This is a genomic window from Devosia sp. Root635 (genome assembly GCF_001427605.1).
GTDB lineage: Bacteria > Pseudomonadota > Alphaproteobacteria > Rhizobiales > Devosiaceae > Devosia.
The window spans coordinates 32,501-89,705 of record NZ_LMGZ01000002.1; the positions used below are offsets into that span (position 1 = coordinate 32,501).

General features: G+C 60.4%; 51 protein-coding genes, 1 tRNA gene and 2 rRNA genes (1 of these 54 only partly in view). 29 read left to right on the forward strand and 25 right to left on the reverse strand.

The annotated features are described in order from the left end of the window. The 3 genes from ASD80_RS02130 to ASD80_RS02140 form a co-directional block, all read left to right on the forward strand. A 23S ribosomal RNA gene (locus tag ASD80_RS02130) occupies window positions 1–849 on the forward strand; it begins 1,874 nt to the left of the window's first position. 128 nt (window positions 850–977) lie between these two features. Next, a 5S ribosomal RNA gene (gene rrf / locus ASD80_RS02135) occupies window positions 978–1,093 on the forward strand. Between the two features lie 125 nt (window positions 1,094–1,218). Continuing rightward, a complete protein-coding gene (locus ASD80_RS02140) occupies window positions 1,219–1,761 on the forward strand; it encodes a hypothetical protein (protein WP_156460290.1) in 543 nt (180 codons plus the stop codon). Here the strand turns inward: ASD80_RS02140 and ASD80_RS02145 are convergent. Further along, window positions 1,718–2,545, reverse strand: coding sequence for an alpha/beta fold hydrolase (locus ASD80_RS02145; RefSeq protein WP_056228588.1), 828 nt, complete (start codon window positions 2,543–2,545; stop codon window positions 1,718–1,720). The two genes, ASD80_RS02140 and ASD80_RS02145, sit on opposite strands and share 44 nt — an antisense overlap. Before the next feature lie 126 nt (window positions 2,546–2,671). Here ASD80_RS02145 and ASD80_RS02150 point away from each other — a divergent pair, with 126 nt between their 5' ends. The 4 genes from ASD80_RS02150 (at window position 2,672) to ASD80_RS02165 (ending at window position 8,028) form a co-directional block, all read left to right on the forward strand. Continuing rightward, a complete protein-coding gene (locus ASD80_RS02150) occupies window positions 2,672–4,849 on the forward strand; it encodes a mechanosensitive ion channel domain-containing protein (protein WP_056228333.1) in 2,178 nt (725 codons plus the stop codon). Window positions 4,850–4,981: 132 nt separating this feature from the next. Then, entirely contained in the window at window positions 4,982–6,199 is a 1,218-nt protein-coding gene (locus ASD80_RS02155; protein ID WP_056228336.1) for a lytic murein transglycosylase, read from the forward strand. Between the two features lie 157 nt (window positions 6,200–6,356). Continuing rightward, window positions 6,357–7,346, forward strand: coding sequence for an alpha/beta hydrolase (locus tag ASD80_RS02160; protein ID WP_244488913.1), 990 nt, complete (start codon window positions 6,357–6,359; stop codon window positions 7,344–7,346). 67 nt (window positions 7,347–7,413) lie between these two features. Beyond that, complete coding sequence (locus ASD80_RS02165; RefSeq protein ID WP_056228339.1) at window positions 7,414–8,028, forward strand: nucleotidyltransferase family protein; 615 nt, start codon at window positions 7,414–7,416, stop codon at window positions 8,026–8,028. Between the two features lie 188 nt (window positions 8,029–8,216). On the opposite strand, the gene ASD80_RS02170 is transcribed toward ASD80_RS02165, so the two are convergent. From ASD80_RS02170 to ASD80_RS18410, 3 genes are all read right to left on the reverse strand, one after another. Further along, window positions 8,217–8,627 carry a VOC family protein gene (locus ASD80_RS02170; protein WP_056228342.1) on the reverse strand — a complete coding sequence of 137 codons (411 nt, stop codon included), beginning with the start codon at window positions 8,625–8,627 and terminating at the stop codon, window positions 8,217–8,219. Between the two features lie 111 nt (window positions 8,628–8,738). Continuing rightward, window positions 8,739–9,224: a bacterioferritin gene (gene bfr, locus ASD80_RS02175; protein ID WP_046135692.1), complete on the reverse strand. Its 486-nt coding sequence runs from the start codon at window positions 9,222–9,224 to the stop codon at window positions 8,739–8,741. Further along, window positions 9,190–9,501: a (2Fe-2S)-binding protein gene (locus ASD80_RS18410; RefSeq protein WP_082554992.1), complete on the reverse strand. Its 312-nt coding sequence runs from the start codon at window positions 9,499–9,501 to the stop codon at window positions 9,190–9,192. The genes bfr and ASD80_RS18410 overlap by 35 nt, the downstream gene beginning before the upstream one ends. 201 nt (window positions 9,502–9,702) lie before the next feature. Here ASD80_RS18410 and ASD80_RS02185 point away from each other — a divergent pair, with 201 nt between their 5' ends. Further along, the gene (locus ASD80_RS02185; protein WP_082554993.1) at window positions 9,703–10,965 is read left to right on the forward strand and encodes a tetratricopeptide repeat protein; all 1,263 of its coding nucleotides are present in this window, start codon (window positions 9,703–9,705) and stop codon (window positions 10,963–10,965) included. Window positions 10,966–10,970: 5 nt separating this feature from the next. Here the strand turns inward: ASD80_RS02185 and ASD80_RS02190 are convergent, their stop codons facing one another. Beyond that, the gene (locus ASD80_RS02190; protein WP_244488915.1) at window positions 10,971–11,666 is read right to left on the reverse strand and encodes a DUF599 domain-containing protein; all 696 of its coding nucleotides are present in this window, start codon (window positions 11,664–11,666) and stop codon (window positions 10,971–10,973) included. 232 nt (window positions 11,667–11,898) lie between these two features. After that, window positions 11,899–12,936 carry an aldo/keto reductase gene (locus ASD80_RS02195; protein ID WP_056228349.1) on the reverse strand — a complete coding sequence of 346 codons (1,038 nt, stop codon included), beginning with the start codon at window positions 12,934–12,936 and terminating at the stop codon, window positions 11,899–11,901. A gap of 215 nt (window positions 12,937–13,151) precedes the next feature. On the opposite strand from ASD80_RS02195, the gene ASD80_RS02200 reads away from it, so the two are divergent. Further along, window positions 13,152–13,228: transfer RNA gene (locus ASD80_RS02200), tRNA-Met, on the forward strand. Between the two features lie 51 nt (window positions 13,229–13,279). Here the strand turns inward: ASD80_RS02200 and ASD80_RS02205 are convergent. The 8 genes from ASD80_RS02205 to ASD80_RS02240 form a co-directional block, all read right to left on the reverse strand. After that, entirely contained in the window at window positions 13,280–14,506 is a 1,227-nt protein-coding gene (locus ASD80_RS02205; RefSeq protein WP_082554995.1) for an O-antigen ligase family protein, read from the reverse strand. A 120-nt stretch (window positions 14,507–14,626) separates the two neighbouring features. Then, window positions 14,627–15,157, reverse strand: a complete 531-nt coding sequence (locus tag ASD80_RS19165) for an acyltransferase (protein ID WP_056228354.1) — start codon at window positions 15,155–15,157, stop codon at window positions 14,627–14,629. Between the two features lie 90 nt (window positions 15,158–15,247). After that, window positions 15,248–16,051, reverse strand: coding sequence for a HisA/HisF-related TIM barrel protein (locus tag ASD80_RS02215; protein WP_082554996.1), 804 nt, complete (start codon window positions 16,049–16,051; stop codon window positions 15,248–15,250). A 4-nt stretch (window positions 16,052–16,055) separates the two neighbouring features. Then, window positions 16,056–16,679 carry an imidazole glycerol phosphate synthase subunit HisH gene (hisH, locus tag ASD80_RS02220; RefSeq protein ID WP_056228357.1) on the reverse strand — a complete coding sequence of 208 codons (624 nt, stop codon included), beginning with the start codon at window positions 16,677–16,679 and terminating at the stop codon, window positions 16,056–16,058. Beyond that, window positions 16,680–17,795 (reverse strand): N-acetyl sugar amidotransferase, encoded by a 1,116-nt coding sequence (locus ASD80_RS02225; protein WP_056228589.1) that lies wholly within the window; start codon window positions 17,793–17,795, stop codon window positions 16,680–16,682. 261 nt (window positions 17,796–18,056) lie between these two features. Next, a complete protein-coding gene (locus tag ASD80_RS02230; RefSeq protein ID WP_156460291.1) occupies window positions 18,057–19,436 on the reverse strand; it encodes a hypothetical protein in 1,380 nt (459 codons plus the stop codon). Between the two features lie 13 nt (window positions 19,437–19,449). Beyond that, window positions 19,450–20,211, reverse strand: coding sequence for a hypothetical protein (locus ASD80_RS02235; RefSeq protein WP_056228364.1), 762 nt, complete (start codon window positions 20,209–20,211; stop codon window positions 19,450–19,452). A gap of 127 nt (window positions 20,212–20,338) precedes the next feature. Beyond that, a complete protein-coding gene (locus ASD80_RS02240) occupies window positions 20,339–21,490 on the reverse strand; it encodes a hypothetical protein (RefSeq protein WP_056228367.1) in 1,152 nt (383 codons plus the stop codon). 57 nt (window positions 21,491–21,547) lie between these two features. Here ASD80_RS02240 and ASD80_RS02245 point away from each other — a divergent pair, with 57 nt between their 5' ends. From ASD80_RS02245 to ASD80_RS02305, 14 genes are read left to right on the forward strand one after another with little or no spacing between them, the layout of a single operon-like run. Beyond that, window positions 21,548–22,816, forward strand: a complete 1,269-nt coding sequence (locus ASD80_RS02245; RefSeq protein ID WP_056228370.1) for a lipopolysaccharide biosynthesis protein — start codon at window positions 21,548–21,550, stop codon at window positions 22,814–22,816. After that, entirely contained in the window at window positions 22,813–24,117 is a 1,305-nt protein-coding gene (locus ASD80_RS02250) for a polysaccharide pyruvyl transferase family protein (RefSeq protein ID WP_056228373.1), read from the forward strand. The genes ASD80_RS02245 and ASD80_RS02250 overlap by 4 nt, the downstream gene beginning before the upstream one ends. Next, the gene (locus ASD80_RS02255) at window positions 24,101–25,762 is read left to right on the forward strand and encodes a hypothetical protein (RefSeq protein ID WP_156460292.1); all 1,662 of its coding nucleotides are present in this window, start codon (window positions 24,101–24,103) and stop codon (window positions 25,760–25,762) included. The genes ASD80_RS02250 and ASD80_RS02255 overlap by 17 nt, the downstream gene beginning before the upstream one ends. Window positions 25,763–25,804: 42 nt before the next feature. After that, entirely contained in the window at window positions 25,805–26,779 is a 975-nt protein-coding gene (locus tag ASD80_RS02260) for a Gfo/Idh/MocA family protein (protein ID WP_056228378.1), read from the forward strand. Next, window positions 26,776–27,465 carry a cytidylyltransferase domain-containing protein gene (locus tag ASD80_RS02265; protein ID WP_056228380.1) on the forward strand — a complete coding sequence of 230 codons (690 nt, stop codon included), beginning with the start codon at window positions 26,776–26,778 and terminating at the stop codon, window positions 27,463–27,465. The genes ASD80_RS02260 and ASD80_RS02265 overlap by 4 nt, the downstream gene beginning before the upstream one ends. Next, window positions 27,458–28,258: an SDR family oxidoreductase gene (locus tag ASD80_RS02270; protein ID WP_056228382.1), complete on the forward strand. Its 801-nt coding sequence runs from the start codon at window positions 27,458–27,460 to the stop codon at window positions 28,256–28,258. The genes ASD80_RS02265 and ASD80_RS02270 overlap by 8 nt, the downstream gene beginning before the upstream one ends. Before the next feature lie 2 nt (window positions 28,259–28,260). Next, window positions 28,261–29,292, forward strand: a complete 1,032-nt coding sequence (neuB, locus tag ASD80_RS02275) for an N-acetylneuraminate synthase (protein ID WP_056228384.1) — start codon at window positions 28,261–28,263, stop codon at window positions 29,290–29,292. Then, window positions 29,289–30,422 carry a UDP-N-acetylglucosamine 2-epimerase gene (gene neuC, locus ASD80_RS02280; protein ID WP_056228387.1) on the forward strand — a complete coding sequence of 378 codons (1,134 nt, stop codon included), beginning with the start codon at window positions 29,289–29,291 and terminating at the stop codon, window positions 30,420–30,422. Before neuB ends, neuC begins: the two co-directional genes overlap by 4 nt. Further along, window positions 30,412–31,041: an acetyltransferase gene (locus ASD80_RS19275; RefSeq protein WP_082554997.1), complete on the forward strand. Its 630-nt coding sequence runs from the start codon at window positions 30,412–30,414 to the stop codon at window positions 31,039–31,041. The genes neuC and ASD80_RS19275 overlap by 11 nt, the downstream gene beginning before the upstream one ends. Then, window positions 31,042–32,508: an aminotransferase class I/II-fold pyridoxal phosphate-dependent enzyme gene (locus tag ASD80_RS02285; protein ID WP_056228391.1), complete on the forward strand. Its 1,467-nt coding sequence runs from the start codon at window positions 31,042–31,044 to the stop codon at window positions 32,506–32,508. Window positions 32,509–32,528: 20 nt separating this feature from the next. Further along, complete coding sequence (locus ASD80_RS02290; protein ID WP_056228393.1) at window positions 32,529–33,410, forward strand: dTDP-4-dehydrorhamnose reductase family protein; 882 nt, start codon at window positions 32,529–32,531, stop codon at window positions 33,408–33,410. A 50-nt stretch (window positions 33,411–33,460) separates the two neighbouring features. Then, window positions 33,461–34,495, forward strand: a complete 1,035-nt coding sequence (locus ASD80_RS02295; protein ID WP_056228396.1) for a polysaccharide biosynthesis protein — start codon at window positions 33,461–33,463, stop codon at window positions 34,493–34,495. A gap of 20 nt (window positions 34,496–34,515) precedes the next feature. After that, window positions 34,516–35,643, forward strand: a complete 1,128-nt coding sequence (gene wecB, locus ASD80_RS02300) for a non-hydrolyzing UDP-N-acetylglucosamine 2-epimerase (RefSeq protein ID WP_056228592.1) — start codon at window positions 34,516–34,518, stop codon at window positions 35,641–35,643. A gap of 3 nt (window positions 35,644–35,646) precedes the next feature. Beyond that, a complete protein-coding gene (locus tag ASD80_RS02305; protein ID WP_056228399.1) occupies window positions 35,647–36,873 on the forward strand; it encodes a glycosyltransferase family 4 protein in 1,227 nt (408 codons plus the stop codon). Here the strand turns inward: ASD80_RS02305 and ASD80_RS19235 are convergent. From ASD80_RS19235 to ASD80_RS02340, 7 genes are all read right to left on the reverse strand, one after another. Further along, on the reverse strand, window positions 36,870–37,985 hold the full coding sequence (locus ASD80_RS19235; protein WP_320410336.1) for a sugar transferase: 1,116 nt from the start codon (window positions 37,983–37,985) through the stop codon (window positions 36,870–36,872). The two genes, ASD80_RS02305 and ASD80_RS19235, sit on opposite strands and share 4 nt — an antisense overlap. A 1-nt stretch (window position 37,986) precedes the next feature. Next, complete coding sequence (locus ASD80_RS02315) at window positions 37,987–39,876, reverse strand: polysaccharide biosynthesis protein (protein WP_413813357.1); 1,890 nt, start codon at window positions 39,874–39,876, stop codon at window positions 37,987–37,989. A gap of 574 nt (window positions 39,877–40,450) precedes the next feature. Then, window positions 40,451–43,309 carry a nidogen-like domain-containing protein gene (locus ASD80_RS02320; protein WP_082554998.1) on the reverse strand — a complete coding sequence of 953 codons (2,859 nt, stop codon included), beginning with the start codon at window positions 43,307–43,309 and terminating at the stop codon, window positions 40,451–40,453. A gap of 145 nt (window positions 43,310–43,454) precedes the next feature. Beyond that, window positions 43,455–44,738 (reverse strand): HlyD family type I secretion periplasmic adaptor subunit, encoded by a 1,284-nt coding sequence (locus ASD80_RS02325; RefSeq protein WP_056228405.1) that lies wholly within the window; start codon window positions 44,736–44,738, stop codon window positions 43,455–43,457. Window positions 44,739–44,809: 71 nt separating this feature from the next. Further along, window positions 44,810–46,558 carry a type I secretion system permease/ATPase gene (locus tag ASD80_RS02330; protein WP_162247300.1) on the reverse strand — a complete coding sequence of 583 codons (1,749 nt, stop codon included), beginning with the start codon at window positions 46,556–46,558 and terminating at the stop codon, window positions 44,810–44,812. Between the two features lie 259 nt (window positions 46,559–46,817). Beyond that, window positions 46,818–47,024: a hypothetical protein gene (locus ASD80_RS18900; RefSeq protein ID WP_056228411.1), complete on the reverse strand. Its 207-nt coding sequence runs from the start codon at window positions 47,022–47,024 to the stop codon at window positions 46,818–46,820. Window positions 47,025–47,125: 101 nt separating this feature from the next. Continuing rightward, complete coding sequence (locus ASD80_RS02340; RefSeq protein ID WP_056228414.1) at window positions 47,126–48,520, reverse strand: L-serine ammonia-lyase; 1,395 nt, start codon at window positions 48,518–48,520, stop codon at window positions 47,126–47,128. Window positions 48,521–48,644: 124 nt separating this feature from the next. On the opposite strand from ASD80_RS02340, the gene ASD80_RS02345 reads away from it, so the two are divergent. Next, a complete protein-coding gene (locus tag ASD80_RS02345) occupies window positions 48,645–49,262 on the forward strand; it encodes an alpha/beta hydrolase (protein ID WP_056228418.1) in 618 nt (205 codons plus the stop codon). 3 nt (window positions 49,263–49,265) lie between these two features. Here ASD80_RS02345 and ASD80_RS02350 read toward each other — a convergent pair whose 3' ends face one another. After that, window positions 49,266–49,712, reverse strand: a complete 447-nt coding sequence (locus ASD80_RS02350; RefSeq protein ID WP_056228421.1) for a hypothetical protein — start codon at window positions 49,710–49,712, stop codon at window positions 49,266–49,268. A gap of 136 nt (window positions 49,713–49,848) precedes the next feature. Here ASD80_RS02350 and ASD80_RS02355 point away from each other — a divergent pair, with 136 nt between their 5' ends. Next, entirely contained in the window at window positions 49,849–51,621 is a 1,773-nt protein-coding gene (locus ASD80_RS02355; protein WP_244488916.1) for a GGDEF domain-containing protein, read from the forward strand. A 59-nt stretch (window positions 51,622–51,680) separates the two neighbouring features. Beyond that, window positions 51,681–52,730, forward strand: a complete 1,050-nt coding sequence (locus ASD80_RS02360; RefSeq protein ID WP_056228424.1) for a DUF3298 domain-containing protein — start codon at window positions 51,681–51,683, stop codon at window positions 52,728–52,730. Here the strand turns inward: ASD80_RS02360 and ASD80_RS02365 are convergent, their stop codons facing one another. The 3 genes from ASD80_RS02365 to ASD80_RS02375 form a co-directional block, all read right to left on the reverse strand. Further along, window positions 52,731–53,027, reverse strand: a complete 297-nt coding sequence (locus ASD80_RS02365; RefSeq protein WP_056228426.1) for a GNAT family N-acetyltransferase — start codon at window positions 53,025–53,027, stop codon at window positions 52,731–52,733. It lies immediately after the preceding gene. 40 nt (window positions 53,028–53,067) lie between these two features. Next, a complete protein-coding gene (locus ASD80_RS02370; RefSeq protein WP_056228429.1) occupies window positions 53,068–53,631 on the reverse strand; it encodes a tetratricopeptide repeat protein in 564 nt (187 codons plus the stop codon). Window positions 53,632–53,693: 62 nt separating this feature from the next. Next, window positions 53,694–54,395 (reverse strand): DedA family protein, encoded by a 702-nt coding sequence (locus ASD80_RS02375; protein WP_156460293.1) that lies wholly within the window; start codon window positions 54,393–54,395, stop codon window positions 53,694–53,696. Between the two features lie 117 nt (window positions 54,396–54,512). Here ASD80_RS02375 and ASD80_RS02380 point away from each other — a divergent pair, with 117 nt between their 5' ends. From ASD80_RS02380 to ASD80_RS02390, 3 genes are all read left to right on the forward strand, one after another. Then, a complete protein-coding gene (locus ASD80_RS02380) occupies window positions 54,513–54,899 on the forward strand; it encodes a RidA family protein (protein WP_056228435.1) in 387 nt (128 codons plus the stop codon). Between the two features lie 416 nt (window positions 54,900–55,315). Beyond that, window positions 55,316–55,894 carry a TetR/AcrR family transcriptional regulator gene (locus tag ASD80_RS02385; RefSeq protein ID WP_056228437.1) on the forward strand — a complete coding sequence of 193 codons (579 nt, stop codon included), beginning with the start codon at window positions 55,316–55,318 and terminating at the stop codon, window positions 55,892–55,894. Continuing rightward, on the forward strand, window positions 55,891–57,063 hold the full coding sequence (locus tag ASD80_RS02390) for an FAD-dependent monooxygenase (RefSeq protein WP_056228440.1): 1,173 nt from the start codon (window positions 55,891–55,893) through the stop codon (window positions 57,061–57,063). Before ASD80_RS02385 ends, ASD80_RS02390 begins: the two co-directional genes overlap by 4 nt. The last annotated feature ends 142 nt before the right edge of the window (window positions 57,064–57,205 follow it).

Genomic DNA, 57,205 nt, shown 5'->3' on the forward strand with positions numbered 1-57,205 from the left:
GGGGTTCCTGCGGTCAGACGGAAAGACCCCATGCACCTTTACTATAGCTTTACGCTGGCATTTGTGTCGGCATGTGCAGGATAGGTGGTAGGCTTTGAAGCAGGGACGCTAGTTTCTGTGGAGCCGCAAGATGAGATACCACCCTTATCGTCATAGATGTCTAACCGCGGCATAACAGTGTCCGGGACAGCGTATGGTGGGTAGTTTGACTGGGGCGGTCGCCTCCCAAAGAGTAACGGAGGCGCGCGATGGTGGGCTCAGGACGGTCGGAAATCGTCCGCTGAGTGCAATGGCATAAGCCTGCCTGACTGCGAGACTGACAAGTCGAGCAGAGACGAAAGTCGGTCATAGTGATCCGGTGGTCCCGCGTGGAAGGGCCATCGCTCAACGAATAAAAGGTACGCTGGGGATAACAGGCTGATAATGCCCAAGAGTCCATATCGACGGCATTGTTTGGCACCTCGATGTCGGCTCATCACATCCTGGGGCTGGAGCAGGTCCCAAGGGTATGGCTGTTCGCCATTTAAAGTGGTACGTGAGCTGGGTTTAGAACGTCGTGAGACAGTTCGGTCCCTATCTGCCGTGGGTGTAGGAATATTGAGAAGAGCTGACCCTAGTACGAGAGGACCGGGTTGGACGAACCTCTGGTGGACCTGTTGTGGCGCCAGCCGCATTGCAGGGTAGCTAAGTTCGGACGGGATAACTGCTGAAAGCATCTAAGCAGGAAGCCTCCTTCAAAACTAGTATTCCCTTGAGAGCCGTGGAAGACCACCACGTCGATAGGCCGGGTGTGGAAGCGTAGCAATATGTGAAGCTTACCGGTACTAATAGCTCGATTGGCTTGATCGTTCTCATTAATCTATGTCCGCATAGACTGTGAAATACGATCGGTTCAGAAATACACCAGACATTGCTTCTTGCATGGGAAAGCAATGTCCGAATAACAAACCAGAATTCACTCATACGTTTTTCGCTGACCTTGTGGTTTTTGCGAGGAGCCCAAGACCCGATCCCATCCCGAACTCGACCGTCAAATTCCTCTGCGCCAATGGTACTAAGTCTCAAGGCTTGGGAGAGTAGGTCGCTGCAAGGTCTGCCAAAAACGTATGATCTCTTTAGATGTCGAAATGAAATTGCAAACCCCTCACCGGAAACGGTGAGGGGTTTTTGCTTTTGGCCCGGCGCCGATTGCCGATCATCAAAGCGGGGAATCCCATCATGGACGAGGATGCGTCGCTGCGCGCCGATTGCGGGCGCTGCGCCGGCCTGTGCTGCATTGCGCTGGCCTTCGACCGCTCGGTGCTCTTTACCGCGGACAAGGCGGCGGGCGAGCCATGTCGGCACCTGAGCCAGGCGGACCGCTGCATGATCCATGCGAAGCGCGCGGCCAGCGGCTATGCCGGCTGCGTCACCTATGACTGCCAGGGCGCCGGGCAATTGGTGACGCAGGACCTCTTCGGCGGGCGCTCCTGGCGCGATTGCGCCGATGGCGGCAGGGCGATGTTCCGGGCCTTCGCTCTGGCGCGAAGGGTGCAGCATTGGCGGGCCCTGCTGGCTGCGGCCATCGGCCTGCCGCTGACGCCGCCATTGGCGCGGCGGCGAGCCGTGCTGGCAGCCCGGCTGGCGCCGGCCGCGGGCTGGACCCTGGAAACGCTCGAGCGAGCCGGCAATGGCAGCGCCGGCGAGATGAGTGACTTCCTCAAGGCCCTGCGGACGGTTACCCCGCGAAACGGGCCAGCGCCTCCAGCATCGCCGCATTGAAGAGCGCCGGGCGTTGCAGCGGGGCGAAATGGGTCACGCCAGCCATGATGGTCAGCGTGGCGCCGGGAATGGTGTCGGCCAGGTAGCGGGCGTGTTCGGGGGTGATGAATTCATCGCCCTCGCTGTGAAGGACAGTGACCGGCACGGTGATCGCGGCCAGTTGTGCCGGTGTGTAGTTCGGCTGGGTGCGCTGCATCAGGCCCACCGCCTCGACGAAGGCGTCGAAATCATCGGGGGTGGCGGAGAGCGCCGCATAGTCCTGCTTGTGGCGGGAGAAGCAGCGATCGACGGTCGGTGTGGGCACGAAGGCCAGGGCGCCGCCCGGATCCATGTTGCAGGCGAAATAGAGCACGCCATCGACGCGCTCGGGATAGGTGGCACCCAGGATCAGGGCGGTGCAGGCGCCGTCGCTCCAGCCCACGAAGCTGGCGCTGGCGATGGAGAGGGCATCCATGACGGCCAGGGCATCCTTGCCCATGAGCTCATAGCTATAGGGACGGTTGTCGCGCGTGCTGCGGCCATGGCCGCGGCTGTCGATGAGCACGGCGTGATAGCCAGCCGCGGCCAGCGCGGGAACCTGGTGGCTCCAGTTGCCGCCATGGCCCAGCCCGCCATGCAACAGGATGACCGGCCGTCCCGCGCCTATGCTGGCAAATCGTATCGTGGCGCCGTCATGGGTGACCTGACCGATGCGGGCCGTCGCTGGCAAAGGCGGGGTGCCGTCGCGCTCAAAGAGGACGAGATCGTCGTCGATGAAGGGCTCGGGGATGTCGTGCAGGCTCATTTCGTGCTCCATTCGCGGGCATAAGGGGCGTGTTGCGATTGAACCATCCGGGCGCCCCAGCGTATCCACATTCGACAGCCACGTAAGCCTGCCACCTGTTTCGCCGAATTTGCCGGATATTGTCCAATGCGCCATCTGCTCCTGCTGCTGCTGTTCGTGCTCTCCCCCGTCGCCGTCATGGCGCAGGTTCCGGGGATCACCCCCGAAACGTCGACGAGCAGCGATGCGGGAATCGACGAACTGATCCGCATTATCGAGAATGACGACACGCGGGCGGCGTTGATCGAGCGGCTGAGGCAGAGTGGGACGGAGGCCACGGCGCCGGTGGAGACCGCGCCCGACCTCAATATCGTCCGCCAACTGGCCGAGTATACCAAGACCGTCGCCGAAGGGGCCTCGGCGACCCTGCGCTCGCTGGCCGGGGTGTTCGTCGACCTGCAGCAGGGGCTGAGCGGGGCACTGGAGGCGGATCTCGAAGCCTTCTGGGATGTGGCGGTCGGTGTCCTGCTGGTGGCTGCCGGCCTGCTTGCGAGCTTTCTGATCATCCGGATTGTCGTCACCTGGGCCAGGGGTCGCGTCGCCCAGCGGGTGGCCGGGCGAGGCTGGATGTCGCGCATATTGGGGGCGCTGGCGGCGGCGCTGGTGGATTTCGGTTCAGTGCTGCTGGCCTGGGCGGTGGGCTATGTGGTGGCCCTGGCGCTGGTGGGGCAGACCACGGGGCAGATGGGCATCAACCAGTCGCTGCTGCTCAATGCGTTCCTGCTGGTCGAACTCAGCAAGCTGGCGGTGCGCGTCATCCTGTCGCCGCGCTTCGAGCCGCTGCGGCTGATCCCGGTCAGTGACGACAATGCCGGCTATTGGTCATTCTGGATCGGGCGGATCATTTCGCTGCTCGGCTATACATTCCTGTTCGTGACGCCGCTCTTGGCGACCAACCTGTCTGCCGGCGCGGCATCGGCGGTGCAGGTGCTGGTCATGGCGACCGCCGTGACCATCGGCATCATCGTCGTGCTGCAGAACAAGGACGACGTGCGGACATGGCTGGCCGGGATCGCGACCCGGCGCGGCCATGACGGCACCGGGCAATTGCTGATCCTGCTCGGGCGCTATTGGCACATGCTGGCCATCATCTATCTGGCGACGCTGCTGGTGGTGTGGTTCGCCAACCCTGATGAGGCGCTGCCCTTCATGCTGGGCGCCACGGTGCAATCGCTGGTGGCGATCCTGATCGGGGTGGTGATTGTCGGTTTCATCTCGCGCTTCGTCAGCGCCGGCCTGCGCCTGCCGGGCGATATCAAGCAGCGGCTGCCGCTGCTGGAAGCGCGATTGCGCGCCTTCGTGCCCACGGTGATGGAAGTAGTGCGCTGGGTGGTGATTGCCGGCGTCGTGGCGGCTATCGCCCAGGCCTGGGCCCTGTTCGACTTCGTCGGCTGGCTCGGCAGCGAGGCCGGGCAGCAGGTGGCCGGTTCGGTGATTTCGGCGGCGCTGATCGTGCTGGCCTGTATCGTGCTGCATGTGGTGGTGGCATCGTGGGTCGAATACCGCCTCAATACCAGCGTTGGCAAAGTGCCGACGGCGCGCGAGAAGACGCTGCTGAACCTGTTCAAGAACGCCTTTACCATCGCCCTGGTGGTGTTCGGGCTGATGCTGGCGCTGGCGCAGATCGGGGTCAATATCGCCCCGCTCCTGGCCGGCGCCGGGGTGATCGGCCTCGCCATCGGTTTCGGTGCGCAGAAGCTGGTGCAGGATATCATCACCGGCATCTTCATCCAGTTCGAGAATGTGATGAACGAGGGCGACGTGGTGGCGGTGGGCACCACGTCCGGCGTCGTCGAAAAACTCACCATCCGCTCGGTGACCATTCGCGACCTTGGCGGCACGGTGCATCTCATCCCGTTCTCGTCGGTCGACCAGGTCTCCAACATGATGCGTGGTTTCTCGTTCCATGTGGCCGAGATCGGTGTCGCCTATGACAGCGATATCGCGCAGGTGAAGCAGGCCATGCAGGATGCGTTCGACGCGCTCATGCAGACCGAGCACAAGGACAGCATCATCGATGATCTGGACATGCACGGCGTGACCGGCTTTGCGCCTTCGTCCGTGACGGTTCGTGCGCGTATCAAGACGCTGCCGGGCAAGCATTGGGGCGTGGGGCGGGCCTATAACGAAGTGCTGAAAGCCATCTTCGCCGAACGCAATATCGAGATCCCCTATCCGCATGTGACCTATGTGCAGGGCGGGGAGGCGCGGGCTTCGGGCCGTGTCCTGCCTCCAAGGCCGGACAGGCAGGAAGGCAAGCCCTGAACGCATCGTGATCGGCCGGGCACTTTGCCTTAAGCCGATCTTAATTTGGTGGGTTAAAATAGTGATACGCGCCAGTTGCGGCACAGGTGGCGCAGTCGTGACTTCTTGTCTTTGCGTATCACGAGGCCCGTCATGTTGCTGTCCAATGGCAGGATTTTTGCCCGTTTTCGTCGTCTTCCGGCGCTGGCTCTTGCCGCCGCGCTGAGCCTTTCCCTCGTTGCGCCGGCTCTGGCCAACAGCGCCGATTTCGTGCGGCGGCTGTGGCCGCAGGCCGAGGCGCGCGGCGTCAGCCGCTCGGCCTTCGAAGCGGCATTCTCGGGCTATAGCTACATCCCCAAGATCATGGAGCTGACCCGAAAGCAGCCGGAATTTTCGCAGACCGTGCAGCAGTATCTCGACAAGAGGGTGACGGCGGCGCAGGCGAAGAAGGGTCAGGCGATGCGCGCCGAATGGAACCAGACGCTGACCGGCAGCGAGCAGCGCTGGGGCGTACAGCCCGAAATCGTGCTGGCCATCTGGGGCATGGAAACCAATTTCGGCGGCTTCATGGGCGGCGAAAACACCATCCACGCGCTGGCGACGCTGACCGAGGGCGGCTATCGCCCCGACTATTTCCGCGACGAGCTGCTGACAGCCCTGCGCATCGTTTCGGATGGGCATGTAAGCGCCGGTAACATGACGGGGTCATGGGCTGGCGCCATGGGCCATACCCAGTTCATGCCGTCGAGCTTCATGCGCTATGCGGTCGACTATAATGGCGACGGGCGCAAGGATATCTGGAATTCGGTGCAGGACGCTCTGGGCTCGACCGCCAACTATCTCCACAGCTTCGGCTGGCGGGATGGGGAGACCTGGGGCTATGAGGTCAAGCTGCCGAGCGGCTTCGATTTCGCAGCGGCGCGGCAGGCCGGCAAGGCGCCGCTCAGCCAGTGGCAGGCCATGGGCATAAGGCGGGTTTCGGGCCGCGCCTTTCCGCGGCCGGGCGATGTCGGGCGGCTCTATATGCCGGCCGGCGCCGGCGGCCCGGCTTTCCTGCTGCTGCCCAATTTCGATGTGATCAAGCGCTACAACAATTCGGACAGCTATGCTTTGGCCGTTGGGCACCTGGCCGATCGCATTATCGGCGGCGGCGATTTCGCCACGCCGTGGCCGGCAGGCGATTATGCGCTGACCAAGGCGCAGCGCGCGGAGCTGCAGACGCTGCTGGGTCGGGCCGGTTTCGACGCCGGCGCAGCCGACGGTGTGCTGGGGCCGCGCACGCGCGCGGCGGTATTGGCTTACCAGGCGCGGGCCGGCTTGCCGGCAGATGGTCACATCTCCGGGAGGCTCCTGGACGCGCTCAAACGTTAACAGTCTGTTAGCGAATTCGGCCCAAAGTTAACGCGCTTAAGTAGAGGGCAGGCAGTCTCCAATCGTTGAGGCGCCTGCCCTCGCCCATTTCCCCACCGCCACAATATCCCCGGCTTTGCCGCCTATGCGGGCGGTCTCCCGATGCCTCTGGTAGCCAATGATCATGCCGTTTCGCCGCGCCCTGCTGGTGCTTTTTCTGCTATTTATCCTGCCACTTCAGGCCTTTGCACTGTCGGTCATGGATCCGTTCAACCTGCCGGCGGCGATGGATGGCGGCACGGTCAAGGCCGGCGACGGCATCGCCTATGCCGATGGGCCGCGGCACAAGCTCGATGTCTATGCACCCGAGGCCCGCGGCGGCTCAGCGCCGGTGGTGTTCTTCATCTATGGCGGCGGCTGGAACCGCGGCGAGCGCAGCGACTACCAGTTTGTCGGCCGGGCGCTGGCCTCGCGCGGCTTCGTCGTGGTGATCGCCGATTATCGTCTCGTGCCGGAGGTGACCTATCCGGGGTTCCTCGAAGACAGTGCCAATGCGCTGCGCTGGGTGCAGGACAATATTGCCTCCTATGGTGGGGATCCCACGCGGCTGTTCCTCGCTGGTCATTCGGCCGGCGCCTATAATGCAGTGATGCTGGCCATGGACCCCTCGTTTCTGCGGGAATACGGGGTGACCATGCCGATCCTGGGTGTGGCGGCCCTGTCGGGACCATATGATTTCTATCCGTTCGAATATGGCGAGGTGCAGAACGCCTTTGGTGCCGCGCCCAATCCGCGGGGCACGCAGCCGATCAACCTGGTGACCTCGGAAACGCCGCCGATGTATCTGGCGACCGGCACCACCGACCCGATCGTGCGGATGCAGAATACCGAACGGTTCGCACAGAAGCTCAAGGACAACGGCGTCTGGGTCACCACGCGCTACTACGAGGGCTTCGGGCATATGGAGCCGGTCATCGCCATGGGCGCCCTATGGCGCTGGCGCATGCCTGTTCTCGACGACATGGTGGCGTTTTTCCAGATGTTCGGCGCCTTCCCGAGCGGGGTGCCCTATGTGGCGGTGGCGCCCGAGCAACTGCCCGATTCCATCGCGCCGATGGAACAGATCATCGATCAAATGAATGCGATGTTCCAGCCGATCGAGAACTAGGGTTCGTCCACGGCGTCATTGGTGTGTGCTGGCTGGACAGCGTCGGGGATGGCGCTAGCCTCGTGCTATGAGCGACCATCTCCGATTCTCCGGCGCGACCGAGCAGACGCAGCGTGATGCGCTCGAGGCCATTATCAGGGCTGAACCGACGCTGATGCGCGTGCTCGATACGATCAGGGCCCTTGATATTCCCGAGGCCTGGCTGGTGTCCGGGGCCATCTACAATTGCGTGTGGAACAGCCTGACAGACCGGCCGGCACTGCATGGCGTCAACGATATCGACGTTATCTATTTCGACGCGGACCTGTCGTGGGAGGCGGAGGACCGGGTCATCAAGGCCATCGAGCAGGCACTGGATGGGTTGCCGGTTCCGGTGCAGCCCCGCAACCAGGCCCGGGTGCATCTGTGGTTCGAGCAGAAATTCGGTTTTCCGTTCGCGCCCCTGGCGTCGGCGCGTGAGAGCCTGTTGCGCTACGCCTCGAAAACCCACGCCGTGGCGGCGCGCCTGGAGGCTGATGGGGGCCTGACGATCGATGCGCCATTCGGTCTCGAAGACATGTTTGCCTTTCGCGTGGCGCCCAATCCCGCAGCCGACAACCGACTGACGCATGAGAAGAAGGGCGAGCGGATCAAGTCCGAGTGGCCGGAAGTGAGCGTCGTGCCGTGGCCGGAAGGATCGTAAGGGCTGCGTTTATTGTGGCCACGATCTCTTCGGCGTCATCAGCCGGCTTGTCCGGGTGATCCATGCCTCAGAGAGCGGAACCATGGATTGCCCGGACGCGCCGGGCAATGACGACAGGGGTGGGGTGCCGAGAGCAGAGGAAAGTCCTGCAAGGGCAGCGGACCCGACCGGGTGGTTTGAGTTTCATGCTAGCCTGGATCGAGCCTGACGGAGTCGGCGGAGCGGCGAACCGGGCCGTGATAGACGGCCTCGATATTGTTGCCGTCGGGATCGAGCACGAAGGCGCCGTAATAGCCGGGATGGTAGTGGCGCTCGCCGGGTCTGCCATTGTCCGTGCCGCCGGCGGCGAGAGCGGCCTGATGGAAGGCATCGACCATGTCGCGGCTCTGGGCCTGGAAGGCCAGGTGAATATGGGTCGGCACGGTGCGGGCATCGGCGGCATCGACGAAAAGCTCGTCGACCTGGAACCAGCCTTCGCCAGCATGCTCGATCCTGACGCCGAGCACGGCCAGCACCTTTTCATAGAAATAGCGGGTGGCCAGATAGTTCCGGGCGCGCAAGTGGACATGGTCGATAAGGCGGCCGGTATGCCAGGTCATGCTGTGCTCCTGTCGCGTGGGCATCTCTCCCCGCGCCCGGACGATGGATCACCCGGACAAGCCGGGTGATGACGGGGACTGATGGTTCGCAAAGGTGCCGATATCTGCGGCCTATTCGGCTTCGTCGGCGGAGGCAGAATTGAGCTGGCCGTACTTTTCGACGCCGATCTTGTCGAGCAGTTCGAGCTGGGTTTCGAGGAAGTCGATATGGCCTTCCTCGTCGGTCAGCAGCGCCTCGAACAGGTTCTTGGAAACATAGTCGCCAAGCTGTTCGCACAGCTCGCGGCTGGCCTTGTAGGCGGCGCGGGCGTCGTATTCGCCGGCGAGATCGGCCTCGAGCACTTCCTTGATGGTCTGGCCGATTCGCAGCGGCGCGACGCGCTGCAGGTTGGGATGGCCTTCGAGGAAAATAATGCGCTCGATCAGACGATCGGCGTGGTGCATTTCTTCAATGGATTCAGCGCGTTCCTTGGAGGCCAGCTTCTTGTAGCCCCAATCGTCGAGAAGACGAAAATGAACCCAATACTGATTGACTGCACCGAGTTCGAGAAAGAGGGCTTCGTTAAGCCGCTCGATGACTTGTGCTTCGCCTTTCACGACGTACTCCACTCCGTTGCTGCTTGAGCTTTTCGAGCCCAGTCGGAAGCGAGAGGACTTCGCCTGACTGTTGGGCTTGCTGGCTGTGGTAGTTTTCGGTGACGCGAACGATAATGTCCACCACATTCGGCACGCAGCCGCCGCATTTGGCGCGGCGATTGAGTTCCGAATAGACCTTGGCCGGAACCACCAGTTGCCAGGGATCGGCGCGGAGCAGATCGAGGACGATATCCTCGATCTCCTGGCTGGTAATCATGTTGCACTGGCAGACGAGCATGGTGGCGCGACGGGGTCGGATGGAGCTTGCTGGCCCGCATAAAGCGACCGGATTAGGTGAATGTCAATGTCAGATAATGTCGCATTCCTAACGGAATGTGTGGCCGGCTTCCTGCGACGGCGTCCCGTACCACGGCCGGCTTGCTCCATGGCCCGGCTCGGATAGAGTGGCGCTGCGGGCTGGGGCGGAGGAGACAGGCTCATGACCGGATTGAGACGCTTTCGGCGCATCCTGCTGCTGGCAGGGGTGGTGCCGGCAGGCCTTGTGGCTTCGGCAGCGCTGGCCGGGCCGGCTTTCGATGCTTGTGCGGCCGCTGCGGCCAGCCAGTTCGAGACCGGGTTCGAAAGCATCGGCCGCGAAAGCTGGGAGATCGATACCGATGCTGCTGTCGTGGCCTGCACCGACGCGCTGTCGGAAGAGCCCGGCTCCAGCCAGGTCAAGGGTTGGCTGGCGCGGGTCTACTATGCCGCCGGCGACACCGAGCGGGCCGTGCCCTTGCTCGAAGAGGCTGCCGCGGCCGGCAATGTGGTGGCCCTGGCCATTTATGGCGACATGCTGACCACCGGCGATGGTGTCGATGTGGACATGGAGCGCGGGGCGCGGCTCTTGACGCAGGGCGCCGAGGCCGGTTTCGCGCTGGCGCAGAACAGCCTGGGCCTTTCCTACGATTTCGGCGAGGGGCTGGCGCAGGATTATACGCAGGCGGCGCGCTGGTATCGCGCGGCTGCCGAGCAGGGCATGAGCAGGGGCCAATCCAATCTGGGGCTGATGTATCAGGAAGGGCTGGGCGTGCCGCGCGACTATGTGGCGGCTGCCGCCTGGTTCGAGCTGGCGGCAGCGCAGGGCGATGTGTCCGGCCAGGTCGGCCTGGGAAAGCTGTTGCAGGACGGACGCGGCCAGAAGGCCGATCCGGCGCGCGCCGCCGAACTCTATCGGCTCGCCGCCGACCAGGGCGACATGTATGGGCAGAACAATCTGGCCTTCCTGCTCGAAAATGGCGTGGGTGTCGAAGCCGATGCCGCCGCCGCGGCCGCGCTCTACCAGCAGGCCGCCGACCAGGGCCTGGCGCTGGCCAAGCATAACCTGGCGCTGCTCTATGAGGACGGCAACGGCGTGACGCAGGACTATGCGCGGGCGCTGGAGCTCTACCGCGAAGCGGCCGAAGGCGGAGAAATGCGCGCCGCGGTCAATCTGGGCCTGCTCTATCTCGACGGCCTGGGCACTGAGGTCGACTATGCCGAGGCGCTCAAATGGACGCAATTGGCGGCCGATAGCGGCCAGCCCATAGCGCTCAACAATCTGGGCCATATCTACGAGAACGGCCTTGGCGTGGTGGCCGATCGGTCCGCGGCCGTCACTTATTATCAGCAGTCCGCGGACCAGGGCTACCAGCTCGCTGCCGACAACCTGGCGCGGCTGACCGGGCCGACGACACCGGGGGGCGGCAAGACCAAGACCAAGTAGCGCGGCTACCTTTGCTTTTCCTGCTGGCGCCGGGCCGCGATGATCGCGGCCGAGGCGGCGGTGCGGTGGGCCGAGGAAAAGAACTCGCGATGCGCCAGGATCAGGATGGTCACGATACAGGCCGCGATTGGCAGCCATTCGGAGACGAACCAGGCCACCGTGGCCACCGAGAAGTAATAGGCGCGGACGCCGCTGTTGAAGTTGCGGGCGCCGAGCGCATTCATCGCGGTGATGGCCTCGATCTCGGGCTCTGAAATCGGACTGGCGTGATCGAGCGCCCCCAGCATGATGCAGAAGTGGTTGAACTGGCGTAGCGACAGGGTGAAGGCGAAAAAGGCCAGCACGAACATGGTCAGCATGACCGCCAGGTGCAGTTGCACGTCAAGCGTGGTGTAGACCCGGCCGAGCGACAGCGAATTGAGCGTGTTCATCAGCGCCGGCACCTGGCCGAATACCGCGAAGATGGCGAGGATCAGCAGGACCGCGGTGGAGGCGAGAAAGCTCACCGAGCCCATGATATTGCCCGAGAGGATGGCGTCGAACGGCGATTCGCGCAGGGCGGCATTTCCCACCCAGCGGCGGCGCTGCATGTTCATGATCGAAGACAGCGACGGCCGCAGCCGCTCCACCAGCGGCACGATGATGTTGTAGGCGAAATAGCAGATGAGCGGGAACAGAGTGGAGATCAGCGTCGTCGACACGATGGGTTCCTCGAATGCGGATGTCTCGTTTTAGCCCACTGCCGGACGCCCGCGATAGCCCCGCCCCGTTGGACGGCTGATGACGTCGTCCCACCCTCGATCGTCACCCTCGGGCTCGCCCCGAGGGGTCTACGCTTCGGCGTGGCGAAGAAAAGTACAATGCCCTCGGGCCGAAGCCCGAGGGTGACGGCCGGTGTGGTGGTCGGTGCAGTGCCAGAGCGCCATGTGCCTGTCAGATCGTCCGCGGATAGCGGCGGTGGATGGCGTCGATCTCGGCCAGCAGTTCGGGCGACAGCGCCAGGTCGCGGGCGCCGATGGCATTGGCCAGTTGGGCCGTGCTGGTTGCGCCGATGATGACCGAGGTCATGAATGGGCGGGTCAGGGCGAAGGCGATGGCCATCTGCGCCGGGTCGAGCCCATGGCGGGAAGCGAGAGCGAAATAGGCCTTGGCGGCGGCTTCGGAATGTTCATTGAGCCGCCAGAAGCCCTTCTGGTAGTCGCCGCGGCTGCCCCTGGGCATCTGGCCGTCGAAATACTTGCCGGTGAGCAGGCCTCCCGCCAGCGGCGAATAGGCGAGCAGTCCCACCTTCTCGTGGTGGCTGAGTTCGGCCAGGTCGAGATCGAAATGGCGGCGCAGCAGATTGTATTCGTTCTGCACCGAGACCAGGCGCGGCAGGCCCTTGTGTTCGGCAATGCGCAGCCACTGGGCAATGCCCCAGGTGGTCTCGTTGGAGACGCCGGCATGGCGCAGCTTGCCCTCCTTGATGAGCGCGCCCAGCGTTTCCAGCATGTCCTCGATATTGGCCAGCGTGTCAGCCGTGTCCTGTTTGTGTGGCTGGTAGGTCCAGGAGCCTTCGAAATTGTAGCTGCCACGGCCGGCCCAGTGGATCTGGTAGAGATCGATGCGGTCGGTCTGCAACCGCCGGAGGCTGGCTTCGAACGCCTGGCGCAGGGTCTTGCCGCTGGTGCGGGTGCCATTGCGGATGAAATCCACCGGCCCGCCGGCAACCTTGGAGGCCAGGATCCACTGGTCGCGTTTGCCGGTCCGCTTGAACCAGTTGCCGATGATTTCCTCGGTGCGGCCCGAGGTCTGCGGGCTGCGCGGCACGGCGTAAATCTCGGCGGTATCCATGAAATTGAGGCCGGCCTCGAGTGCCATGTCTATCTGGGCGTGGCCTTCGGCCTCGGTGTTCTGGCTGCCCCAGGTCATGGTGCCCAGGCAGATTTCGGTGACCTCGAGGTCAGTGCGGCCAAGCGGCTTCAGTTTCATCGGATATCTCGGCAACTGGTATGGAAGATCGGCGCACACTAGCCGATGCCGCCAAAATTGACAGGCTTGCGACGCACAATTTCACGCCGTCAAAAAAGCGTCACGGAAGACCCTTTAGGGGTTGAGCTATGCCGCCCGACCCCCTATATACGCCTCACGTCGCGACTGAGGTCGCAGTGATGACGGCCCCACCGGCACTGTTATCGACTGATTGACGCGGGATGGAGCAGCCCGGTAGCTCGTCAGGCTCATAACCTGAAGGTCGCAGGTTCAAATCCTGCTCCCGCAACCAAAAAACCCCAGTTAAGCCAAGCGCTTAGCTGGGGTTTTCCTTTGGGCTAAATCAGCGCTGTTCTCCGCCAATGTCGCTGCGGTCCTGCCGTGCCTGAATCAGGAAATAGCCGAGTGACACTGCATAGATCATAGTCTGGGGCAGGATACCAAAAGTGGTGTTGCTGACGCCCAATACGAACTGACCTGTAGTCAGCAATATGGCCCCCAGGACAACGGGGCGCTGCTCCCGTACTCCGGCATCAAGCAGCAGCAACACTGGCGCGGCCAGCAGCAGCAGCCAGGCGAGTAACCCTAAACCGCCAGCCATGGCCGCGAAGTTAGCCCAATCGGCATGAAGATTTTCCAGTCCATATTGGGGAACAAGTTCGGGAAAGTTGGTCTCGGCCGCGACCATGATCTGGCCCAAGCCGACGCCGACGATCGGTGACGTTCTGAGCGCTTCAAATGCGGAGGTATAGAGGGCGGCACGGATGTCGTCCGGTCCGCCTGTGAAACGGAAAATGTCCAATCCACTCTGCAAAAGGCCCGCCACACGGGTATTGCCGCTGCCAACCAGATAAGCGAAGGCGGTGGAGCCCAGGACAAGGGAAGCAAGTACCGCCACGCGAAACAGGGTTTCACGCCACAGCCACACCAAAAGAACGAGCGTACCGACACCTGTCATAACCAATACGCCGGCGACCGGGCCACGAGAATCGGCAATGCCGGCGGCGCCCAGCGCAAAAACTGGTCCAAGAAAAAAGCAGTAGCGCCACGGTGATTCACTGACTGCAACACCCACCATGGCAAGACATCCCGCCATGGCCGCCAGCGAAGCATAGTGGATAGGATTGTTTCCTAGCCCGGGTCGATAAACACCGAGGACATAGAACTCATAGACTCCACCCAAGAAAGCCAGGAGCGAGGCTAGAAGGCACAGAAGCGCAAAGCTGGTAGGACTAGGTACCCAGGTTGCGGGGCGGGCGAGCATTCCGAGCGCAATTGTGACAATCATCGGTAGGATCAGGATGGGCGCGAGAATATCCTGCCCTCCGCGATGCCCGAAGGGCACGGTCAGGGTGACAAGCGCCACGCTGGAGACGATTGCAAGGCTGGTGGGATGGCGAAAGGTGATCCGTTCTGACCAGCCATAGACAAGCAGGGCCGCTGCTGCTGCGGCCAGGGCGCAATAGGCGCCGATATAGGCCGGATAGCCAGGTGGAAGTATGGTCGTTAGAAGGGATGCCGCCAGAAGCGTGCTGGCAAGATTGGGCAATGAGCCATAGCTTGGGGACATGACGGTTGCCTGACATCTACGAATGACAAAGGCCTAAGTGACCAAGACCGCCGTTGTCGTCAAGATGAGCAATCACCTCAATCTGGCCGCGCCACCTCGCATCTGCCTCAGGTGTCGTCATCAGATGCTCTTGATCTTTTTGGCCGGCACCCCGGCATAGACAGAATGAGCATCGACGGACTTGGTGACGACGCTGCCCGCGGCGACAACCGAATGCCTGCCGATCCTCACGCCGGGTAGCAGGATGGCATTGGCCCCAATCCAGACATCGTCCTCGATCACTACGTCCGATGATGGGAAATAGCCTTGATCGACGATCGTCATATCGGCTCGGTCAAAGCGGTGGTTGTTCACATATATGTGGACGCCTGCCCCAATCAGCACGTCATCTCCGATAACTATGCGGGCGTCGCTATCGGCCATCAGCATGGTATTGGGGCGGATTACGACGCGCTCCCCGATCTCGATGTGCCGTGTTTCGACCAGATAGCAAAATGGCCGCAGCACACTGTCCCTGCCAAAGCCACCAAGCTTGCGTGTGGCAAGCCAGCGCCCAAGGCCGGGAAAATGCAGCATCCAGTGGGTGAGCGGAATATCGGGGCCAATTCGATTGGTCGTAGCCCAGAACCGCAGCCGGGAAATAAGCCCCATCAGTCGCTCCACTGATCGCTTCCTGTGGCCTGGTGGCCCAGGGCGTACCCAACAAAGGTGCGATACAGAACGGGGGAGCAAGTCATCACTTCACCCGGCTCGGCCAAGGTCAACTGCGCGGATGTCCGGCCATTCGGCCAGATGCAGCCCCTCGCGCACCAAGGCCCGCCGCGCGTTCATCAGCCCATTGCCTACGAAATTGAACAGATGCGCAGTCGCCACTGCGTCAATACGTGGCTCGGCAAGGCCCGCGGCGAAATGCTTCGCATTGCCGACGCCGCCTGCGATGATCACCGGCAGGTTCCAGTCAGTGGGCAATATGTCCAGGATGTCGAGGTCATAACCCTGGCCCGTCCCATCCCGATCTATGCAGTTGAGATAGATTTCACCGACGTCACCCCGCATATGCCATGCCAAGGCCTCGCTCGGGGGCATGTTGAGTTTGCGCATGCCGTTGTTGACCATGATATCGTACCCGCCACCATTGGCCTTAAGATCGACGGATCCAACCACGCACTGTTGGCCGAACTCCGACGCAATCTCCTGCACCAGATGTGGCTGCTCAAACAGTGCCGAATTGAGCACGACCTTGTCCGCGCCGGCCCGCAGCAGTTGCTTCGCGTGGACGACGCTATCGACACCCCCACCCGCAGCGATCGGCGCAAAACAACCGGTCGAAATTTCGGTCAGCGCAGCAAGAAACGCCTCGAGGTCGCGCTGACCTCGGCTGACATCGAGAACGACAAGTTCATCAATGAAAAACGCGACATTGGAGAAGTTGTAGTTCTTCTGTAGCCAGGAGATATTCCCTACTTTCTGAAGTCGAAAGTTGCGGCTCAACATGAAGCTGCCGTTGTCGAACAAAAGTGTGAAGATAATGCGCTTCTTTAGCACGCGATCACGCTGAGATAAAATTGGAGAGAATTCTTAGGCCGTTGGTCTGGCTTTTCTCTGGATGAAACTGGGTGCAGTACAGGTTGTCGTTCTCATATGCGGCCACGAATGGTGCACCGTAGTCACACAGCGCGGCAAGGCCGGGCCGGGCTTGCACGCCTAAGCTGTAGGAATGCACGAAATAGCAGTCTACCGGCCCTTCGAAGCCGTAAAACAACCGGCTTTCCGGCTCGAAGGAGACCCGGTTAAATCCCACATGCGGTACCTTGATCTGGCCCCCGCTGGGTTGGGATATGCGGTCCACCACCCCTGGAACCAATCCCAGGCCATTGCACCCACCGTCCTCGGTTCCGAATTCGGCCATAAGTTGCTGGCCCAGGCAGATGCCCAGGATTTTATGGTGCTGCACCGTCACCGCATGCTGTATCGCCTCGGCAAGACCGCTGGCGTTGAGCTCGTCCATGGCCTTGCGGAACGATCCCACTCCAGGAAGCAAAAGCGTGTCCGCATCGCGAACCAGCTTTGGATCGCTAGAAACGATCGGGTCGACGTCGAGATATCGCAGCGCATTCACAACCGATTGCAGGTTGCCCATGCCGTAGTCGATAATGACACATGCCCTGCCCATTTAGGCGACAGTAAACAAGGGCTGCCAGTATCCGTCCACCTTCTCGAACAGATCCCGGTTGGCCCAGTGATCAAGGGCTGCGTCGAACTCTTCGCGGGTCATCTGGTAATAGTCGAGATAGATATCGATGAACTCTTCAGGATAGTGCCCGTCATACAAACGCACCAAATTCACCGCCTGATCGCGGTCCATCGCCCCACGACGAATTTCAATCGACGCATCCTGGTTGGCCCGTCCGAAGCCGAATTTAAGGTACATCAGGTAAGTGTGCAGCCCATAGAGCGCTTGGTCGTTCTGCGCAAAGTTCGTGAAAGTGCCGGCGCCGGCACTTTCCGCCTCCTGCAGGCCGCATTGTTCCTTCGCGACCAGATAGTTGCGGTAAGGATCCCAGTTCTCAAAATAGGACCAGTGCGTGATCTCTATGGGCGTACGCGCGATTTCTTCCGTCGTGGGAAACTTGAAAAAATTCAGATCGCTCGCTGATAGGCCCGCTGTTTCCACGACGCGTTCGTACCCGCCTTCCAGATACACCCTCTTCATGTAGGCGACGTCATAAATCGGGTTTTTGTCGGTCTCAGTGGAGCCGCCGTACTCAACTTCACCATCTTCGCCGTAAAAGATAAGCCCGATGCCAAGGCGCGCAGCCAGGCGGACCGGCGCCGCCTGCATGGCCGTTAGCCAACCGAAATAGGGAAACCCCATCTCAACCAGACCGCGCCGATTAAGTGTGCGAACCGCATCGTAAGAAACGTTTATGCTGATGTGATTGTATCCGGATTCGACGAAGGCGCGCAGGTTTCGATCGCCAAGCGGCAGCGGCAAGGGCGGCGTAACAGTCACGCAAAGTGGGTTCATTCCATATTTGTGCTTGAGATTATAGCTCACATACGATCCGTCTTTGCCGCCACTCACCGGCACCAGAACGTCAAACTCGCCATCGTCGCGACGATGCTTGTCAAGAAGTGCACCCAGTTGGCGCTCACGGGCGGCCCAGTCGAGCGTCTTCTTCTTTTCTGTCCATTGACAGGCGTTGCACCAGCCGCGCTCGTCAAAGCTAATGCGCGGACGTGTCGACATAGACAAGCAATTGGCGCACCAGTGAACGTTTTTACTCATAGTCGCCATTCTATGATCTTACTTTCCACATTGGGCCGCGGCCCGTCCGTTGCACGATTCCAGACCGGCGCCGACAATGTCGATTGCGACCCCTGCAGGTCGACTGGCCCGTTTTGTTCGTCCGTCGGCGCAGTTGCCAGCGCCAAGATGTCGATTCCGAGTGCTTTCTACGCAAAACTGGCCAATCCAGAAAGCCCAAATATGACGCGCCGCACCGAGAGTGCTTGCTGCGTCCTGGTATGTCATCGAGCTGGGGTATCGTCATATCCGATTTGGTCTTTGGCCTGCCTGCATCCCGTGTATCTGTCCCGGGGGCATGGAGGCCAGCCCGTGCCTGCCTGCAACCGTCGTCAGCGGTTCTGCCGTCGCGTTTGCAGATATGAGATACGCTCCAGCAGCAAAGTATCCGATCAGATAGTATGGCAGGATCAACTGGTTGCCAAAAACGAAGCCAAATATCTGCAGCATCAGGAATGCCATCAACGAAATCGAACCACTTGCCTTGGCCAAAGCCACCATCGCGGCAATCAGGACGCAGAAGACAAAATAGTCGGCAGTGGGGAATATCTGGTTTGCGGACGCGAATGTCGAGAAGGCCGTTCCGGCATTGAACCCGTTAATGGACATCGTCTCGGCAAGTGAACCGGGGGATGACGAAAACGTTAACTGCAACAATTGCGCAAAATATCCAGGAGCGGTCGTTGCGGATTCGAAATATCGCTGAAGAACAGAAATATTTATTCCAAAATATCCGTACAACCAATCTACGGAAGAAATATTTATCCTGGAGTTCAGGATGCTGCTGATCGAAACACCAGCGGAGTATAAATTCTGCCGCACCTCGCCTGCAATAACAAATACGATGGCCGTTATGATCCCGAGGCCAACTAACAAAATTAGGTATCGACGACGCAGGCCGTAGCGATGAACAAATATCAGTGCGCAAAAGAACAGAAACGTCAGGATGCGTATGGAGTCTCCGCGTTTCACGTCCACAATCGAAATTGCCAGGGTCGCCAGAACGAGCACGACGCGGCTCAGCTTGCCCATCGATGTGAAGCAACATAACAGAAAAATGGTCAGTACGCCCTGGAGGCCCGAGAGTCCCGACACCCGATAGAGGTCGCCGTCCGTTTTCAGGCCTTGAAGAAATCCAGTCAGGCGGACGCCTTTCATCAGGGTAACGCTGACGGCGATAGCGATTAATGCCAGCAGCAACACGCTCAGTATGGCATTGCTGTCATTGCGGTGGACGTGAAAGGGTCGGGTGACGACGGCCGTACCTGCTGCAATTGCCAGGCCCAGCAAGGACATATGAAGTACCAGAAACAGGATGAAGTCTGGCGTGAAGGCTGGCTGATCCCGCGAAAGCTGCAGTGACGCCAGCGCCGTCGCTAGAGAAAAGCTTATCAGGTAGACCTTGAGTAGCAGTTGGTCACTCGAAACTGCCGCAAGCGCCAACGTACATACCAAGCCTGCACTAAGGTTCACGACAATGTTGATTGGGGCGGGCGTGTGGACGAAAGCATAGTAGAGCAGTGACAGTGCTAGCCAACAGTAAAACGTGATAGCAGCGAGCATGCCGGTCCGTATCTCTACGAAGGCTTTCTTGCCAAGGCTGCGATTGTCTTGCTGCGGCAATTGAGTCACTCGGTCAGCGCCGCCCAAAAACGAAAAACGCCCTGCGAATGCGGTTTAGCTTTATCGCCTTCAGGGGGTCCGTCGAGGCAGAGCGCCACATCGCTCTTGCGACAAGCAAGCCGAACACGAGCAGGGCGGTGGCAATAGCCATGAGGATTGGTGTACTGGCGTCCTGCTTCGGGGGAGACTGAATGACGATGTCCACGTCGGGCGTCGTCACCAGTCGCAGATCGAGTGCCTTCCGCAGCGATCTCTGGGTGCTCTTGAGCTCGGAAATACGGCTATCGAGCGCCAAGAACGCGCTAACGAATTCTGCGCCAGTCGAGAAGGCCTGATCGGCGCCGGTCGGGCCACCCCCAAGCTCCAACCCTTCCAATTTCTGAAACAGGACTTCGAGGGCTTCCAGCCGCCCGGCGGTCTCTTCCAAAAGCTGGTTCGTTTCGGCAATCTGCGCTTCGGAATACGCTGGGATTTCGCTCAGCGCGACCATAGTGGCGCGTACCTCCGCTGCGATGTGGGCCACGTCCCGATCCAGGCTAACGATGGTGACATTGCCGCCTGATCGGCGGACTTGTCTCGTGTCGCTGGGCCCCAGCACATCATCGACGATCTCGCCCAGTGCCGTCTGCGATATTGTCGAGTTGAACGGCGAAGTCGCTATCGCAAGGGAGTCTGCCTGCTGGTCCAGCGTGCTGACGAAAAAAGCGACGCCGACCAATATCGGCAGAAGGATAAGTATCAGCCAGGATTCGGCGGCAATAACCGCCAGATCCATAAGGCCAAAGCCACCCCGGACGGTCGGATTGGCCGCTACATTTCCCTCTGGATTATCACGTTGGCTATAGTCTTGCACAAGGCACCTCAGTCATTGGCGGCCGAACTACGATGGCTGCCTCCATCTATTAGATGGATTCCTCGATCACATCGAGAATCATCTGAAATTTTTCTTCCGGCAGCAGGACGTCCTTTCGAGCGTCCCAGGCCGCCCGTGCCGATTTTTCCAGATTTGTCATTGCCGACAGCAGCGTTCGCGCGAAGGCTTCAGTGTCCAGCGGTTCAAAGAAAAGGGCAAAGTCGCTGCAGAGCCCTCTAGCGAAAGGCCGGTCCGAGGCCAAAAGCGTGCGTGGAATGAACCTGGTCTCGTTATAGACCGCTGAGTAGGTCTCGAACGACGATGGTTGCACGACGACATGACTCCTTTGATACTCCCGTAGCAGGGCGTCGGGAGAAAGAACGCCAAGAAACTCGACGTGGCTGGCGTGCGGCCCCAACTCAGGGTGCCACGCCGCCGCCTCGCGATCGAGCGTCAAGGCAAAGCTGAATTCATCGAGCCCAGCACGCTTCAGCGCGGCGACGTAGCCAGGGATCATGTGATTGTTTTTGTGCGGCTGCGTGCCGGTAACGAACAATATTCGCGGCCCGTCCCGCGACGACAAGGTATGCGTCATATCCGGATCCGCCGAGGAAAACACGTCATTGACGCTGTTACCGATGATGTGGGTTTGCGCGATTGGGTAATGCCAGCGCGCCGCGTAGTTGTCACGTTCGCCGGCAGTTTCAAAAATCAGGCGACTGCTGGCCGACAGCATCCTTCCATAGGTAAGGTAGCGAAGATATTGGATAGGCCAGCTACGCCCAAATATAGCCTTCATTACCTCGCGGTTCGGCGAGGTGATGAAGGCATTCGCGACACCGCTAATCTGACGGGGGTGGGAAATGCCTGATGGACCGAAAAGGCTGAGCACGCAGTCATAGTCGGCCGCCTCGAGGAACTTGCCGATTTTGCGCCGTGCCTTCAGTGATCGCATTGGAGATGCGCCGACCACCAGCACGTCTTTTTCCGGCACCTGGCGCATGGAGGGTTCGAGCTCATCCAGGTGCCGGCTGTTGAGGATATAACTCAGCTGGAACGGAAGGGATTGGCTCCGGCGCATTAGTTTGTCCATGAACCACGTGCCGATCTGCAGTCCGCCGCCCGCTACACAGTTCGAAATGTTGATTGCGATACGGGGCCGGGCTCCTCCACGCTTGGCCGACCGTGCAGCGATAGTCATGTTTCGCCCCGCATGTTATTGCCTGCGCCGATTCAAGGCGCAGAAAGTCCGACCGCAATGGCCAATCATCTTGCCCTGTTCAGGGCGGTTATCACCTCCCAGGCCTCGGCTGGCATCCAGACTATTGCAAGCTTGGCCGTGCTGATCCTGCTTACCCGCAATACCGAGGTGGCGACATTCGGGCAGTATGCCGTGCTGTCCGGTGTGGTGGCCACGTTTACCAAGTTCGCCGGAATTAACACGTTCTTTTTCTATCGCAATCGCTACCCTCTTGTCTCCTACCGGGAGGCATTGGGCATACTTGCTCTATATTTGCCCTTCGTATTGATCTGCGGCGCTGTAGTGGTGCTGGTCGCCGCAGGAACCAATCTTGCTCTGCCGTTTCTTCCGCTCGTCGATACCATCGACTACCTGTTTCTCGGTGCGCTGGCCATGCTGTCGCTACTCAATATTGAGCTCGCGCGCTTCTACCAATCCATCGGACGAAACGTCTTCGGCATCTGGCTAGCGACGGCGGCGAAGGTTGCCGGGCTAGCACTGCTGCTCGTCGCGCTTGCGATCCTGCAGGCCCCTTTCAGTCTGCGCACGATCCTGATTGTCCTCGTCCTTGCCCAAATTCTGACGATTAGTTATCAGATCGCCCGCGATCCGCCCTTCCTTCAGATACTTTCCGCCCGACCTGGTCGCTTCGACTGGCGAGCCATCACTACCGGTGTACTGATGATACCGACGGCATTGTTCTATGATGCGCTGACGTTGCTGGACCGCCTAGCCATCTCCGCCCACCTGAGTTATGAGACTGTCGGCCATTACAGCCTTGCCTCCCAGGGCATCATGATCGCATACACCATCCTAGGCGGCAGTCTTATCACCTTGTTTTACCCCCGGCTCGTACAGGCCCGGCAAGCTAAGCGGGCGGATGAAACCTACCGCATCATCCGCTTCGGCTTTCTGGTCGGTACGGGCTCCTGCATCGTCGGGGGAATAGCGATAGCGGCATTGAGCGGGCTTGTTCCGCTAGTGTTCGGGGCCCAATACAATGAGAGCGTTGATATCCTGAGGATGATGTCCTTCTTGCCGCTTGCGTTGTTTTTGCTCAGTGCGCTTGCGCACCTTTCCTATCTCTACGAAGACCAGAAGCTGAGTGTCCTGGCTTACACATTCGGGACTGTTCTGTGCGCTGCGCTGAACTACGGTCTTGTCGCAATGTGGGGAACAGTCGGAGCCATAGCGGCGGCCTATATTTCATTGGTCACTTTGATCGTACTGCACGTATTCATTCTTCTGCGCAGGTTGCCGCAGATCCGCCACGGACAACCCGGATGACCAGCGTAATTCTCGGCCACTGCTACACCACTAAGAACAAGGGTGATGCAGGCATCGTTATCGCCACGATAGAGACGATCAAGAAACAATCGCCGGGTGTCCGCATTCGTGGCATGTCGACGTTTTCCTCGCGTGATCAGGAATTCATCCATCATCACGAGGACTATCGGGCTTCTGGTGCCGAAATGGTGCCGGCCCTGTTGCCCGAGGACAAACTTTACCTGTTCGGCAAGACCTTGAGATCCCCGATCGCCAAGATATTTTCCGTAGTCAAGAACTGCTATCTACTGGCGCAGGGCTACCTGCTCCATAGTCTCAACCCTAAATGGGCGTTCGGCGACGTTGGGCAGGCGCTCAGGGCACTCGACGACGCCGACGTTTTCATCAGCAAGGGCGGCTCCTTCATCTATAATGAAGGCGGCATTCGAGGCGATATTTCGCTGTTTAAGTTGCTCATACCTTTCTGGGTTGCCAAGTCACTGGGCCTCCGTACGATCATCCTCGGACAGTCGCTCGGGCCCTTTAATACAGTGTTGTCAAAGCACCTGTTCAAGTGGTTCCTGCCCAGCATCGACAAGATCTATCTGCGTGAACGGCGCTGCCTGCGGTACCTCGACTATCTTGAGCCCGCCAGTTACGTCGACAAGCTTGATGACTGCCCGGACCTGGCCTTCGCTCTTACTTCGGAAGGATTTGTCCCGATCGTCGACACCGATGATGGGGCGCCGTGTATCGGTCTGACCATAGTCAACCACCGTTTCAAGACGCCGCAGGCCCGGCAGGCCTATATCGAAATTCTCGGGCAGACCATTGCCTTTCTGGCGGAGCGCTACCCAGGTGCCCGTTTTTACATTTTCCCCCAGGTTTTGTCGGCTGCCGTTGACGGTTCCGTGGATATGGAGCTTTCGAGCGAGGTCGCTTCGTTCTGCCGCGAACGACACGGAGTCCCGCTGGAGTTGGTGGAAGGCGATTACGATGCGCGGGCATTGCGCGAGACCTACAGACGGATGCGGTTCTTCGTGGCAACTCGTCTTCACTCGTCAATTTTTGCATCCACTGTAGGTGTGCCGACGATTGTCTTTGGCTACCATGGTACCAAGGCCGAAGGCATCTGGCACGACCTGGGCTTCGGCGAACTGTTCTTCGATATCAATGCCGTCGATTGGCAACAGGTCCGGGCGGCGCTTGAGACAATTACCGGCAGCGAGGAGGCTGTCTCTGCCGGGCTGATTGAACGAACGGGCCAGTGGCGGAAACGTATCAACGACGTCGTCGGGGGTGAACTTGTCCGCAATTCGTAGACTGGCCTGGCGCCTTGCCGGCGCAGCCATGGCCCCCGTCCGATACCGCAAATGGCCAAATCCGTATGATCGGTTTCGTCGCCTGCCTGGCGCCGACAAGCTGGGGGCGAAGTCGGTTTCCGGTAGCGGCAAGCGCGTCCTTTTGCTGCCTCTTCGGGTCACATCGACGTCTAACCTGGTGGAGGGGGTGATTGGCGCAGCGCTTAAGCTGGATGGCCACCAGGTATTCGCGCTTCTTGACGGCGGCGTGCTTCGCTATTCAGACAATGCCACGGTCGGCAAATCGTGGCCGGTGGCCAACGCGCTCTCCGTCTATGAACAGCACCAATTCTGCCGGACGTTCGGTGTCGAGCCCTGCTATTATTCCGATCTTCTGGACTCCCGCCGCGTGGCCCACACACTGAAAGAGATAGGTGGCGCCAGAACCTATGATGAACTGATGGAAAGTCAGTATCGCGGCATTCCTCTGGGCAGGCACGCCAACAGCAGCGTCATGCGCTACCTGCGTCAGGAGACGGTCAACGTTCCGGAAAATGTTGAACTGCTGAGGCACTTCCTTGAGACTGCCCTCAAGACAGCAATGGCCGTAGAGTCGCTGGTACAAGCCAAGCAGATAACGCACGCTTTCATGTCGCATGGGATCTACTCCACCTGGGGTGCGGCCATGGACATGCTGATCCTGGAAGGCGTACAGGTCGGGGTGTGGGGCAGGGGATACATCGGCGGCAATCCGATTTTCGGCCGAAATCAGTCCTACCTGGCGGAAGCGATCGAGGAATCCATTGCCGACGTACGGGAGTACATGGCGCCTTATGACGTCGACCAAGCCTTTCTCGACAGCTATTTCGCGGCCAAGGCCAAGCCAGGTTCCGGCGTCGATGTCGTTTCTTATTACGAGACGCAACAGAACAGCGCCGCCGAATTTGCGGCGGGGCTGCGGGAAGGCTTTGATGGCCTGATCAGCATATTTCCCAACATTCCCTGGGACGGCACCATGTTCGCCGCCTCGGCCTATACGCGCTCGCTGAGGGAATTTGCCGGCAAGGTAGTGTTTGCCGCAAAGCAATTCCCACGCCTTCGGTTTGTCGTTCGCTGCCACCCGGCAGAGCGCCATCGGGAGGGTAACAATTCCCGTGAGACATTCTCATCATTTTTCTCGGAAGCGGACCGGCGTATCGCCAACCTTAAGATCATCGAATCCGACGCCAGCACCTCGAGTTACGATTTGTTCCCCGTCACCGATGCCGCGCTCATTTTCGGTACCTCGATGGGAACGGAACTGGTATTGCGCGATATTCCGGTGATTCAGACCGGAAAGAACGAGTTGGTAAACAAGGGCGTCCTGTTCGAGGTCGCCAGCGATGCAGAGTTGGTCGATCTGCTGAACAAGGTGCAAGCCGGTACGCTGTCACTCAGCGAGGACATGCGCGCCAATGCGCGAGACTATGCCTACTATTTTATCAAGCTTTGCCACGTCCAGGACGACATGATTGAAATCGACCGGTACCGGTTCGTGCAGTATAAATTCGATGCCGTCGATTCCCTAGGAGGCGATAGTTTACCATCGTGCGATGCGATAAAGAAGTTCGCGCTGGGCGAGACGAAAAAATGTATCAATCCCTATGTTGAACGCAGGCCGATATAGCAGCGGGTTGATGTTCCCTTCGCGATATTCGATGGAAATAAGATGCGCGTCCTTGTGATCGGCACCGGTGCGATAGGGCAGCGTCACATTCGCAATCTGCTCGAAATCCGCCCGGATGCCGAACTGGTCCTGTTGCGGCGGGCCGGGGCCCCAAGGCTGACCTTTCCGGATCGGTCAGTCATTGTCGATACGCTGGACGCTGCGCTTGCCACTTCGCCCGACATTGCCGTCATCGCTACGCCATCATCCCTGCATATGCAGGTGTTGCCCGCGCTGATCGACGCTCGGATTGCCTGCTATGTTGAAAAACCGGTCGTCACCAGCCATGCGCAGGTAGCCGAACTACGTCGTGCATTGGCGGATCAGCCCGGTGTTCCCCATGTTACCGGCTTCAATCTGCGCATGCTGCCGTCGCTTGCGCTGGCGCGGGAAACGGTGGCGAATGGCGTACTCGGTACGCTGGCGCGGGCCTCCTTTACCGCTGGTCAGTGGTTGCCGGACTGGCGGCCATCGCAGGATCATCGCGCAAGCTACAGTGCATCGTCCGAGCTTGGCGGTGGTGTGATTTTCGACCTCAGCCACGAATTGGATGCGGTTCGCAGCCTGATCGGCGCCTGCGAGATCGTGTCGAGTGCAACCGCACAGATATCGAGCCTGGACATCGAGAGCGACAGTGTCGCGTGCATCGTCGGCCGGGCCGCGCCTGGCACGCTCGTCACGATCAGCCTCGACTACGTTGCCCGCCGGCCAATCCGGCGGTACGAACTGGTAGGGGATCGCGGTACGCTGATATGGGACCTGCCCTTGCAACGGCTGGAGTTGCAGGACCAGGCGGGCGCCACCCTTCTGGCCGAAGGCGGCCAATCGTTCGATGTGCGTCAGACCTATATCGATGCGATCCGCAGTTTCCTGGGCAGCGCGTTGTACGGTGAGCGCCCTCTGCTGCCTACACTCGAGGACGGCCTGTTGAGTTCCGAGCTTGCCATTGCGGCCCACGAAATGGGGAGTCGGCCTTGACCACGATTGCGACCATCTGCGCCCGCGGGGGCTCCACCGGCGTCCCAGGCAAGAACATTCGTCTGTTGGCCGGCAGGCCGCTGATTGCGCACACGATTGCGCAGGCGCTCGATTGCGGCCAGATCGATGCGGTCTATGTCTCGACCGATTCCGAGGCCATCGCCGAGGTTGCCCGGCAGGCAGGCGCTCACGTTCCCTATCTCCGACCTGCCGAACTCGCCACCAGCACTGCACCAAAAGTACCGGTCATCCAGCATCTGGTGGCGAAAATCGAGGAGAGCGGTGTGGCGGTGTCTTGCATTGTTGATCTCGACCCGACGTCTCCTCTGCGCACGACGGAAGACATCACCAATTGTCTGGCATTGTATGACAGTGAAACCGACATCGTCATCACCGCGTTCGAGTCTGAAAAAAGCCCATATTTCAACATGGTAGAGAGGCGGCCCGATGGCACTGTGGGCCTGGTCAAACCTCCTGGCATTGAAATCTTCGGGCGGCAGGGCGCCCCCAAGGTTTATTCCATGAACGCCTCCATCTACGTCTGGCGGCCGTCGGCGCTCGCCCGTGGAATTTGGAATAATCGGATCAAGATGTATGAAATGCCGCGCGAGCGGTCGATCGATATTGATTCCGAACTGGATTTCTTTTTTGTCGAACGACTAATGGAGTTCCGCGACAATGGTTGAAGTCCCGGCATTCTCGTTGACCGGTCGGACAGTGGTCATCACCGGCGGAGGTGGAATCCTGGGTCAGCGCATGACGGCGGCGATGGTCGCCGCGGGCGCCAATGTGGCCGTCATAGATCATGATCTGGCAAAGGCTACCCAGGCCGCCGAGGCTGGCGCGGATAAGGGAAGGGCGTTGCCTTTCGCCGTCGACATCACCGACGGCGATGCGGTGCGGGCAGTTTCGCTTGCCATTGGCCAGGCGTTCGGGCCGGTGCATGGGCTCGTAAACAACGCGGCTGCCAAAAGTGCCAATTTTTTTGAGCCCTTCGAGACTTTTCCACTGGCGGATTGGAACGAGGTAATGGGCGTCAATCTGACCGGGGCAATGATCTGCTCGCAGATTTTCGGTGCGGCGATGGCGGAGCGGGGTGATGGGTCGATTGTCAACACACTTTCGATCTATGGTATCGTCGCGCCCGATCAGCGGATTTATGAAGGGTCCGAATACGAAGGACGAGCCATAAACACACCTGCTGTTTACTCTGCCTCCAAAGCCGGCCTCTGGGGCCTGACCCGTTATCTTTCCTCGTACTGGGGGCACCGGAACGTGCGTGTGAATGCGCTGACGCCGGGCGGCGTGTTCAGCGGCCAAAACAGCACATTTGTTGACCGGTACAGCGCGAGGGTGCCCATGGGCAGGATGGCTCAGGCGACCGAGATGTCCGGAGCGCTGGTGTTTTTATTGTCGGATGCTTCGTCTTACGTAACGGGGCAAAACATAGCGGTCGACGGCGGCCTGACGGTTTGGTGAACATGAGCACATTTGTCATTGCTGAGGCGGGCGTAAATCACAACGGCCAGGAGGATCTGGCGTTGGCGCTGGTCGATGCCGCCGCCGCGAGCGGCGCTGACGCGGTCAAGTTCCAGACCTTTTCTGCCGAAAAACTTACTCGGCGCGGAGCCGAGAAGGCCGATTACCAGAAGAGATCGACTGGTGATGGCGATCAGTTCCAAATGCTATCGGCTTTGGAGATGAGCCATGAACTGCACCACGCAATTCTGCTGCGCTGCACCGAGCTCGGCATCGAGTTCATGTCTACTGGCTTTGATGAGGACGCGCTCGATTTTCTCGTGAGCTTGGGTATCCGAAGGATCAAGGTGCCGTCCGGCGAGATTACGAATCTACCGTTTCTCGAACATATCGCGGCAAAGAACCTCCCGGTCATCGTTTCTACCGGCATGGCAACTATGGATGAAGTGGTTCGCGCGGTCGATACAATTGCCGAGGCACGTGCGAAAAATGGCTTTGTGGAGCCGTTGTCAGACATATTGACGGTGCTGCATTGTACCTCGAACTATCCAACGCTTCCCGCCGACGTCAACCTTCGAGCCATGCAATCGATTGCCGATATGACGGGCCTGCCGGTCGGCTATTCAGATCATACATTGGGATTGGCAGTCGCGACCGGTGCGGTCGCCCTGGGCGCCACTGTCATAGAGAAGCACTTTACGCTCGACAAGTTGTTGCCCGGCCCTGACCACGGTGCCTCGCTGGACCCGCGGGAACTGGCTGACTTGGTACGGCAGATACGGGACATCGAGGTGGCCATGGGCAGCCCGGTCAAGGCCCCCACCGATTCAGAGCTCCCGGTGCGCGCATTGGTCCGCAAAAGCGTAACCGCGATAAGCCCCATTCCGGCGGGTCATCCCATCACGAGGGAAGCGGTTGCGCTTCTGCGGCCAGGTAGTGGCATTCCACCCTCCGAACTTGCGGCGACACTCGGCCGGACGGCTGCCCGCGATATTGCCGCGGGCGAGACCCTTACCCAGAACGACCTCGTATGAGCCGTCGCAGGATTTGCTACATCACCGGCACGCGCGCCGACTTCGGTCTCATGCGCTCGACCCTTCAACTGATTGCGCAGAGCGACCTTCTAGACCTTTCGATTTTGGCGACCGCAATGCACCTGTCGCACCTCCATGGGGACACACTCGGTGAAATCGGCGGAGACGGCCTGCCGCAACCCCTGATTGTCCCGATAGAACAAGGCGCACCAAGCGGTGCGCTCATGGCTCGCAACGTGGGCCAGATGATTGAGCATTTTGTGGGTTCGTTTGAAGAGCTTCGCCCTGACATCGTGCTGCTGCTTGGCGATCGCGGCGAGATGCTCGCAGGGGCTATTGCAGCGCTGCACCTGAACATACACATCGCGCATATTCACGGTGGCGAGCGAAGTGGGACGGTGGACGAACCAGTCCGTCACGCCATCTCCAAAATGAGCCATATGCATCTCGTTGCCTCCGAGGAGAGCGCGGACCGCCTGCGTAAAATGGGCGAACGCGCATCCGACATTCATGTCGTGGGCGCCCCAGGGCTTGACGGCCTGGTCGATCTGGCCACCGATGACAGACGCAGCCTGGCCAGAGAACTCGGTTTCGATCCGAATAGACCTGTCGCGCTTTTTGTACTGCACCCCGTTGTGCAAGAGGCCCATCTAGCCGGAGTGCAGGCGCAAATGGCACTGAACGCCCTCGCCGAGACCGACCTGCAGGTGGTGGCCCTGCGAGCGAATTCCGATGCAGGCGGAGATATCGTCAACACCGTACTTGAGCGTGCGGCGAGCCAGGACAAGATAATCCTGCGGGCGCACATGAAACGCGGGAGTTTTGTTTCCACGATGAAAGCAGCCGACCTGATGATCGGCAACTCCAGCAGTGGTATCATCGAGGCGGCTACTTTCAGTACCCCTGTCGTCAACCTGGGCCTCAGGCAGAACCTGCGTCAGCGTAACCACAACGTCGTCGATGCGTCGTTTACCCCTGAATCAATCCGAGCGGCGATTAGGCGCGCTCTGAAAATCGGACGGCAACCGGCAGAAAACGTGTATGGAGATGGCAGAGCCGCCGAGAGAATATTGAAAGTATTGCTCGCACCTCCCGATCCAGATCAATTAATGAAGTCAAATGCATATTGACCACAGCGTAGCATTGATCGGGGCCGGTGGGCACAGTCTGGTCGTGATCGAAGCTTGGATCGCAGATGGTCGGCAACTATCTGAGCTAGTCCTTTTCGACCAGGATCCTCGAAAAACAGACGAGCATAGGCTGGGTTTGACGGTACGGGCGTTCGAAGAGAACGACATCCCGAACGGTCGATTCCACATCTGCATAGGCAACAATGCCGTGCGCCTGCGGTGGGGGGAACGCCTTCAGTCCGGCGGGGGAGAGGCTCATAGTATTGTCCACCCGTGCGCCTCCGTCGCGCTATCGGCACGAGTGGGGGGCGGGTGCTTCCTAGCCACTCGCGCCATTGTCGGGCCCCAGGCCAGCATAGGCGCGTTCACGATCGTCAACCACGGCGCGGTGGTCGATCACGAATGCCGGATAGGTGCCGGGTGTCATGTTGCCCCTGCCGCCGTTCTTGGCGGGGCGGCAAAGCTGGGAAATGGCGTATTGGTGGGCGCGAATGCGACCGTGCTGCCGGGCGTGACAATTGGCGACAATGCCATAATAGGTGCGGGCGCAGTCGTCTTGCGCGATGTTCCGGCGAGGGCAACCTATGTCGGAAATCCGGCCCGCGAAGTGAGAAGATAGATGATCATCAAAGATCTGCAGATCACGCGGCAAAATACGTTGCGCGACGCCCTGACGCGGCTGAATGAGCTCGGCACAGGCATCCTCTTGCTCGTCGGCGAACACGGACGCCTCGAGCGAACTGTTACAGACGGTGACTTGCGGCGGCTCCTTCTTGAGCACAACCAGCTCGACCGGCTCCTGGTAGAGCTGCCGGAACAGAAGTCCACCGTTATTGAAGAGGGCTACACGCGCCGCCAAGCACTTTCGCTTATGCGAGAGCGCCAGGTCAATCAGCTTCCCGTAGTCGACGATGCCGGCCGCGTGACAGCTCTCCTCAATCGTTCCGACATCGACGAGCAGGTGCTGCTTTCAACCCCGCATATGGGCGACACCGAACTCGAATTCGTCATGGAGGCCTTTCGGACCAACTGGATTGCCCCCTTGGGACCCAATGTCGACGCGTTTGAACGAGAAACTGCCGAGCTCGTCGGCGTGGAACACGCTGTCGCGCTTTCTTCGGGCACGGCGGCAATTCACCTTGCACTTCGGCTCCTCGATGTTGGCCCTGGTGACACGGTCTTTTGCTCGACGCTGACCTTTGCCGCCAGCGTCAATCCCGTTGTCTATCAGGGCGCGCAGCCGGTTCTGATCGACTCCGAACCCGAGAGTTGGAATATGTCGCCTGACGCGCTCGAACGAGCGTTTGAATGGGCTAAGGCCGAAAGTCGTCTGCCGAAAGCAGTTATCGTCGTCAGCCTCTATGGTCAGAGCGCCGATATGGATCCAATCCTGGAAATCTGCGGTCGCTATGGCGTGCCCGTCGTGGAAGATGCCGCCGAGTCGCTGGGGGCACGATATAAGGGCAAGGCCTCCGGCACCCTGGGGCAATTCGGCATCTATTCGTTCAACGGGAACAAGATAATCACGACGTCCGGGGGGGGCATGCTGCTGGCGCCCAATGCAGAAATGGCAAGCGCCGCACGCTTTCTTGCCACGCAAGCGCGGGATCCCGCGCCACACTACCAGCACTCCACGATTGGCTACAATTACCGCATGAGCAACATCCTGGCCGGTGTTGGTCGCGGACAACTGCGTGTGCTGGACGAGCGAGTCCAGGCAAGGCGGGCGGTATTTCAAGGCTACAAGGACGCGTTGTCCGACGTAGAATGGCTGGAATGGATGCCCGAGCCGGAATGGAGCTATTCCACCCATTGGCTCAGCGTCGTGGCAATTCGCCAGGATGCTGCGAAAAGCGTCACTGCCCAGCGTTTGATCGAGCGCCTTTCCGAGGAATTTGTGGAGGCGCGGCGAGTCTGGAAGCCGATGCATCTCCAGCCAGTATTCGCCGACGCCCCGTCGTTTGACCACGGAAACCATTCGGTTTCAGCAGATCTGTTCGAACGCGGGGTCTGCCTTCCATCCAGCTCCCATCTGAGCGCAGACGCCGTGAATCGCGTCGTCGACACGATACGCTCTATGCGCTAGCCAACAGGTAAGGAGTTATCATGACATCGGGACAAACGACCGTATTGGTAATCGGTGCCACCGGAATGCTGGGCAACGCCATGTTGCGCCTGTTTGCGCAGTCGGATGGTTACCTCACCTACGGTTCTACGCGCGCACTTCAACCCCGCCCAATTCCCGGAGCCGCCGCCGCCCGCCTGGTTGGCGGTGTCGATGCGGAGAACGTGGATTCGCTGGTGGAAGTGCTGGCGTCTACGCAGCCGGATATAGTGATTAACTGCGTTGGTGTGGTCAAGCAGTTGTCTGCTGCGGATGATCCTCTCGTCGCCTTGCCGCTGAACTCGGTCCTGCCACATCGACTAGCTCGCCTAACGGGCCTGGTCGGCGCTCGGCTGGTTCACATCAGCACGGACTGCGTCTTCAGCGGCAATAAAGGAAACTACCGGGAATTGGATATTCCGGACGCTGGCGATCTCTATGGAAGAAGCAAGCTGCTCGGCGAGGTGGATTACCCTCATGCCATAACCTTGCGGACGTCCATTATCGGGCATGAGTTGAGCGGCGCGCGTAGTCTTGTGGACTGGTTCCTGTCTCAGCAAGGGACGGCCAACGGCTACCGAAAGGCAATCTTTTCGGGTGTGCCAACAATCGAACTGGCCCGTATTGTCCGGGACCATGTGTTGCCAAATCCCGGCTTGCACGGGACTTACCATGTGTCCGCGGCGCCGGTGGACAAATATTCTTTGTTGCAACTGGTGGCAGATGTCTATGACAAGGCGATAGACATCGTTCCTTCCGACGCCGTTGAGATCGATCGTTCACTTAATTCAGAGCGATTTGCCCAAAGCACCGGATATAGGGCTCCCGACTGGCCGACACTGATCCGTTACATGCACGAAGACAAGTTGGCCTGCGAGGCCTGAAGGACACCTTGCGCCTTTACTGGCCGCATCAGCAATCGGAGATTGAGCCAATGATCGAGGGAAGTTGCCTCCTGATAACCGGGGGTACAGGCTCGTTCGGGAATGCCGTGCTCAAGCGGTTCCTGACCACCGGAATCCGCGAGATTCGCGTATTTAGCCGGGACGAAAAGAAGCAGGATGATCTGCGGAAGAAATTCAACAGCGACAAACTGAAATTCTATCTCGGCGACGTGCGCGATATCGGCAGTGTTGGTTCTGCCATGAGGGGCGTCGATTACGTCTTTCATGCAGCCGCGCTCAAGCAGGTGCCGTCTTGTGAATTCCATCCCATGGAAGCAGTCAAGACCAACGTCATGGGCACCGAGAATGTGCTGCAGTCCGCAATCGACAATGGTGTAAGGCGGGTGGTGTGTCTGTCGACCGACAAGGCCGTCTATCCCATTAATGCCATGGGCATCTCCAAGGCGCTCATGGAAAAAGTCATGGTTGCCAAGTCGCGCAACCTGGACGGGACATCGACCGTCATCTGCGGGACGCGCTACGGCAATGTCATGGCATCCAGAGGGTCGGTCATCCCGCTATTCGTGGATATGATCCGCCGAAATGTACCCCTGACCGTCACCGATCCGAATATGACCCGCTTCATGATGTCGCTGCCCGACGCGGTGGATCTTGTTCTCTATGCATTCAAGCATGGTGCCAACGGCGACATCTTCGTGCAGAAGGCACCCGCAGCCACGATCGAGGTGCTTATAAAGGCCCTGCTCAGAATCATGGATCGCCCCGACCATCCGGTCCGGATCATCGGCACCCGCCACGGCGAAAAGCTGTATGAGACGTTGCTGAGTCGGGAAGAGATGGTCTCGGTGCAGGATCTCGGCAACTATTTCCGCGTTCCCCCGGACCTGCGCGATCTGAACTATGCCAAATTCGTTGAAGTGGGTGAGCCGCAAATTTCCACCAGCGCAGACTACAATTCGGACAATACTGATCGGCTCGATACGGACGGTATGGTCGAGTTGCTCGAAAAGCTTACTTACATCCAGCAGGCTCGCGACGGCGTTGTCGCAGAGCTGGAGGACTGACATTGCTCTTCACCAGCAAGATGAAGGTGATGACGATTGTTGGGACCAGACCCGAGATCATCCGCCTGACGCGCGTCATCGCCAAATTGGACGAACATTGCGACCACGTACTCGTTCATACGGGGCAGAACTATGACTACGAGCTGAACGAGATTTTCTTCAATGAACTCGGTGTGCGGCGGCCAGACCATTTCCTGAATGCCGCCGGCGCCACCGCTGCCGAGACCATGGGCAAGGTGATCATCGAAAGTGACAAGGTGTTCGAGTCGGAGAAACCCGAAGCCATATTGATTCTTGGAGACACCAACAGTGCCATCTCGGCCATTCCTGCCAAGAGACGCAAAATTCCTATTTTTCATATGGAAGCGGGGAATCGTAGCTTTGACTTGCGCGTTCCTGAGGAAATCAACCGCCGTATCGTTGATCACATCTCGGATATCAACCTGACGTATTCCACTATTGCGCGGGACTACCTGCTGCGCGAAGGCAGACCTCCCGACCAGGTCATCAAGACCGGCAGCCCGATGCGCGAGGTGATCAATTTCTATGCCGACGGGATTGAGTCATCCAACGCCTTGAAGGAAGCGGGACTGACTGAATACGGCTACTTCCTGGTCAGCGCACATCGGGAAGAAAACGTCGATTCTGACATTAACTTTCCCAAACTCGTCAATGTCATCAACGCGATTGCCGAGCGCTTCGGCATTCCAGTGATCATATCCACCCATCCACGGACACAGAAAAGGTTGGAGCGGGCGGGCGTGACCTTCCACCCGCTGGTGCGCCCGATGCGCCCCTTCGGCTTCCTGGACTATCTCAAGTTGCAGAAGTCCGCACGCGCCGTTCTGTCAGACAGCGGAACGATCACTGAGGAATCTTCGATCCTCAATTTCCCTGCCCTCACCTTGCGTGAGGCACACGAGCGCCCCGAGGGGCAGGAAGAGGGGGCGATTTTGATGTCGGGCCTGCAAGTCGATCGAGTCCTGCAGTGTCTGGCCATATTGGAGTCACAGCCAAGGGGATCAGATCGCGGCATCTCCATGGTGGCGGACTATGCAGCCGACAACGTGTCCGAAAAGGTGGTGCGGATTATCCATAGCTACACCAACTATGTGAATCAGGTCGTCTGGCGCAAGATGCTGGACTAGCCGATGCATATTCTCATTGTCTCTCAGTACTTCTGGCCGGAAAACTTCAAGATCAACGATCTGGCCGAGGAGCTGGTGCGTCGAGGTCACCGCGTCACAGTGCTCACCGGCAAGCCGAACTATCCATCTGGCGAGGTCCTGGAGGATTTCAGGAAGGATCCGGCGCACTATGCCTTCCTCAATGGTGTCGAAATCGTTCGAATTCCTATGCTTGCAAGGGGGCGGGGTAGTCTGCGGTTGGCGCTCAACTATGCCTGCTTCGCGGCGTCGGCATGCCTGTTTGGCCCCTGGAAGCTCCGGAAGGTGCGGGTCGATGCGATTTTCGTCTTCCAGGTATCGCCTGGTACGGTGGGCGTTCCGGCAGTGTTGCTCAAATACCTTAAGCGCACCCGCCTTGTGCTTTGGATACAGGATCTGTGGCCGGAGACGCTCGATGCCATAGGCATAACCAAGGGTGGTCTCCCGGTCTGGCTGATCGGCGAGATGATGAGCTTTATCTACAAAAATTGTGACCTGGTGCTCGCCCAATCGCGCAGCTTCGTGCCGTTAGTGCAGGGACGCACCGATAAGCCGGAATCCGTTGTGTATTTTCCGGGCTGGGCAGACCCTCCAAGCGGTGCGGCTGTAGATCGGGCGCCCGAGATCGCCCTCCGCCCCGATACCTTCACCATCATGTTCGCCGGCAATGTCGGGGTGGCCCAGGACCTCCCAGCGGTGTTGCGCGCTGCCGCCATCGTCAAGCAGAACCGACCGGACATTCGCTGGATCATCGTGGGCGATGGGAGAATGTTCGATTTTGTGGAAGCCGAAGTTGCCAGATTGGACCTGGGTGGCCAGGTGACGTTGGCCGGACGGTTTCCACCTGAACGCATGACGTCGTTCTATCGCCATGCCGATGCCCTGCTGGTATCGCTGCAGGATAAGCCCATCTTTGCCATGACCATTCCGAGCAAGGTTCAGTCCTATCTGCAGTCCGGCATCCCAATCCTGTGCATGGTAGGCGGCGAAACCGCAGAAATTGTTACCCGTTCTGGTGCAGGACTTGCCGTTTCCCCGGGCGACAGCGACGGCTTGGCGCGCGCGGTGACGGCGATGGCCGACTTGTCTGAAAACGACCGCAAAGCAATGGGAGAGCAAGGCAAAGCATATGCCGCTCGCGAATTTGACCGCGGCAACCTGATTGCGCGCCTGGAAGGTTATTTCAAGCGTCTGACCGGGCAGCCTAGCTAGCCCACATTGTCCCCACGGCCTCGTCCCAGCGCGGTATCCACGATGATCCTGAGGTCGAGCAACAGTGATTGCAACTGACCGTAGCATATGTCGTACCCAGCCAAGCGGGCAGGGTTGCTCATGTCGATCCGGTTGACCTGACCAAGACCGGTAATTCCAGGCTTGAGTTTGAGGGACCCATTAGCGCGACGTGCGTCAATTAGATCGACTTGGATAGGAAGGCAAGGACGCGGACCGACGAGGCTCACTTGGTTGAGAATGATGTTGATAATCTGAGGAAGCTCATCGAGCTTGGTTGCACGAAGCAATCGTCCGAGGCTGGTCACAGCTGTTGCGCGGACCTCATGCGTCGCTGCCTCGGCCGTACCAAGCTTCATGGTCCTGAACTTGTAGCACTTAAATAATTCGCCATCGCGTCCAACGCGAACCTGAGTGAATAACCCGGGGCCAGGTGACTGCAGCTTCACGCCAATCCATACTAGGATCAAAAGCCACCACAGCAGCAGAACGACGGTTAGGGCAAAGGCCAGATCGACGGCACGTTTGGCCCCTCGAAATACCCAGTTGCCGGTCTGTCCCTCGCTGACAATCAACCGTGGGGGTCCGCCGTGCGCTGCAACATCGAGCAGCGTACGGCAAACCAGGTCAACGCCGACGACCGGCCGAAACGCGGATACTATCTGTCGAAAAAGGCTCGCTTTACCTGCTGGCGCCTCAACTTTTGGCAGATAGACGTTGATTACATCCAGCGCCTTGCCCGACAGGTCCGCTGCGGCCGACCGCATGCTCGCGGCAATGAGCAAGGGGTCGTCGCGGCCCAGCGCGTCAATTGAGGTCACTTTGATAACGCGCGCAATGCTGCTGTTGAGACGCTCGAATTCGGCTGTGTCGGCGGCGCCTGCCTTGGACGGATCGTCCAGGTGGATCAACGCAATATAGCCGTTGCTGCCCAAAGCAAGATCCCCGTAGTGGCAGCAATTGATGTGAGGATAAATTCGTTTAAGGGCTGTCGGGTCCGACCCGACCAAAAGCAGTTCCACGTTCTGGCTGGCCAACATCGACACGACCTGCCGGCCCATATGGCCGCTGGCGCCCGTAATAACTATCACCACGTCAAACGCTCCCGACGTTCTCGAGTGCCTTTGGAAGTTCTGATTTGGTATCGGACTCCAGGACCAGTTCGAACAGCAAGTGTCGCGCCGCCTGCTCGTCACCCGCCCGGATTGCAGCTGCCAATGCCTCCATTCGCCTCGCCAGAGACCCTGTTTGACGTGCTATTGCCGTTGCCTTCAGGATTTTTGGATGCCGCGTCTGCACGGCGCTGGCTTCATCGTAGAACAATTCTTCATACATTTTTTCGCCTGGACGCTTGCCGATCGCGACGATCTCGATATCGCCGTCGGGCTCGCGTTCAGACTTCACCGTCAGACCTGCCAGACGAACCATATTCTCTGCCAAATCTGAAATCAGCACAGGCTCACCCATATCCAGCAGGAAGACGTCCCCTCCTTCCGACAGGGCTCCCGCTTGAACTATCAGTTCTGCCGCCTCGGCAATCGACATGAAATATCGGGTCATTCCAGGGTCGGTGAGGGTCACCGGACCGCCATGGGCAATCTGTTCCTTGAACAGCGGGACGACCGAGCCATTTGATCCCAATACATTGCCGAACCGTACCGCACAAAACCGCTGGCCCGATCCATTGGCCTTGGCCTGCATGGACTTCTCCTGCACCACCAACTCGGCCCAGCGCTTTGTAGCGCCCATGATATTGGTGGGACGGACAGCTTTGTCGGTTGAAATTAGCACGAAATCGCGCACGCCGAGCTCACTGGCGGCATCGGCGACTGTCGCTGTGCCAAATACGTTGTTGCTGATGCCCTCCAGCACATTTGCTTCGACCAGTGGAACATGTTTGTGCGCGGCAGCATGGAACAGCACTTCGATGCCGTGATCCCGTATCGTCTGCCGCAGTCGGTCCGCATTGGTCACCGATCCCAACACTGGGACGATCGAAACGTCGCCCGCCGCCGAAAGCTCCTTGTCGATCTGATATAGTGCGAATTCGTTAGCCTCGAAAAGCACAAGGCGCTGCGGGCGCCACTGCGCGATCTTGCGGCAGAGTTCTGAGCCTATGGAACCGCCTGCGCCGGTTACCATGATCGTTCGTCCGACGATCATGCCGCGGATCAGGTCGAGGTCTGGCGGCACCGAAGATCGACCAAGAAGCTCGTCGATCTCGATCTCACGAATATGACTGACCATATAGCGTCCGGTCACTAGATCGGTCATGGCGGGAAGCGACTGCACCTTGATCCCAAAGCCACTCAGATTGGCCACGATCTCCTTGCGCCGGGAACTGGATAGAGACGGTATCGACAGGATGACCTGCTTCACGCCGAAATCGCGGATCAGGGTGGGCAGATGCGACGGATTGTAGATGCGAATGCCGCCGACCTCTCGCCCTTGCAAAAGCTGCAAATCATCCAGAAAACCAACGATGAAATGGCTTCCGCGCAGGGAATGCGCCAACTGCGACCCGGCTTCTCCCGCGCCGTAAATCACGACAGCAGGTCTTTGCATCAACGACTTTCGGGATACTGGCCAGAATAGCCATTTGGCAGTGAAGCGACTGCCGATGATAACGAAGGAAGCCAGCGCCCAGTACATGATCGGCACGGAGCGCGGCACAATGCCCCGGCCGGCCATCGTCGTCAGAAATGCGATCAAAACCCAGAAGATGGTGGCAATGGTTACCGCCTTGAGCATCGTCCAGATGGCTCGCTCGGGCAGGTATCGAACAACTGAGCGGTAAAGCCCCATCGGGATGAAGACGGGAATGGCGACCAGGGGAGCCGACAGAATAATCCATAACTGATCTACAGTGTTCGGCAGGTTCCAGCGGTCAAATCTAAGGCCGTAGCTTGCCCACAGGACGACCGATAGCGCAGTGATATCAAAGCAGACCAAAGCCAATCGCTTCCACGGGCGCGACAGCGCCAGCAATTGCATTCTCAGCTTTTCAAACACCGTATCAGCCTTCATTTGAATTCCAAGTGCACGTCTCATGAATGACCAGGTAGGTCAATATACCGAAGGCAAGCTGGGATCGGCCGACGGTGGATGCCATGCAGCATGGACGCAGTTGCGCCGCGGAAGTGCCCGCTTGCACTCGAGGTAAGCATGGCGACCCCGATCGCCCAATCAGGAAATGTGTGCCTTTTTCCATGTCGGTACCACGCAAAGGCTCCTGTGATTTTCGCAATCACGGAAACCGTTGGCGCAGGAAGCGCCCGAGGCCGAGCGGTACCGTAGGTCACGGTCCGATCGCCGAGTTCGTCTATAATAGTGGTCATTATGGGGCGCGTCGGTGACTGCGTTGCACTTTGACCATTTTGACAACTCACTATCGCAGGTCGATTCTAAGATCGAAGTCGCACCGATGTTAGAACCGCCGCATCGCCGACGGGCCGACCAACATCTGGCTCCCTTCTTCGCGCGCATGGCGTACCGACCCACCATCGCGCCTTTCGGTTCTGTCCCCGGCGGTTGCTACGCCGAGGACACGGATTGGGCATCAAACGATATAGAAATCGGAGTTATTGACGACGAGGCCGGCATCGAGATGGGCGAAAAGCACGGAGCCGCCGGCGGCGTTGCCGTTGCTGTCGTAGTAGAGGTTGCCGGTATCGGTTTCATAGATGATGTGGTGGTTGCCAGTCGTCGCCTGGCCCGCCGCGTTGGCGACGAACTGCGCGGCCGAGAGCACGCCGAGGCCTGTTATCGCGGTGAAGATGGCGTTTTCCAGCTGGATGGTATCATCGTTGTGGCTGAAATCGTCGATAGTGTCGACGTTGCCGGCGAGGGCGGTGTTGAAGATGAAGGTGTCCGCCCCCCCAAGGCCGCGCAGGATATCGTTCCGTAGGCCGCCATTGAGCACGTTGTTGCCCGCATTGCCGACGATAGTCTGGGCCATGCTATTGCCTGACAGCGTCATGGAGACGGTGGACGCCTCGTTGGTGGTCGCCAGGTATTCGACGTGGTCGTCGGCGGCGAGCGTGTAGCTGGTCGATGCCAGCACACGGTCGAGCGTGCCCTGACCGATCCCCTCCTGAATGGTGTCGTAGGCGCTGTCGACATAGTAGAAGTCATTGCCGCCCAGGCCTCGCAGGTCGTCGATGCCCCCACCCCCATTGAGGATGTTGGAGCCGGCATTACCAACGAGAATCTGGTTCAGACCGTTGCCCACGAGGTTGATCGTCGTCGTGCCTGCTTCGTTAGTTGTCGCAAGATATTCGATGTCGTCATCGGCAGCGAGAGTGAACGTGGCGGATGCCAGCACGCGATCCAACGTTCCCTGTCCTGCGACTTCCTGAATCTGGTCGCCATAGCTGTCGACATAATAGGTGTCGTTGCCGGCAAGGCCACGCAGGATGTCGAAGCCGCCATGGCCGTTGAGGATATTGGCCGCCGCGTTGCCCACCAGGGTTTGGGCAAAGGCATTGCCGACGAAGTTGATGATATTGGTGGCGGCCTGATTGATGGTCTGAATCAGCTCAATTTCGGTGAGCGCCGACAGGGTGTATGTGGTCGACGCGATGATACGGTCGCTACCCTCGCCTTCTTCCTCGATCACGCTGTCACCGGCGAGGTCGACGAAATACGTATCCGCACCCAATCCACCGCGCATCGTGTCGGCGCCCGCGCCGCCGTTGAGGACGTTGGCGACATTGTTGCCACGCAACAGGTCGGCGCCCGAGCCGCCCGTAGCGTTCTCGATCATGTTGATGGCAATATTGTTGACCAGCACGACATTGGCCATGGCAATATTGTTGGCAACCGAGCCGATCTTGGAGAATGTTCCAGGGCGAAGATCGATGGACACGGCCTGGGTCTGGGCCGACGCGTCGATCAGGTCTATCCCGCCAGCATCATAGATCGTGGCGATAGCCGTATAGTTCGTGCCGGCGAGCAGACCATTGTCAGCCAGCTGATACTCTCCACCGGTGCCAAAATAGTTGGTGTTACCAGTTCGAGTGGTCAGATTGGCGCCGTAGAGCTGCTGCAGCGCAATTATGTCATAAAGCATCGGCGTCACCGGCCAGGCCTGGGCCTGTGCAGGTTGCCCCGCTACGCCGGGATGGGCGACGTAGGACATAACCGTAAACTGATTGTTGTTGGTCGCATCGCCGGCAGTGTTGTTGGGATCCTCGTTCGGATGATGCAGGCCCAGCCCATGACCCAGCTCATGAAGATAGGTTTGCCAGCCGGTATTGCCGTATGAAGCGGAAGCCTGGTCGGCGAGGCCATGGTTGATCCACACGTCACCGTGGTCGGAGGCCTGGCCAAGTGTGCCGGGGAAATTGGACACGAAACCATAAAGGCCCGGGTAGTCAACGAAGTCCGCGCCGCCGAAGACAATATCGCCGGCAGCGACAGTGCCATTTCTGACCTCGAACACCCAAAGGCCCTGTTGACCCGTATTGCCGACAGTGTCCTCAAGCGCCAGCACGGCGCCCTGGTTGCCCGAAGCGGGGAGCTCGAAATAATCATTGCTGTTGCCGGCCGAATAGCCGGCATGCGCTACGTTCCCGCCAAGGCCGCTCGGGCTGCCACCGCTAGCCGTACCTGTCGTCCAGTTGATATCTTCATAGCGGAACACGATGTCGAAATCGCCGCCGCCCCGATCGAATAGCTGCAACTGAAACGAATTGAGGCTTTCGCCGTGGTGATTGTAATAGCCAACGTCGTTCCAGGTGAAGGTGACAACATCACGGACCGTATCGAGATCGACGTAGATCGGGGCGCTCTGCGATCCGGTGGATGGCAAACGTGTGTCAACATCGGCCCAGAATGGTGCGATAATCGGCGTCGACCCCCCCGTGATCTGTGAGGGCGTGTAGGTGCCGACGGGGCCGGAAAACGAAATATTGCCGTTGGTGTTGACGTAAACGGACGAGCCGTTCACCCCGAAGAAGTTAAGTCCATTTTCGAATACGGAAGATAAATCGACCTGAGTCGAGCCATCGTCATTGCGCGGCATGGTCTGCTCGCCAAACCCGGCCGGCCCGCCGAGCCCGCCAACGAGAGTGCCATTGCCGGTTATTGCACTGCCCGGCGTAGCGCCTCCCGAATCGACCGAGCCGGCAACGAGGTTGATATTGGCAACGTCGTTCCACGCGGCAATCGCCAGTTGCGCCAGCGCGCGTTCCTGAGCGGTAAGTGAGAAATTCGAGGTGCCCAGCGGCAGGTTTACATCGAAGTCGGACTCCAGGCTGGACATATCGTAGTGGTCGTTCGTGCCGCTACTGTCCTGATCAATTTGAGGGTAGTAGTTGGGCAGCGTCGAGCCGGCGAATGAATAGGTTAAAACTTGGTTGCCGGTGTGCCAACCGTGTGCCCCGTTGACCAAAAGTGAGCCTGGTGTGGTCGCCATTCTATATTTTCCTCAACTACCCTGCCTTAAATATGCACATAGTAAGGCAGTCGTAAATGGCTACGTTTACAAGTTGAGAGAATATGGTCAAGCCGTTTGGATGATTTGATGCGCCGTAGACACAGTGGAACGGCAGTCGAACGAGCTAGTCATAGATAAACGCGTTTCGAACGGCGCGAACCAGTGGTTCTGCCAGATACTGCAATAAAGTCCGCGCTCCGGTGATCACTGTGACATCCGCAGGCATTCCGGGGCTCATGAACATGCCTTGATGCCGCGCCACTTCGGAGGCAGGCACCCGCACGCGGATTTCGTAGTAGGATTGGCGCGTTGCCTCGTCCTGCGTGCTATCCGCCGCAATCTGGATCACTTCTCCGTTCAGGGGCAGCAGGTTGCGGGATGCGAAGGGGACAAGAGTGACATGGGCCGTGAGGCCGATCGTCACCAAATCCAGATCTTCCGGCCGAAGATGGGCCACCACGATCATGTCCTCTTCAATCGGCACGACATCCATTATCGGCTCGCCGGCGCGCACGACGCCACTGGTCGTCTGGTTACGCATGTTGAGCACGATGCCGTCGACTGGACTGGATATCTCGGTGCGCCGCAATACGTCGTTGCTCGAGGTCATATCACCGTCGATGACGGCAATGCGGTTATTGGTGTCGCTGGCTTCTGTTGCAATTTGTAGACGGAAAGCGCCTTGGTTCTGAAGCAGCGTCAGGTTGCTTTCTTCTATACTTTGGTTGGCCTGTGCGATCCGGGCCCTGTTGGCCGCGATCGCGGTCTGCAGTTGCACCAGGTCGCGCCGCAGCGCAGTCACCTGGGATCTGGCGATCAACTGCTGTTCGAGCAGATTGCGCGTATCAAGCAGTTGCTGCTCCACCAGTTCTTCCTGACGGGCGAGGCCGGCGTTCTGGGCCGTCAGGCCGTTGATTTCGCTTTGTAATTGCTCGACCTGGCGGGCAGAAATTTCGATCATTTGCCGCTGAGCTTCGCGTTCGGTGGCGAATTGCCGCTGCTGGTTGCCGATGAACGACAATAGGTCCGGGTCGGTGATGCCATCCACTTGCGGCGGCAGCGTCATGGCCTCCAACTCGGCTGCTTCCGCATCCAGTCGGGCGCGTACGACAAGCAGGCGAAGCCATTGCTGGCGGCTCGAGGAGAAGTTTGCTTCTGCCCGCGTGGATTCGAGGGTTATGAGCGGGTCACCTGCCCTGACGTGCTGGCCCTCGCGCACATGGATAACGCGGATAATGCCACCTTCGAGGTGCTGAATGATTTTGCGCCCGGAATCGGGGCTTACGATGCCGGGGGCAATGGCACCGCTCGACAGCGGCGCCATTGCTGCCCAACCGCCGAAAATGCCAAAAAAAAGCGCGACGATGATCAGGCCGGCAATGAGTGGGCCACGCATGATCTTGAGCATCGAGGGATGCCCGGGACTGCGGCGGCTGATAGGGGCGGGCCGAAAGAGCGGGTGGGCCGACGAAGTATCGCTCACGGTGCCTTACCTGATGCAACCTGGACCTCGTTAGTTGGAACCAGGACCGGCTTGGCGTTAGTTGGTGGCTGCGTGCCTATGGCGCGCAGTACATCGTCGCGGTCACCAAATTTTTCCAGGACTCCGTCCCGCAATATTCCCAGTTTATCGATCGGCTGTAGCAGCGTGGAGCGATGGCTGACCACGATTACTGCCGTGCCGGCGCGTTTGGCCGTCTGGATAGCATCGATCAGCGCTCGTTCGCCATCCTGATCCAGGTTCGAATTGGGCTCGTCGAGCACCAGCAGGCTGGGCGAACCATAGAGAGCCCTCGCCAGGCCGATCCGCTGGCGCTGACCGCCACTTAGAAACATGCCCCGGTTGCCCAGTTCGGTCTCGTAACCTTGTTCCAGGCGCAGGACCATCTCGTGGCAGCCCGCCGCTCGCGCCGCTGCCACCACCGCTGCGTCGTCCGCCGCACCGAGGCGCGCGATATTGTCCCTGACGGTTCCAGCGAACAATTCCACGTTTTGCGGGAGATAACCCACTGTGGACTTCACATCGCCGGGGTTCAAGCCCGCCAGATCGGCGCCATCGAGCCGAACGTTGCCCGAGGTGGGCGACACCGCGCCGACAATCAGGCGGCAAAGCGTGCTTTTGCCAGATGCCGACGGGCCGACCAGTGCCAGCGCGTTGCCTGGCTCGACGGCGAATGAGACGTTGCGCAGGATCAGCTTCTCCGCGTTCGGCTGTTTGTAGAACAGGCTTTCCACGGCGAGACGGCCCCGCAGGTTGGGCAACGAAATACGGTCGTCGTGATAGGGGACGCTGTTGAGAAAGCCACGGATGCGGCCGTACGATTCACGGGCCGAAACGAATTGCCGCCAGGATCCAATGGTCTGTTCGATCGGCGCCAGGGCGCGGCCCAGCAGAATGGATGAGGCGATCATGCCACCTGGTGACATCTGTGCCCTGATGACGAGGAAGGCGCCCAGGCCAAGCGCGGCGCTTTGTACTATTACGCGAACGGCCTTGGAAATGCCGGACATGATCGAGCCGATATCGCCGGCCTTCGTGCTAGCCACGCCCAGGCCATCGACATAGGTGCGGTAGCGCGCCGAGATGGCGTCTTGCATGCCCATGGCGTGAATGACCTCGGCGTTTTGGATCGCGACCCCCGCGAATTCGCTGGCCGCGGCCTGTTGAGTCGAAGCCATTTGCAAATATCTGCGGCTCAACCGATCATTGGCTAGCGCCAAAAAAAACAGCAAGGCCGCCGATGCCACGCCGAGAATGCCGAACCAGGGATGCAGCAGGGACATAATGAGGATGAAGAACGGCACCCAAGGCGCATCGACAAAGGGCAGGATACCGGGGCTGCCCAGGTAATTGCGCGTGATGCCAAGATCGTCGATCAGGCGTCGAGACACCGTTCCGTCCTGACGCGACTGCGCGATGGCGTTCGCGAGCACCTGGTCGCGTAAGCTCAGATCAAGGTAGGTACCCAGACGCGTCAGCAGATAACCGCGTACGGCGTCGAGTGCGCCGAAGGCGGCCAGAGCAACAAGCGCGATCAGACTGAGGAAAATCAGCGTCTCGGTCTGGTTGCTGGTCAAGACCCGATCATAGACCTGCATCATATAGAGCGGGGAGGTGAGCACCAATATATTAACGAGGAAGCTGAAGAACAGGATAGGGATAAATGCCACGGAGATGTTGGACGACACTCCAAGTTCCGCCCAGATCGATCGCGTCGGCTTTTTCATCCCTGGTCCAAGTATTATTGTGTCGATCTGTGATCCGAACATTATCATGTGGTCGGGCCGGCCCACAAGTCTGCCCCGGTGGCGATATGCTCGATGGCATCGCAGGCAGCGAACGGCGCCAAGGCTGTCGCAGCGGTGTATCCTTGAGGGAAAGTATTCGTTGTTGATCGGTTCCGGGCGCCATCGGCCGCCGGCAGGATAATCCGCCAGCGCAGATTGCATTGGTTCGAGGCATCCTGGCATGCGTTCTAGCGGCTGGTCACCCCGGCGAACCCAGCAGGACGTTTCGGATCGCCTCTCGTTCCGCCGTCGTGTAGTCCCCCGCCAGTTTTCGTTTGATGCTGGCGACATCCGCGCGCATCATTTCGGTCCTGGGGAAGTGATCGCCCTCATGCACCCGCAGCCAAAGCTCGCAGGCGCGCTTCAGAAACTCTTCCTCGCCAGTAGTAGTTAGCAACAAGCCCATGGCAGTTCTCCCGCTGCCAATGATGTCAGAGACAAAACGGGGAATCTATACTGCGCGGCTCTGTCTTTCTGGTCATGGCGGAACGATCGCTGCCGCCGTCCTCAACACGCCACCACATTCACCGCCAGTCCTGCCAAACTCGTTTCCTTGTACCGCTCGCTCATGTCCAGTCCTGTCTGGCGCATGGTTTCGATGCAGGCGTCGAGGGGGACGGCGTGGGTGCCGTCGCCCTTGAGGGCGAGGGACGCGGCGGTGACGGCTTTGACGGCGCCGAAGGCGTTGCGTTCGATGCAGGGGATCTGGACCAGGCCCGCGACGGGGTCGCAGGTCATGCCGAGATGGTGTTCGAGGGCGATTTCGGCGGCGTTTTCCACCTGGGCGGGGGTGCCGCCCATGATGGCGCAGAGGCCGGCGGCGGCCATGGCCGAGGCGGAGCCGACTTCGCCCTGGCAGCCCACTTCGGCGCCCGAAATGGAAGCATTGTGCTTGATGATGCCGCCCACGGCGGCGGCCGTCAGCAGGTAATCACGCACCGCCTGCGGGCCGGTGGCGGCATTGAACTTGAGGAAATATTTCATCACCGCGGGAATGACCCCGGCGGCGCCATTGGTCGGCGCGGTGACCACGCGCCCGCCGGCGGCGTTCTCCTCGTTGACGGCCATGGCGTAGAGGCTCAGCCAGTCATTGGCCATCAGCGGGGTCAGCTCGTTGCGCTGCCATTGCGCGTCGAGTTGGTTGAAGATGCCCCGCGCCCGGCGCCTGACGTTGAGCCCGCCGGGCATGATGCCGTCCCGGCTGATGCCACGGGTGATGCAGGCGCTCATCACGCTCCAGATTTCATCGATGCCGCGGTCGAGCGCGGTGCGGCTGCGGCTGGCCTCCTCGTTGGCGCGTTTCATGGCGGCGATGGATAGTCCGGACGAAGCGGCCATGGCCAGCATGTCCCCGGCATGGGCGAAGGGATAGGGCACATCGGCCTGGCGTGGCGAGGCATCCTTGATGGCGTCCAGTTCCTCGGCGCTGACCACGAAGCCGCCGCCGATGGAATAATAGGCCCGGCGCAGCAGCAACTGGCCATCGGTGTCATAGGCGGCAAATTGTAACCCGTTGGGATGGCCGGGCAGGGCATTGCGCTTGTCGAAGACCAGATCGACCGCCGGGCGGAAGCGATAGGCCGGATGGCCCTGCGGATGCACCATGCCGGCGGCTTCGACGCCGGCGACGATGGAATCCATGGTGTCCGGATCGACGGTCCTGGGGTCTTCACCACAAAGCCCCAGGATAACGGCACGGCCGCTGCCATGGCCGATGCCGGTAAAGGCCAGCGAGCCGTGCAGGCTCGCCGTCAGCGCCGCCGGGCGGGCATTGGCGGCTCGCGGCCAGGGATTGTTCCTGAGCTCATCGAGAAAGCGCCCGGCAGCGGTCATCGGCCCCATCGTGTGGGAGCTGGATGGTCCGATGCCGATCTTGAACACATCGAAAATCGAAAGAAACATGCGAGCCATTGTGCATGAACCCCCATTGTTCCGCAAACGGCAACAGTGCGTGACGCCGGCGCCGGTTGTGCCGGGCGGGCTGGTAGCCGATATCTCGGTCAATACGACTTGCAGGAGATCGGACATGGCCGATTATCACTATCGCCAGACCAAGGGCGCCGCCGAGCAGGCGCCGCTGTTTGTGGTGTTCCACGGCACCGGAGGCGACGAGAACCAGTTCTTCGACGTAGCGGGCGAATTGCTGGCGGGCGCGCGCGTCGTCGCGCCGCGCGGCGATGTCAGCGAAGGCGGTGCGCTGCGCTATTTCCGGCGTAGCGGCGAAGGCGTCTACGACATGGATGACTTGGCGCTGCGCATCACGGCGATGACGGCGTTCGTCGAAGCGCGCAAGGCCGAGGGCAAGCCGCGGCAGGTGGTGGGGCTGGGCTATTCCAACGGCGCCAATATTCTTGCTGCCGTGCAGTTCGCGGCGCCGGGCCTGTTCGATGCCACGGTGCTGATGCACCCGCTGATCCCGTTCATGCCGCCCGATGCCGATTTCGCAGGCAAGCGTGTGCTGATCACCGCCGGCCGGCACGATCCGATGGCGCCGGCTGCGGTGACGCAGGGTTTGAGCGACTATTTCGCCGGCCACGGCGCCCAGACGGCGTTGTTCTGGCACCAGGGCGGCCATGAATTGCGGCCCGAGGAGCTGCGCGAGGCGCAGGGCTTCCTCGGCCCATTGGCCACCATCCGGGCCTGAGGGCTAGACGAGGCCGTGGTCCTTCATCGCCTGCTCCTCGTCGGGCGTGACATAGCCGAACACTTTGGGCGTGCCGCCGGCAATGGTGACGAAGTAGAAATTGGTGAAGGTCACGTGGCCGCTCTGGCCGGCCTTGTTGGTATAGGCGAAGTCCCAGTCCACATCGGCCACGGCATGGCAGTGGTCGAGTTCGATGACCTTGAGCCCCTTGACCGTCATATGCTTGCCGCCGACCTGGCGATAGCGCGCAAAGCCCTGCGGAATCATCGAGCGGAACCGGTCGTCGTTGGCGCCGCCGATGACGCCGCGGGGACTCGATTCGACGAAGAAGGGGGCAAAGGCGCTGACGACGCCGTCGATATCCTCCTTGGGCGGGTTCTGCAGGGCGTCGTCGCTGCGCTTGGCATAGGCGTCGAACAGGGCCCGGACCTGGGTTTCGAGCTTGGTCATTGCGGTCTCCTCTCGGGGACAGAACGTGCAGACCCGCCCGCGGGTTCACGTCTCGCGCGCATCAGCACTTTATTAACGAACTCTAGAGGGGTAGCGGCTAACAGTGTCGGAGCGGTCTCCCCAAGGACTGATCCTGATGCAGACGAGGCGCCAAATCAGCGGGCTTCGAGACACCATTGCCAGCAGCCTGCGCATTCGCGTGCTGATCCTGGTGCTGCTCGGCTTTGCCGCGGTGGCGGCGCCGGCCTATCTGGCCTTCAACTGGATCGTTGCGTCCACCGTCGTCCAGCTCGGCACCCTGTTTGCCGAAAAGCAGATTCTCTATGATCGCTATCGCGGCCTCGAAGCGCTGATGCGCGAGGTGTCGCTGGCCGAGACGCTGGCGGGCAGCCAGTCGATCCGCGACTGGGCCAATGACGAGACCAACCCGGAACTGAGGCGGCGCGGCATCGCCGAGCTTGAGCATTTCCGCCAGTCCTTCGCCGATCACAGCTATTTCTTCACCATCGGGGAATCGGGCAACTACTATTTCAACGACGCCGCCAATTCCTATGCCGGCGATCAGTACCGCTACACGGTCAGCCCCGACAATCCGCGCGACGCCTGGTATTATTCCACCGTGGCGCTAGGCGAAGGCTGCCACCTCAATGTCGATAATGACGCCAATCTGGGTGTCACCAAGGTCTGGATGAACTGCGTCATCCGCGAGGGGCGGCGGGTGCTGGGCATATTGGGTACCGGCATCGACCTCACCAGTTTCATCCAGGAAGTGGTCAATGTCCCCCAGGTCGGGGTGACCTCGATGTTCGTCGACCGGCTGGGCGCGGTGCAGGCGCATCGCGATCAGGATATGGTCGACCTGCGCAGCCTCACCGCTGAAATGAGCGCCAAACGCACGGTGTTCTCGCTGGTCGACAGGCCGGAAGACCGCGCGGCCCTGCAGGGGCTGATGGATCGGGTGGCGGCGGGCGATGCGGTGGCGCAATCGCGCTTCATGACCGTGGGTGGCAAGGAGATGCTGGTCGGCGTCGGCTATCTCGACAAGCTCGGCTGGTTCAATGTCACGCTGATGGATATCGACGCCATCATCGACAAGCGGCTCTTCCTGCCCATCGGCCTGTTGCTGGCCGGTGTGATGGGGCTGGTGACCGCCATCATGGTGCTGGTGTTCAAGCGGGCGGTGCTGGACCGGCTCAAGCGGCTCGAACTGGTGGTCCACAGCGCGCGGCGGGGCGACTATGGTCCGGCCCTGTCGATGGCCGATGACCGGCAGGACGAGGTGGGGCGGCTTTCGGCGGCCTTCACCGAAATGGCGGTGGCCGTCACCGACAATACGCGGCTGCTCGAAGCGCGGGTGCGCGCGCGCACCGAGGCGCTCGAAACGCTGGCGTCCCGCGATGCGCAGACCGGCATCGCCAACCGGCGCGGTTTCGTCGCCGCCTTTGCCGAGGCCGCCACTGAGCGCCGGCGGCACGGCCTGGTGCTGGTCGATATCGACCATTTCAAGTCGATCAACGACAAGTCCGGCCATGCCGCCGGCGATGCCGTGATTGTCGAGGTTTCCCGCCGCATCGTCGAATGCGTGGGCGACGAAAATGTCTGCGCCCGCTGGGGCGGCGACGAATATATCGTGCTGCTGCATGACAGTGCGCCGCATCTGTTGCGGGCCAGCGCCTTCGGGATGATGGCGGCCATCAGCGACCGTCCCATCATGCTGCCCAACGGACAATCGGCACTGGTGACCGTCAGCGTCGGCGCCTGCCTGGTCGAGCCGGGCGACAGTATCGAGACCGTCACCGAAATGGCCGACGCGGCGCTCTACATGGCCAAGGGCGAGGGGCGCAATCGTGTGGTCATCTTCGATCCGCCCGACGCGGCCGAGCCGCCGAGGGCTGCCGGGCAGAGCTGACGATTGACGCGGCGGCGGGCGCCTGCCAGCGTCGAGCCAGCTCCAACCGAGGTTTAGCCATGTTCCTGCCCCGCATCCTCATTCCCGCAGCCCTGCTGGCGCTCCTCTCCATGCCGGCTGCCGCGGCCAGCTTCGATTGCGCCAAGGCGAGCACGCCGTTCGAGCATGCCATTTGCGACATGCCCGAGCTGTCGGCGGCCGACGACCGGCTCGCCAAGTCCTTCGCCACCGCGACCGGCGGGCTGACCAAGGAATCGGTGGTGCTGATGCGCGCGGACCAGCGCAACTGGCTCGACTTCGCCCAGCGCGCCTGCACCGACGACGCGCAGCCGATGACCAGCGGCCGCTATGCCGAGGCCGGCGGCTCCTGCCTGGTCGCGACCTTCAACACCCGCAGCGCGGCGCTGGAACAGAGCCGCATGATCGACGGGCACCGCTTCTTCATCAAGGCCGTCTATGGTGCTCGGCCGGACCCCAATGAGGCGGACAATCCCGATTCATACTGGAAGGTGGCGAGCCACGAGCTGGTCATGCCGCAGCTCGATGCCGACGATCCGCTGGCCGAAGCCTTCAATCGCTACGTGGTGGAGATGGCTGCCAACCAGTCCGACATCCTGTCGCTGGCCGGCGGTGGCGATATCGGCGATCTCGATCCGTCGTCCGATACCAGCGTCAAGCTCGCGGTCAAGGAACTGGGCGGCAGCAACCGCATCACCATGGAGGTGAGCACCTACTGGTATGGCCACGGCGCGGCGCATGGCAATTGGAGCGTCAGCTACCTGCACTATCTGGCCGATCAGGATCGGGGCCTGGTCGCTTCCGATATCTTTGCCGGCGACGACTGGGCCGGCACGCTGGTCGATGCCGCCTGGGCGGAGCTGCAGGCCGAGCATGGGGAATGGCTGCAGGTGGAAACGGCGGACGACATTGCCGAAATCGTGGTCGAGCCCGACCGCTGGGATCTGTCGAACGACCATGGGCTCGTCATCCAGTTCGAGCCCTATGAGGTTTCGGCCTATGCCTATGGCGCGCCGACCATCACCATTGACTGGGACAAGCTCGACGCCATCAAGGCCGAAACGCAGGATGAGGTCCGCTACGGCTGGTGATCAGGCGCGCAGGTCGGCCCATTCGGGGTGACGACGGAACTGGGCGACCACATAGGAGCAGACCGGCACGATCTTGAATCCCTGTTCGCGCGCATCGGCAATGGCCTTGTTGACCAGCTTGCTGGCGATGCCGCGCCCCTCATATTCGGGGGGGACCCCGGTATGGTCGATGGTGATGGTGCCGTCGGGGCTCTTGCTGAAGGTCATTTCCGCCTCGAAGCCTGGCGCAAGACGGATGAGATAGCGGCCGCGCGTCGGGCCATCCTCGCGGGTGACGGTGAGTTCGGTATCGGTCATGGTGGTTCCAATGTGGCGATTGCCGCAGCCGCCTGCAAGGCTAGATCGGCAGGGCGTTCAGTTCCGGAAAGAGCGCCTTTTCGGCGAGAAACGGGTGGATGGCCAGCGCCGCGGTGATCGCTTCGAGTGCCAGGTCCCGCTGGTCGAGCTGGAGATAGATGACGGCCTTGCCGGCGAGGGCGCCGAAATGGCGCGGCTCCAGTTCCAGCGTCCTGGCGATATCGGCGAGCGAGCGCTCATAGTCGCCGAGCGCGAAATACATCGTCGCCCGCTGGTTCCAGGCTTCGGCATAGTTGGGATGGTTGGTCAGGATATGGTCCAGCAGCGCGATGACGTCGGCGGGGCCGCGGCGCTGCCGCATCTCCAGCACGTCGATCATGCTGGTATAGAGGATGAAATCGTCCGGATGGGTCCACGCGTCCCAGATCTTGTTGGCTATGCGCTGCGCTGCAGCGGCATCGGGCGCCGTGCGCAGCTCGGCAAACAACGCATCGAGCGTGCTCTCCCGTTCGGTCTGGGCTGCGGCGGGCAGCACCAGGGCAAAGGCAGTGAGCGGCCCGGCAAGGGCCATGACGAACCGGAAACGGGCAATCCAGCGGCGCATGCCAGCCAGATTGGACCTCTTTGTCTCGCCCTGCAAGGCAGCTTTTCGTGATCGGCGGCGGATCAGTGCATGGGTTCCTGGGCGCCCCATCGAGCCTGGATGGACCGCCCGAACCCGCCCAGCCACGGCGCGAAGAACAGCAGGATGCGGCGGTGGTAATGCACCAGCATGAACAGCGCCGCCAGGATGATGGTGCCGACGACGATGACCAGTTCCAGCGACAGGCCGATGGATTTCAGCCAGGCGGTCAGCAGCATGCCGGGCAGGATATGTGCGGCGGCCCAGACGAAGGCCGAGGTGACGTTGATGATGGTGAAGTGGCCGTATTTCATGCCCATGATGCCGGCGACGCCGGGGATAACCGCCTTCACGCCCGGAATGAAGCGGCCGATGAATACCGCCTTGCCGCCATGGCGGGCGAAGAATACCTCGCCGCGGGCGATCAGCGGCTTGTGGTTCCGGAACGGCCACATCTCCTTGATCGAATCCTTGAGGAAATGGCCGATCGTGTAGGAGATGGCGTCGCCGATGATGGCGCCGATCACCGCGGCGAAATAGACCTCCCAGAAGGGCAGGCGGCCTTCGGCGATGATGCCGCCAGCCATCAGCAAGACCGGAGTCGATGGCACAAAGAGCCCCAGGATGAACACCGCCTCGCCGATGGCCACGGCGAAGATGAACCAGAAGGTCAGCCAGAAATTTCCTGAAATGGCGTCGAGAAAGCTTTCGAGATAGGCGGAAACGGTGTGGAAGATGTCGAACATGAGGCTGATGGTCCCGCTGCGCCAGGGAACGGTGCGCAACGCCCACCGGAGATTGACTTATCGCCGCCATGGGGGCGACGCTCAAGCTCTATCACGCCGGAGTGTCATATGAGTGAAATGATCCACCACCTGGTTTCGACCGGCCCGCAGCCGGTCGCGCCGTTTTCCCACGCCGTCGAGGCCGATGGCTTCGTGTTCGTCACCGGCCAGATGCCGACCGATCCGGCCGCGCCCGATGCGCCCTTGCCTGACGGCATCGCGGCGCAGACCCGGCGGGTGATCGACAATCTCAGGATCGTGCTCGGCGGCATCGGGCTCGGCCTTGAGCATGTCACCATGGCCCGCATCTATCTGACGCAGTTCGAGCGCGACTATGCCGCCCTCAATGCGCTGTGGCCGGATTTTTTCGCGCCGGGCAAGCTGCCGGCCCGGACCACGGTCGGGGTCACCGCATTGGCGGTCGGCGCGCTGGTGGAAATCGACCTGGTGGCAAGACGGCCCTGAACGTGACCCCCTGTTCACTTTGCTGCCTCCCGAACGAAGGTTCCCGCTTTCGCGGAATGACCCGTAGGTAAATCGGCCAATTGATCCTCGCTCCAACCCCCATGCCCCCCGTCGGTGGGACTCTTCGCTTTGGTTCATGGGATTCGCTTACGCGATGTCATCCCGGCGAAGGCCGGGATCCATCCTGAGGCCTATCCGCGCCTGGGAAGACGCTGAGCAATCTCAGGATAGATTCCGGCCTTCGCCGGAATGACACCGTTGATTGAAGCCAGGCGCCAGCCACAAGTGCGGCCGGCCCTGGACCCATACGCCTGCCTCACCGTCCCCAACCCCTCAGCCCCACCCCTTCAAAAAATTCCCCATCCAAGGTTGCTGACCGATCGGTTGGTCAGTATATTGCCTCTATGGAGAGAGCGATGCCCAAAGCAGGAAAGCGGGACGAGATCGTTGCGGCGGCGGTGCGCCTGTTGGCGCGGGAGGGCGCGGCCGGGTTGACGGCGGCGAGCCTGGCGCGCGAAGCGGGGGTCAGCAAGGCCAATGTGTTTCATCATTTCGAGACGCTCAACGCCGTCGTGATGGCGGCGTTCGAGGCCTTTCTGCTCGGCATGGACGGCATGCGGCCCCAGCCGGGGACGCCCTTGCGCGTATGGCTGCTGGCCTTGGGCGCCGAGACGGCGGCGCAGATGGACGACGATCCGGCTCTCTCGGGCGCCTATATTGCCTTTGTGGCCCGTGCGCAGGCCGATCCCGACCTGCGGCGCCGGCTGGCGCAACTGGCGCGCATGGCCGAGGAGAATTTTCTCGCGGCGCTCGAATTGCTGGCGCCAACACGCTTTTCCCTCGTCGAACGGCAAAGGCTCGCGGCGCTCATCCTGATCGCCGGCGATGGGCTTGCCATGCACCGGCAGCTCTTTCCGGAACGGCGCGACAGCCAGTTGGCGGCATGGAGCGCCTTTGTCGACACCATCGCACCAGAAGAAAGCGGAAAACCATGAAAGCCATCATTTCCGGCGCCGGCATTGCCGGTCTTTCGACCGCCGTCGCCCTGGGCCAGGCCGGCTGGACCGTGACCCTGCTCGAAAAGGCGCCCAGCCTTCGGGCCGGCGGCTATATGCTGGATTTCTTCGGGCCGGGCTATGAGGCGGCCGAAGACCTGGGGGTCATTGCTGCCCTCAAGGCGCATGCGCGCGGCGTCGACAAGGTCGATTTCGTCAACAATACGGGCCGCATCGGTTCGCAGATGGATTATGAGCAGATCGGCGCGGCGGCCGGCGGCAAGCTGTTTCCCATCCTGCGCGGCGATATCGAGCAGGTGCTGCATGATGCCCTGCCGGACAGTGCCGCCGTTCGATATGCGAGCGAGATCGCGGTCCTCGACCAGGGCGAAAACGGCGTTGCCGTCACCCTGGCCGATGGTGGCAGTCTCGAAGCCGACCTGCTGGTCGGCGCCGATGGCATTCATTCGGCGGTGCGCCATCTGGCCTTCGGGCCGGAAGAGCGCTTCCTGCGCTATCTGGGTTTTCACACAGCCGCCTATTTCTTCGACAGCCCCAGCGTGGCCGACATGCTGGCAGGCGACTTCAAGATGATGGCGATCAAGGACCGCATGGCAGGCCTTTACGAGATCGATCCCGGCCGCATCATGGCCTTCTTCGTCATCCGCGACGCGAGCCACGAACGCCCGCGCGATCCCCTGCCAAGGCTCAAGGCCGCCTTTGGCGATCTCGGCTGGGTGCTGCCCGAAACGCTGGCGGCCGCTCCGGGCCCCGAGGATATCTACTATGACGTGGTGGCGCAGGTGGAGCTGCCGCATTGGCGGAGCCAGCGCACCATTTTGGTGGGCGATGCCGCCTATGCGGTGTCGCTGATGGCCGGGCAGGGCGCATCACTGGCGCTGGCCGGCGGGCGGGCGCTCGGCCAGGTGCTCGACGGCGCCACTGATATCGAGGCGGCGCTGGCGCGGTTTGAACAGCGTCTGCGGCCGCTGGTGCTGGAAAAGCAGCGCGCCGGGCGGCGCATGGCCAAATGGTTCGTGCCCGCCACGCCATTCCATGCGGCCATCCGCGACACCGCCGTCAACATCATGACCTGGCCACCGCTATCGGGCCTGCTGAACCGGTTCTTCTCGTTCAGCTCCAAGGGCTTTTCGCTGGCTTCGCGCTGAGCGTGGACTTCTTTCTCCCTTCTCCCCTTGAGGGAGAAGGGAGAAAGAAGGGCGGATGAGGGGTTCTGCGCTATCCGTCTGCAGTGAAGCATTGGATGACGCAGAACCCCTCACCCTGACGTTCCCGCTGAACGCGTCAGGT

What these genes read in the sequence shown, in the direction of transcription:
- ASD80_RS19165 (WP_056228354.1), bottom strand. Translation starts at nt 15,157, where the DNA reads ATGGGGCTTATTTCCCGGCTGCGGTTCTGGGCTACGACCAATCGAATT.
- ASD80_RS02285 (WP_056228391.1), top strand. Translation starts at nt 31,042, where the DNA reads ATGATCATCAAAGATCTGCAGATCACGCGGCAAAATACGTTGCGCGAC.
- ASD80_RS02245 (WP_056228370.1), top strand. Translation starts at nt 21,548, where the DNA reads ATGGCCAATCATCTTGCCCTGTTCAGGGCGGTTATCACCTCCCAGGCC.
- ASD80_RS02390 (WP_056228440.1), top strand. Translation starts at nt 55,891, where the DNA reads ATGAAAGCCATCATTTCCGGCGCCGGCATTGCCGGTCTTTCGACCGCC.
- ASD80_RS02345 (WP_056228418.1), top strand. Translation starts at nt 48,645, where the DNA reads ATGGCCGATTATCACTATCGCCAGACCAAGGGCGCCGCCGAGCAGGCG.
- ASD80_RS02205 (WP_082554995.1), bottom strand. Translation starts at nt 14,506, where the DNA reads ATGTCCCCAAGCTATGGCTCATTGCCCAATCTTGCCAGCACGCTTCTG.
- ASD80_RS02240 (WP_056228367.1), bottom strand. Translation starts at nt 21,490, where the DNA reads ATGACTATCGCTGCACGGTCGGCCAAGCGTGGAGGAGCCCGGCCCCGT.
- ASD80_RS02165 (WP_056228339.1), top strand. Translation starts at nt 7,414, where the DNA reads ATGAGCGACCATCTCCGATTCTCCGGCGCGACCGAGCAGACGCAGCGT.
- ASD80_RS18900 (WP_056228411.1), bottom strand. Translation starts at nt 47,024, where the DNA reads ATGGGCTTGTTGCTAACTACTACTGGCGAGGAAGAGTTTCTGAAGCGC.
- ASD80_RS02155 (WP_056228336.1), top strand. Translation starts at nt 4,982, where the DNA reads ATGTTGCTGTCCAATGGCAGGATTTTTGCCCGTTTTCGTCGTCTTCCG.
- neuC (WP_056228387.1), top strand. Translation starts at nt 29,289, where the DNA reads ATGAGCCGTCGCAGGATTTGCTACATCACCGGCACGCGCGCCGACTTC.
- ASD80_RS02225 (WP_056228589.1), bottom strand. Translation starts at nt 17,795, where the DNA reads ATGAGTAAAAACGTTCACTGGTGCGCCAATTGCTTGTCTATGTCGACA.
- ASD80_RS02290 (WP_056228393.1), top strand. Translation starts at nt 32,529, where the DNA reads ATGACATCGGGACAAACGACCGTATTGGTAATCGGTGCCACCGGAATG.
- ASD80_RS02355 (WP_244488916.1), top strand. Translation starts at nt 49,849, where the DNA reads ATGCAGACGAGGCGCCAAATCAGCGGGCTTCGAGACACCATTGCCAGC.
- hisH (WP_056228357.1), bottom strand. Translation starts at nt 16,679, where the DNA reads ATGGGCAGGGCATGTGTCATTATCGACTACGGCATGGGCAACCTGCAA.
- ASD80_RS18410 (WP_082554992.1), bottom strand. Translation starts at nt 9,501, where the DNA reads ATGCTCGTCTGCCAGTGCAACATGATTACCAGCCAGGAGATCGAGGAT.
- ASD80_RS02375 (WP_156460293.1), bottom strand. Translation starts at nt 54,395, where the DNA reads ATGTTCGACATCTTCCACACCGTTTCCGCCTATCTCGAAAGCTTTCTC.
- ASD80_RS02360 (WP_056228424.1), top strand. Translation starts at nt 51,681, where the DNA reads ATGTTCCTGCCCCGCATCCTCATTCCCGCAGCCCTGCTGGCGCTCCTC.
- wecB (WP_056228592.1), top strand. Translation starts at nt 34,516, where the DNA reads ATGAAGGTGATGACGATTGTTGGGACCAGACCCGAGATCATCCGCCTG.
- ASD80_RS02195 (WP_056228349.1), bottom strand. Translation starts at nt 12,936, where the DNA reads ATGAAACTGAAGCCGCTTGGCCGCACTGACCTCGAGGTCACCGAAATC.
- ASD80_RS02320 (WP_082554998.1), bottom strand. Translation starts at nt 43,309, where the DNA reads ATGGCGACCACACCAGGCTCACTTTTGGTCAACGGGGCACACGGTTGG.
- ASD80_RS02385 (WP_056228437.1), top strand. Translation starts at nt 55,316, where the DNA reads ATGCCCAAAGCAGGAAAGCGGGACGAGATCGTTGCGGCGGCGGTGCGC.
- ASD80_RS02260 (WP_056228378.1), top strand. Translation starts at nt 25,805, where the DNA reads ATGCGCGTCCTTGTGATCGGCACCGGTGCGATAGGGCAGCGTCACATT.
- ASD80_RS02295 (WP_056228396.1), top strand. Translation starts at nt 33,461, where the DNA reads ATGATCGAGGGAAGTTGCCTCCTGATAACCGGGGGTACAGGCTCGTTC.
- ASD80_RS02370 (WP_056228429.1), bottom strand. Translation starts at nt 53,631, where the DNA reads ATGCGCCGCTGGATTGCCCGTTTCCGGTTCGTCATGGCCCTTGCCGGG.
- ASD80_RS02250 (WP_056228373.1), top strand. Translation starts at nt 22,813, where the DNA reads ATGACCAGCGTAATTCTCGGCCACTGCTACACCACTAAGAACAAGGGT.
- ASD80_RS19275 (WP_082554997.1), top strand. Translation starts at nt 30,412, where the DNA reads ATGCATATTGACCACAGCGTAGCATTGATCGGGGCCGGTGGGCACAGT.
- ASD80_RS02235 (WP_056228364.1), bottom strand. Translation starts at nt 20,211, where the DNA reads ATGGATCTGGCGGTTATTGCCGCCGAATCCTGGCTGATACTTATCCTT.
- ASD80_RS02350 (WP_056228421.1), bottom strand. Translation starts at nt 49,712, where the DNA reads ATGACCAAGCTCGAAACCCAGGTCCGGGCCCTGTTCGACGCCTATGCC.
- neuB (WP_056228384.1), top strand. Translation starts at nt 28,261, where the DNA reads ATGAGCACATTTGTCATTGCTGAGGCGGGCGTAAATCACAACGGCCAG.
- ASD80_RS02270 (WP_056228382.1), top strand. Translation starts at nt 27,458, where the DNA reads ATGGTTGAAGTCCCGGCATTCTCGTTGACCGGTCGGACAGTGGTCATC.
- ASD80_RS02340 (WP_056228414.1), bottom strand. Translation starts at nt 48,520, where the DNA reads ATGTTTCTTTCGATTTTCGATGTGTTCAAGATCGGCATCGGACCATCC.
- ASD80_RS02185 (WP_082554993.1), top strand. Translation starts at nt 9,703, where the DNA reads ATGACCGGATTGAGACGCTTTCGGCGCATCCTGCTGCTGGCAGGGGTG.
- ASD80_RS02170 (WP_056228342.1), bottom strand. Translation starts at nt 8,627, where the DNA reads ATGACCTGGCATACCGGCCGCCTTATCGACCATGTCCACTTGCGCGCC.
- ASD80_RS02160 (WP_244488913.1), top strand. Translation starts at nt 6,357, where the DNA reads ATGATCATGCCGTTTCGCCGCGCCCTGCTGGTGCTTTTTCTGCTATTT.
- ASD80_RS02325 (WP_056228405.1), bottom strand. Translation starts at nt 44,738, where the DNA reads ATGCTCAAGATCATGCGTGGCCCACTCATTGCCGGCCTGATCATCGTC.
- ASD80_RS02365 (WP_056228426.1), bottom strand. Translation starts at nt 53,027, where the DNA reads ATGACCGATACCGAACTCACCGTCACCCGCGAGGATGGCCCGACGCGC.
- ASD80_RS02305 (WP_056228399.1), top strand. Translation starts at nt 35,647, where the DNA reads ATGCATATTCTCATTGTCTCTCAGTACTTCTGGCCGGAAAACTTCAAG.
- ASD80_RS02150 (WP_056228333.1), top strand. Translation starts at nt 2,672, where the DNA reads ATGCGCCATCTGCTCCTGCTGCTGCTGTTCGTGCTCTCCCCCGTCGCC.
- ASD80_RS02380 (WP_056228435.1), top strand. Translation starts at nt 54,513, where the DNA reads ATGATCCACCACCTGGTTTCGACCGGCCCGCAGCCGGTCGCGCCGTTT.
- ASD80_RS02330 (WP_162247300.1), bottom strand. Translation starts at nt 46,558, where the DNA reads ATGAAAAAGCCGACGCGATCGATCTGGGCGGAACTTGGAGTGTCGTCC.
- ASD80_RS02140 (WP_156460290.1), top strand. Translation starts at nt 1,219, where the DNA reads ATGGACGAGGATGCGTCGCTGCGCGCCGATTGCGGGCGCTGCGCCGGC.
- ASD80_RS02145 (WP_056228588.1), bottom strand. Translation starts at nt 2,545, where the DNA reads ATGAGCCTGCACGACATCCCCGAGCCCTTCATCGACGACGATCTCGTC.